The following is a 56,778-nucleotide window of genomic DNA, read 5'->3' on the forward strand; positions in this document are numbered from 1 at the left end:
CGACCTGAACGACGAGCAGACCGCCAACGTCAAGGCGATCATCGCCGCGACGAAGAAGGCCGGTATGGACGAGCGCGCCGCGGTCGTGTCGATCGCGACGGCGTTGCAGGAGTCGAAGCTGGAGAACCTCGGCCACCTCGGCGACCGTAACGACCACGACTCGCAGGGCCTGTTCCAGCAGCGCCCCTCCAGCGGCTGGGGCACGGTCGAGCAGATCACCGACCCCGAATACTCCACCACCGCGTTCCTCAAGGCCCTCAAGCAGGTCGACGGCTGGCAGGACATGCCGCTGACCGTCGCCGCCCAGACCGTCCAGGTGTCCGCCTACCCCGACCACTACGCCCAGTGGGAACAGCAGGCCGCCGACCTCGTCGCCCAGCACTGGAACAAGTAAGAGATACGAAGGCCGGCACCCCGAAGCAAGGGGTGCCGGCCTTCACTCGCTTGCGGGGTGCGGGGCGACCTGACCCTGGCGCTGCCGGGCGGCGCAGAGTTCGGCCAGCTTCGCGTACGCGGGCGCGCCGATCAGCGCGGTCAGCTCCGGCCCGTACGAGACGTACATCGGTTCGGCGCCGACGTGCGCGTCGGTGGAGGACGTGCACCACCAGTCGAGGTCGTGCCCGCCGGCGCCCCAGCCGCGCCTGTCGAACTCGGCGAGCGTGGAGATCAGCACCTTCGTGTTGTCCGGCCGCTTGTGCCACTCCTGGTCGCGGCGTACGGGCAGCTGCCAGCAGACGTCCGGCTTGTACTCCAGCGGGTGCACCCCGTCGCGCAGCGCCTGGCCGTGCAGCGCGCAGCCGCCCCCGCCGGGGAAGTCGGCGTCGTTGAGGAACACGCACGGGGCGTCCACGTCGCGGGTGGCGGTACGCCGGGCCGGGGTCTTGCCGTCGACTGTGTCGTTCTCGGTCCAGTTCTTGAACCCGCGCCGGAAGTGCTGCCACGTCTCCGGCGTCAGCCGCTTCACCGCGGCCCGGACCCGCTTCTCGTCGTCGGAGTCGGTGAAGAACGCGCCGTGCGAGCAGCACCCGTCGGCGGCCCGCCCGGCGATGATGCCGTGGCAGCCCTTGCCGAAGATGCACGTCCAGCGGGACAGCAGCCAGGTCAGGTCGGCGCGGACGACGTGCTTCGCGTCGGCCGGGTCGACGAACTCGATCCACTCCCGTGGGAAGTCCAGCCCGACCTCGCGGCTGCGCGGGTCCTCGGGGTCGTCCACCAGCACGTGAAGCTCGATCTGCCCTGTCACTCGGACCAGCGTACGCGCGGTGACCCCGCCCGGCCGCCGAGCCGACGAAACGTGTTGGCCCTAGGGTTTCTCCCATGCGACTGGGTGTGCTCGACGTCGGTTCCAACACGGTGCATCTGCTGGTGGTCGACGCCCACCACGGCGCGCATCCCTGGCCGGCACACTCGGAGAAGGTGGTGCTGCGGCTGGCCGAGCAGATCGGCCCGGACGGCGCGCTCACCGACGGCGGCGCGGACGGCCTGGTCAAGGCGGTCGGCATGGCCAGGGCGGCGGCGGACGGGCTGGGCGCCGAGGATCTGCTGGCGTTCGCCACGAGCGCGGTCCGCGACGCCACGAACGCCGCCGACGTGCTGGCCCGCGTCCGCGACGAGACGGGCGTACGCCTGGAGGTGCTCTCCGGCGCGGACGAGGCGCGGATGACGTTCCTGGCGGTGCGGCGGTGGTTCGGCTGGTCCGCCGGCCGGCTGCTGGCGATGGACATCGGCGGCGGCTCGCTGGAGCTGGCCGCCGGCATCGACGAGCACCCGGACGTGGCGATCTCGCTGCCGCTCGGCGCGGGGCGGCTCAGCCGGGAGCGGCTCGCCGTGGATCCGGCCGGCACGGCGCCGCCGTCGGCCGAGGCCGTGGAGGAACTGCGGGCGTACGTGGACGCGCAGCTCGACCCGGTGGTGGAGCAGCTGACGGCGGTGGGCTGGGAGCGTCCGGTCGCCACCTCGAAGACGTTCCGCATGCTGGCCCGGCTGGCCGGCGCCGCGCCCTCCGGGGCGGGGTTGTGGGCGCGCCGCAGCCTGACCCGTACCGGGCTGCGGCAGGTGCTCGGGTTCATCAGGCACATCCCGCCGGCCCAGTTGCCCGAGCTGGAGGGGGTGAGCGCGCAGCGGGCGCACCAGCTCCTCGCGGGTGCGGTGGTGGCCGAGGCGGTGATGCGCCGCCTCGACGTGGACTGCGTGGACATCTGCCCGTGGGCGCTGCGGGAGGGCGTCATCCTGCGTCGGCTGGATCAGCTCGCGCCGATGTGACCGTACGAGCGCTCTGGGTTGCTTTGCGGTTGCTCGTCCCGATGCTCGTTGGCGGTTGGGGCTACCCTCGAAGGCGTGACCTACCGCGTTCCGGTGCTCCTGTCCACGTCCTCGGTCTTTCCCGAACGGACCGCGGCGGCGTTCCAGCTCGCCGCCGAGCTCGGCTACGACGGCATCGAGGTGATGGTCTGGACCGACCCGGTCAGCCAGGACGCGGGCGCGCTGCGCGGCCTCGCCGAGCACTACGGCGTCCCGGTGCTGTCGGTGCACGCCCCCTGCCTGCTCGTCACCCAGCGGGTGTGGAGCCCGGACCCGTGGGAGCGGCTGCGCAAGGCCGCCGAGCTGGCCGAGACGCTGGAGGCGCCGACGGTCGTGGTGCACCCGCCGTTCACCTGGCAGCGTGACTACGCGCGCACCTTCGGCGACGGGCTCGACACCATCGCCGGGCAGTTCGGCGGCCTGCACTTCGGGGTGGAGAACATGTACCCGGTGCGGATGGCCGGACGGCAGTTCGTCCCGTACGCGCCGGGCTGGGACCCCACCGAGATCGGGTACGCCTCGTACACGCTGGACCTGTCGCACTGCGCGGCCTCGCACACCGACGCGATGGCGATGGCCGACCGGATGGGTTCCGGGCTGGCGCACGTGCACCTGGGTGACGGCACCGGCGAGGGGCGCGACGAGCACCTGGTGCCCGGTCGCGGCGGTCAGCCCTGCGCGGAGATGCTCCGCTCGCTGGCCGGCCGGGGGTTCACCGGCTCGGTGGCGGTGGAGGTGACCACCCGGGGCGCGAAGAGCCGCGCGGTCCGCGAGGCGGACCTGCGGGAGTCCCTGGAGTTCGCCCGGGCCAACCTGACCGCGCCCTCCCCGGTCGACGTCTGACCGGCCGCGCCGCCCCGGCCGCTCGCACGCGGCTGGGGCGTACGCCGGAGGTCAGCTCACCGGGGACAGCGGCTGCGCCGGGACGGCCTGCTCGCCGACCGCTGCCCGCTTGCGCGCCCGGTGCGCGGCCACGTGGGAGCGGGTGGCGCAGCGCTCGGAGCAGAACCGCCGGCAGCAGTTGGACGAGGTGTCCAGGTAGACGTTGCCGCAGCGGTCGTCGGCGCAGACCCCGAAGCGGGCGCTGCCGTACTCGCACAGCCACACCGACAGGCCCCAGACCGCGCCGGCCAGGTATTCGGAGGAGACCGACGCACCCCGGCTGGTCACGTGCATGTGCCAGTCGGAGGAGTCGTGCCCGGAGATGCGCGGCTGCACCGGGAACGCCTCCAGCAGCGCGTTCAGCTCGGCCACCGCCTCGTTGTCCCGGCCCGAGGTGCCGTACTCGAAGACGTCCCGGAGGCGCTTCTGCGCCCGCCGGAAGATCGCCAGGTCCCGTTCCGCGACCTCGTCGCGCATCCAGGCGTTCTCGTCCGGGAAGAGGGCCCGCAGGCCGTCGAGGTCGTCCAGCCGGGCGTTGACGAGCTCGACCCCGGTCCGGGCGTACGCGTCGAAGTTCACGACACCAACGGTAGACGACTCAGAGCACACGCGGTGCGTCGATGTAGTGGGGCAGGAACCGCGCGTAACCGTCAGTGATGAGGCTCTCGCTCTCGCGTACGCCGAGGCCGGCCGACTCGCCGTCCACGATCCAGCTCCCGAGCACCGTCCGGTTGCCCTCGAACTCGGGCAACGCGCGGAACTCCTGGAAGCAGAAGCCCTCGTCGCCGTAGATCCCCGGGTTGGTGATCTCCGTGTCGCCGGTCACGATGCGTACCGAGCCGCCCTCCCGGCCGAGCAGCGGCTTGGCCACGTACCCGGTCATGCCGCGCGGCGAGTCCAGGTACGCGGGGAGCAGGTAGTCGTGCCCCGGGTACATCTCCCAGAGCACGGCGAGCAGCGCCTTGTTCGACAGCAGCAGCTTCCAGGCCGGCTCGATCCAGGTGGTGGGCGTGCCCGGGTCCAGCGCCGGGCGCCCGTACGGCTCGGCCAGCATCCACTCCCAGGGGTAGAGCTTGAAGCAGGTGGTGATCGGCCGGTCGTCGGCGTCGACGAAGCGCCGCCCGTCCCAGCCGACCTGCTGGATCGGCATGAGTGTCACGTCCAGCCCGGCCTGGCGGGCCGTCTCGGCCAGGTAGCCGGCGGTGATCTGGTCCTCGCCCGACTCCTCCTCCTCGGACCACAGGACGTGCGCCCGCGGCTCGTGCAGCCCGGCGCCGATCTTGGCCCAGGCGCCCACCAGGCGTTCGTGCAGGCTGTTCCACTGGTCCGCGTCCGGCCGGGTGTGCTCCAGCCAGTACCACTGCACGATGCTCGCCTCGACCAGCGCGGTCGGGGTGTCGGCGTTGTACTCCAGCATCTTCGGCGGGCCGCTGCCGTCGTACCAGAGGTCGAACCGCCCGTAGAGCGTCGGCGGGTTCTCGCGCAGCGAGCGGGCGACCGCCTCGGCGGCCCACTCGGGGATGCCGAACTCGGCGTACCGGCGGCGGGCCACCACGTGCTCGGCGGCGGCGACCGACATCCGGTGCAGCTCCTCCGTGGCCTCCTCCAGCCGGAGTACCTCCTCCAGCGTGAACGAGTACGCCGCCGTCTCGTCCCAGTACGACATGATCTCGCCGTCGGGCAGCTCGGTGTCGACGTACACCAGGCCCTGGGCCCGGATGGTCTCGTCCCAGCCGGGGCGCGGCGTGCTCGCCTCGCGGCGCACGTCAGCCGCCGCAGGAGGCGAGGTGGGTGCCGAAGCCGCCGCGCTCGGGCAGCGCGGCGGCCGGGGCGGGCTCGCCGCGCGCGGCGGTGGCCGGCGCGGGGACGCGCAGCGCGACCGCGACGGTGTCGCCGCCTCCGCCGGCCGGTCCGAGCGCGCAGTCGTCATCGTCGTCGTCGTAACCGTTGTTGCAGCCGGAGAGCGCGAGGGCCAGCGCGGTCAGCGCGCCGAGCTGCACGGAGGCCGAGCGGAGCCGGCGCCGGGGGTGTCGTCGATCCACGTGAACGTTGTAGCCGATCCCCGCCAGCCGGGGGTGCCCGGCCCGGGCCGGAGGGCGGGAGGGAGCGGGCCTCGGACGCACCCGGCGAGGGCCCGGTGGTGAGCGTTACGCTCGGCTCATGCTCCGTTCCGTCATCCTCGCCGCCTCCCGGTCTTCCCAGGTGGAGCGGCTCGTCGCGACGGCCCCGTTCACCCGGGACGTCGTCCGCCGGTTCGTCGCCGGCGCCGCCACCGACGACGCGCTGCGCGCCACCCGCGAGCTGGTCGCCGACGGCCAAGCGGTCACCCTCGACTACCTGGGCGAGGACACCACCACCCCGGAGCAGGCGAACGCCACCCGGGACGAATACCTCAGGCTGCTGAGCCGCCTCGCCGCCGCCGGGCTCACCCCGGCCGCCGAGGTCAGCGTGAAGCTGTCCGCGCTGGGCCAGATGTTCGACGAGCAGCTCGCGTACGACAACGCGCGGGCGATCTGCGCGGCGGCCGACGCGGCGGGCACCACCGTCACGCTGGACATGGAGGACCACACCACCACCGACTCGACGCTGGACATCCTGGCGAAGCTGCGCAAGGACCACCCGTCGACCGGCGCGGTGCTCCAGGCGTACCTGCGGCGGACCGAGTCGGACTGCCGGGAGCTGGCCTCCGCCGGGTCGCGGGTGCGGCTGTGCAAGGGCGCGTACAAGGAGCCGGAGTCGGTGGCGTATCAGTCCGCCCGCGAGGTGGACAAGTCGTACGTGCGCTGCATGAACGTGCTGATGTCCGGCGACGGCTACCCGATGCTCGCCACGCACGACCCGCGGCTGATCGCGATCGGCGAGGACCGGGCGCGCTGGTTCGACCGCGACCCGGGCCGGTTCGAGTTCCAGATGCTCTACGGCATCCGACCGGAGGAGCAGCGGCGCCTGGTCGGCGAGGGCTACACGGTGCGGACGTACGTCCCCTACGGCGACCAGTGGTACGGCTACCTGATGCGCCGGCTCGCGGAGCGCCCGGCCAACCTGGCGTTCTTCGGCCGAGCGGTGCTGTCGAAGAAGTGATCAGTCGTTCGACCAGGCCCGGGTGCACAGCACGAGGCGGTAGCCGTCCGGGTCGGTGAACGCGACACCCCACCTGTCCCAGTACGGGCCGGCGGAGACCCTGGTCCCGCCGGCCCGCTCCAGTCTCGGGACCAGTTCGTCGTCGGCCGGGCCGTCGAGGTAGAGCACGAACAGGTCCTCCCCGGTGGGACGCGGCTCGACCGCGAGTGCCGAGCCGCCGACCAGCTCCAGGTGCCAGCCGGCTCCGGGCAGGCCGAGCATCACCAGGTCGTGCTCGTCCGCGTGACCGCCCTCGCTCCGGTAGAGCACGTCCAGGCCCAGCCCCTGCGTCCAGAACCGTTCGGCGGCGGCGAGGTCGCGGCTCGGGCGGGCGAGGCGTACGTGGGTGTCGGCGGTGATCGGCATGCCCGGGATCGTGCGACCTCATCCCGGGTTGAGGTCAAGCTTGACGGGGCTTGGCTAATGGCATTAGCTTTACAGCTATGACGGTTAGCCAGGTGGCGCGGGACGGCGGCACGATCGCGTACGAGGTGCACGGATCGGGGCCGCTCGTGGTCCTCTCGCACGGCATGGGAGAGAACCGGGCCGCCTTCCGGCACCTGACGCCCCGGCTGGTCGCGGCCGGTTACCGGGTCGCCTCGGTCGACGTGCGCGGGCACGGCGACTCCAGCCCGCACTGGCCCACGTACGCCCCCGAGCAGGTCGGCGGCGACCTGCTCGCCGTGGTGCGGGCGCTCGGCGGCGGGCCGGCCACCCTGGTCGGCAGCTCGTCCAGCGCCGCCGCGGTGGTCTTCGCCGCCGCCGAGGCACCGGAACTGGTGAGCGGCATCGTGCAGGTCAGCCCGTTCGTCGGCATCCCGAAGCCGAACCCGATGATGCGGGTCGCGCAGGCAGCCGTACTCCGTAGTCCCCGCCTGTTCGGGCTGTTCCACCGCACGCTGTTCCCCTGCGGGCGCCCCGCGGACGACGCCGCGTACCGCAAGGAACTGGTCGCCAAGCTGCGCGGGCGGATGGCCGCGGTGCGCGGCGTGGTCGCGCCGGCCGACCCGCACTGGACCGCGCGGGCGCGCGACGTGAACCGCCCGGTGCTGGTGCTGATGGGTACGAAGGATCCGGACTTCCCCGACCCGGGCGCCGAGGCGCGGGCCGCACGGCGGCTGTTCGCCGTCGCCGAGGCCCGGATGATCGCCGACTCCGGCCACTACCCGCACGCCGACCGGCCCGATGCCACCGCCGCCGATCTGGTCGAGTTCCTGGCGGTGACCGCAGGTGCCTAGGGCCGGTCTGACCCCGGCGACTGTCGTGCGGGAGGCCGCCGCGCTCGCGGACGAGGTCGGCTACGAGCGGCTGACGCTCGCCGCCCTCGCCGCCCGCCTCGGCGTGGCGCTGCCGAGCCTCTACAAGCACGTCCGGGGCGTGGACGCGCTGCACCAGAAGCTCGCCGTGCTCGCCACCGCCGAGATCGCCGACGTGCTCACGGCCGCCGCCGCGGGCCGGGCCGGTGGCGACGCGTTGCGCGCCGTCGCCGCCGCCTACCGGGAGTACGCGCGGCAGCACCCCGGCCGCTACCCGGCCGCCCAGCGAGCACCCGACCCGGCCGACCCCGAGCACCTGGCCGCCGGGCAGCGCGCGGTCGGCGCGGTCCGCGCCATCCTGCTCGGGTACGGCCTCGACGGCGACGCCGCGACCGACGCCATCCGGATGTTCCGGGCCGCCGTGCACGGCTTCGTCGCGCTGGAGGCGGCGGGCGGATTCGGGCTGCCCCGCGACACCGACCGCTCCTTCGGCGAACTGGTCGCCGGCCTGGACCGTGCCTACCTGTCCTGGGAGAACCGATGAAGGCGCTGCTGCTCGGCGTGATCTTCCTGCTGGAACTGGCCCTGCTGGGCTCGGCCGGATATTGGGGCCTCACGCTCGGTGCCGGCCGGCCGCTGCGCCTGCTGGCCGGGCTCGGCGCGCCGCTGGTGATCGCCGTGGTGTGGGGGCTGTTCTGCTCGCCGCGTGCCGCCGTGACGCTGCCCGACCCGGCCAAGCTCGCCGTCCAGGCCGCCTGCTTCCTCACCGGCGGCGTGCTGCTCGCCCTGGCCGGGCACGCGGCCCCCGGAGTGGCACTGGTGGCTCTATGGGCAGCAGACAAGACCGCGCTGACGCTGACCGGCACCCCGGTCTGAGAGATCTTGGTACGAACCGGCCCCTATCGGGGCGCTTTCGTACCAAGATTTCGAGGCGAGGCGGAACACGGCGGGACTCTTTCCCGGAACGCCCGATTGGTCGTACCCTTCGCCGGTGACCGACGGCGACGAGCAGCCTCCCGGCCGGACGACGGACGGCGACGAGCCTCGTCCCACCGTCGACGCCGCCGACGCGAGCGCCGACAAGGCGAGCGCCGCCGACACGAGCACCGTCCACGTCAGCGCCAGCGCCGACCGCGCCGCCGACGCGGGCACCGCTGACGTCAGCGCCGCCGACCGCGCCGACGCCGCCCGCGCCGCCGACGCGAGCGCCGACAACGCCAACGCCGCCGACGCCCGCGCTGACGACACCCACGCCGAAAACGCCGCCACCTCCGCCGGCGTGGACACCGCCGTCGACACCATCGCACCGGCACCGGCACCGGCACCGGCACCGGCACCGGCACCGGACGCGGCGTCGTTGCCGCACTTCGCCGCTGGTCCGGCGCCGTACCCGGTACCCCTGGCGCACGTGGGCGAGCAGACGCGGGCGGTGCGGACACGGCGGCGGTGGCCGCTCTGGACCGCGCTCGGACTCGCGCTCGGCCTGGTGGCGGGCGCGGTGCCCGGCGTACTCCTGCGGCAGTCGGCGCCGGACGCGGCCGGGCGGTCGGCCGCGAAGGACGACCCGGGCACGGCGGCGCAGCGGCGGCTCGGCGAGCGGATGCTCGCGCTGCTCGACCGGCAGGGCGCCGCGCTCGTCGGCGCCGACCGGGCCGGCTTCCTCGCGATCGCCGAGCCGGCGGCCCGGCCCGCGCTGGGCCGCCGGTACGCGTCGCTGCGGGCGCTGCGGGTCACCACCTGGCGGTCGGCGGCCGACGGGGTGCCGGAGGCTGTCGCGGGGCGGCCGGGGGAGTGGCGGTTCGTGGTGACGGTCGGCTATTGCTTCGTGGTGTCCGACTGCGCGCCGAGCAGCGTGGAGGTGGGTACCCGCTGGCGGCTGGCGGGGGAGGAACCCCGGCTGACCGCTGTGGACCCGTCGTCGACGGACCCGGCGGGCGTGCGCCCGTGGCAGGTGAACGACCTGGCGGTGGCGGTCGGCAAGCGGGTGGTGGTGGCCACCACACCGGCCCAGCGGAGCAAGCTGCCCGGCCTGCTCGCCCAGGCCGAGACCGCCGCCCGCGCGGCGGACCGGTACGCGATCGGCGGCCGTCCGCCGGACCGGTACCTCGTCTACTACGCCGGGAAGGGCGAGTGGCAGCGCTGGTACGGCGGCGGGCGGCCGAAGTGGACCGCCGGTTACGCGGTGGGTGTCGGGGGTGGACGTCACGACGTGGTGCTCAACGCCCAGATCGTCACCCCGGCCGGCATCGACGACCTGCTCCGGCACGAGCTGACCCACGCCGCCTCGCTGCCCGACCGGGGCTACGCCGACCGCGCGGACTGGTGGCTGGTGGAAGGGCTGGCCGAGTACGCCGGTGCCGACGGGCAGCCCGTGCACCGCTACGACGGCCTGTCCGAGGTGCGGGACCTGCTGCGCGGCGGGTGGTCCGGGCGGCTGGACGCGGTGGCACCCGCCGACGACGCGAGCGACGACCGGGTCGGCGGCGCGTACGGCGTCGGCTACCTGGCCGTACGCCATCTGGTCGACAGGTACGGCGAGCAGCGGATGCTGGACTTCTACCGGGCCGTGGTACACCGGGGCCGGACCCCGGAGCAGGCCGCCGACGAGGTGTTCGGCGACCCGTGGTCGATGCTGCACGACGACTGCGTCGCCTACGTCCGGGCCGTCGTCGGCTGACCCGTCGACGCCTGTCGACGGGTCGTAGCATGGGCCGGGTGGCCCGCACTCCCTCGCCGCGGCTGCCCGCGGCCCGCCGCCCCCGTCTCGTCACCGCAGTGCTCGCCGTCGTCGCGCTGACCGGCACGACCGCCGCGTCCTGCGGCGACGACGCCCCGGCGGTCACCGTCGCCGAGGTGGGCCGCGCGCCGGTCAGCGAGGTGATCGACGCCCCGGCCACCGTGACCGCGCGGGCCGCGGCCACGCTCACCGCACCCGCCGACGGCACGCTGGCCCGCCTGCGGGTCCAGCCGGGACAGCGGGTGAGCCGGGGGCAGGTACTCGCGGTGGTCGACTCGCCGTCGGCCCGGGACCGCCTGGCGAAGGCGCGGGACGCGCTACGTGCGGCGAAGCGGGCCGGGCGGGGCGCCGGCACGGGCGACCTGGGCGGCAGCCGGCGCGGCACCGACCGGGCCGCCGACGAGGCGTTCGCCGCCGCCCGCGCCGCCGCCGGCAAGGTCGGCGACCCGCAGGTACGCGCCGCGCTGCTGCTCCAGGTCCAGTCGGCGCAGCGGCAGTACGAGTCCGCCGCCCGCGCCGCCGACCGGGCGGTCGCCCAGGTGCAGCGCGGCGTCGCCGGCCTGAACAGCGCCGTCGGCGCGCTGTCGGCCGCGCAACGACTCCAGGCCCAGCAGGCGTACGACCTGGCGAAGGCGACAGTGGACGCGCTGACGTTGCGCGCGCCGATCGCCGGTGTGGTGCAGCCGGGCGGCACCCGGGCGCCGGCGCCGGCCGACCTGACCGGGCTGCTCGGTGCGGCCGGTGGCGCGGCGGTGCCCGGTCTCGACCCGTCGACGCTGGGCACGGGCGGGCAGGGCGGCCCGCCGCCGGGCGTGGACGACGCGATCCCGGCCGGTGGCCGGGTCACCGCCGGCACGCCGGTGCTCACAGTGGTGGACATCGGGCGGCTCGGCCTGCTCGCCGAGGTGGACGAGACCGACGTGCTGCTGGTCCGGGCCGGGGTGCCCGCGTCGGTCGAGCTGGACGCGGTGACCGGCGCGACGTACGACGCGACGGTGCGCTCGGTCGACGTGCTGCCCACCAGCTCGGCCCGGGGCGGCGTCACCTATCGGGTCCGGCTCGACCTCGGTGCCGGACGGATGGGTGAGGCCGAGGCCGCCCCGGCGCCCCGGCCGGGGATGAACGCGGTGGTACGGCTGCGGGTGCGGGAGGCCGCCGACGCGGTGGCGGTGCCGGCGTCGGCCGTGTTCTCCGCCGACGGGCGGGACGCGGTCTGGGTGCTGCGCGACGGCCGGGCCGGCCGGGTGCCGGTGACGGTGGGCGTGCAGGGGCAGGACCTGGTGCAGATCGTCGACGGCGTGAGGGCCGGTGACCGGGTCGTGGTGCGCGGCGCCGACCAGGTGCGCGACGGCCAGGAACTGCCGTGACCGTACCGGCGGTCGAGGCGGTCGACGTCTGGCGCACGTACGAGCTGGACGGGGTGTCGGTGTCCGCGCTGCGCGGGGTGTCGCTCACCATCGACCAGGGCGAGTACGTGGCCGTGGTCGGCCCGTCCGGCTCGGGCAAGTCGACGCTGATGCACCTGCTCGGCGGGCTGGACCGGCCCAGCGGCGGCCGGCTGGTGATCGGTGGGCGGGACGTGACCACGCTCACCGCGCCGGAACTGGCGACACTGCGCAACGAGACCATCGGCTTCGTGTTCCAGGCGTTCCACCTGCTGGCCCGTACGTCGGCTGTGGACAACGTGGCGTTGCCGCTGGTCTACCGGGGCGTCGGGGCGCGGCAGCGGCGGGAGCGGGCGGCGGCGATGCTGGGCCGGGTCGGGCTCGGCCACCGGCTGCACCACCGGCCCAACCAGCTCTCCGGCGGTGAGCAGCAGCGGGTGGCGATCGCCCGCGCGCTGGTCACCGAACCGGCGGTGCTGCTCGCCGACGAGCCGACCGGCAACCTGGACAGCGCCACCGGTGAGGCGGTGCTGGAGCTGCTGGAACGGCTGAACGCCGAGTCCGGGGTGGCGCTGGTGATGGTGACCCACGACCAGGAGGTGGCCGCCCGGGCGCACCGGCGCATCGCGGTGCGGGACGGGTTGATCCGGTCCGACAGCCTTCATGATCGACCGCCGTCGGACGGCTCCGGCGTACCTGCGACACTGGACCCCGCTCCCAGCGCGGAGCCCCGGTCCGCGTCCGGAAGCGGCCCGGGGCACCCGCCCGGTGGCCCCGGTGGCGCCACCGGAGCCACCGGGCGCCTTCCGCGGGCCGAGGAACGCCGGCGGGGCGAGGAGCGCCTCCGGGCCGAGGAGCGCCTTCCGTGGGCGGACGGCCGCCTCCCGCGAGGCGGGGGAGACGCCGGATGAGGCTGGCCGAGGCGTGGCGGGTGGCGTCGGACGCGCTGCGGGCCAACCGGATGCGCAGCCTGCTGACCATGCTCGGGGTGATCATCGGGGTGGCCTCGGTGGTGATCCTGGTGGCCATCGGCACCGGCACGAAACAGCAGGTCGAGCAGCAGGTCGAAGGGCTCGGCTCGAACCTGCTGCTGGTGGTGCCGGGCCGGATCGAGGTGGGCAACGCGCCGGTGGTCTCGCCGCTGGACCTCAGCGACGCCGACGCGGTCTCCCGGGTGGTCGGCGATCCCGGCCGGGTCGCCGTGACGGTGGCCTCGGGCGCGACCGCACGGGCCGGCAACCGGTCCGACTTCACCACCGTGCAGGGCGTCCTGGAGACCACCCCGTCGGTGTTCACCCGGTCGCTGTCGCGAGGCCGCTACCTCACCGGGGCGGACGTGGACACCAGCCGCCGGGTGGCGGTGCTCGGCGACTCGGTGGCCCGGGCGCTCTTCCCCGACCGTGACCCGCTCGGCCAGCAGGTCACGCTGGCCGGCGTGCGGTTCCGGGTGATCGGCGTCTTCGCCCCGCTCGGGCAGAGCCTCGGCGTGGACCGGGACGACGAGGTGCACGTACCGGTGACGGCGGCGCAACGGCTGTGGGGCACCCAGCGCATCGACGGCATCGCGGTGAAGGCGCCGGACCGGGAGCGGATCGACGAACTCGGCGACCGGATCGTGGCGGAGCTGTCCCGCCGGCACCCGGACACCGAGTTCAGCGCCGTCACCCAGCGGCAGATCCTCGGCGTGCTCGGCGACATCCTGGGCGTACTGACCGGCGTGCTGGCCGCCATCGCGGGCATCTCGCTGCTGGTCGGCGGCGTCGGCGTCTCCAACATCATGCTGGTCTCGGTACGCGAGCGGACCCGCGAGATCGGGCTGCGCAAGGCGGTGGGCGCCCGCCCCCGCGACATCGGCGTGCAGTTCCTGCTGGAGGCGGTGCTGCTCACCTCGGTCGGCGGCCTGACCGGGATGGCGCTGGGTGTGGGCACCGCGCTGCTCGTGGACGCGTTCTCGCCGATCCCGGCGGCGATCACCTGGTGGTCGCTGGCGCTGGCGTTCGGTGTCTCCGCGGCGGTCGGCATCGTCTTCGGCGTGGTGCCGGCGCAGCGGGCCGGACGGCTCGACCCGGTGGTGGCGCTGCGCGCCGAGTAGCCGGATCGGACGAGACACCCGTCCGGGCGAAAAAGCCCTGGTGGACATCGGGTGAACGGCTGTCCCGCCATGATCAAAGGGTGGAAGGGATCGCGCAGGTCACAGCCGTCCCGCTACCGTACTGGTTACACGCGCGTCGCTCGCCGAGGCGGGAACACCTGCCCGGTGACACGCGCCGGGCACGGGAATGGGTCGGTGAGCCATGGCCGGGTCGCAGTCCGACGCACGGCTGTCGGATGTCAGGTTCCTGACCGTCGCCGAGGTGGCGACGGTCATGCGGGTCTCCAAGATGACCGTCTACCGCCTCGTGCACAGCGGGGAGCTGACCGCGGTACGGGTCGGCCGGTCGTTCCGGGTGCCCGAGCACGCCGTGCACGAATACCTCCGGGGCGCCTTCCAGGAGTCCGCCTGAGCACTCGCCGCACCGGTCCGCCGAGTGCGACGAAAAGGGGCATCGACGGGGGCGCGTTGGTCCTGCTGACGCACTCCGGTTAGGCTGGGCCACGACCGTGACCGCTCTCTGGTGTGCCCTGCCCACCACGCTGGTCCGGTCCGTTGTCCGCAAGCGGTCACGGCGCCACCCGCGGTGGTGCCGTCCGGTCCGCCCCGCACGTTGCATCGAAAGGCTGTCGTATGGGCTCGGTGGTCAAGAAGCGCCGCAAGCGCATGGCTAAGAAGAAGCACCGCAAGCTGCTGCGCAAGACCCGCGTCCAGCGTCGCCGTCTCGGCAAGTGACCGGGGCCGGGCACTCGCCCGGCACCCGGCACCACTTGCCAACTGTCGACCCTCGGAGGCTCAGGTGATCAGGCCGTGGACGTCCCGGCTCGATCCCTCCTGCCGCGCTAGGCGCACGACATGACCCCCGGTGACACCTCCGGTGCCCCGGGGGTCGTCGTCGTCACCGGGGTCGGTCGCTGGCTCGGCGCCCACGTGGCCGCCCGGCTCGCCGCCGACGAGCGCATCGAGCGCGTCATCGGGGTCGACCCGGCGCCACCCAATCCCGAGCTGACCGACCTGCTCTCCGACGTCGAACGGATCCGCCTGGACCTCGACTCGCTCGGCGGCCTCCTGCTCGACCTCGACGTCGACACCGTGGTGCACCTGGCGCTCGTCACCGCCCCCGACCCGCAGCAGGGCGGCCGGGCGGGGATGAAGGAACAGAACGTCATCGGCACCATGCAGTTGCTCGCCGCCGCGCAGCGCGCGCCCCGGCTGCGCAAGCTCGTGGTCCGCTCGTCCACCGCCGCGTACGGGGTGTCGTTCCGCGATCCGGCCGTCTTCACCGAGGAGACGGAACCGCGCGAGGTGCCACGCGGCGGGTTCGGCCGCGACATCCTCGACATCGAGGGGTACGTCCGCGGGTTCCGCCGCCGCCGGCCCGACGTCACCGCGACGGTGCTGCGCTTCGCGCCGTTCATCGGGTACGCCGCCGACACCACGCTCACCCGCTACTTCTCCCAGCCGGTGGTGCCCACCGTCTTCGGCCGCGACCCGCGCCTGCAGTTCGTGCACTTCGACGACGCGCTGGAGGTGCTGCACCGGTCCGTCGCCGAGGACCACCCGGGCACGTACAACGTCGCCGGGCCGGGGGTGCTGTCGCTGTCGCAGGCGATCCGCCGGGCCGGCCGGGTGGCGGTGCCGGTGCTGGAACCGGGCCTCGCCGGGGTCGCCGCGATCGCCCGCAGTCTGGGCTTCGGCGGGTACGGCCTGGACCAGGTGGACCTCTTCGTGCACGGTCGGGTGGTGGACACCAGCCGACTGGAGCGGGAGTACGGCTTCACGCCCCGCTCGACCGCTGCCGCGTTCGACGACTTCATCCGCGCCCACCACGGCGGCGTCGTGGTCACCCGGGACCAGCTCGCCGCCGCCGAGCAGTTGGTGCTGGAGAGCATCCGGCAGATCCGCTCGACCGTCCGGGAGCGTTCGTGAGCAGCCCCGACGAACGGCGTGACGCGCGCTTCGACGTACCGCTGGGTGTGCCGGATCCGGGAGCGGAGCCGGCGCGGCGCAACGGGCACCGCCGGGTGACCGCGCCGTCCGCCCGCCCGGCCGCACCGGCCGGACCGGCGACGGACGACGAGCCGGACACCTCCGCCGACGAGCCGGGCGTTCCGGGTTCGGCAACGCCCCACCAGCCGGCGAAGAAGACGGTGGCCAAGAAGACGGTCGCGAAGAAGACCGTGGCCAAGAAGGCCGTCGCCAAGAAGGCGGTCGCGCGGCAGGCGCCCGCGGACGCGGCGCCGGCCGGGAACGCGCCGGCCGGGAACGCGCCGGCCAGTGACACGCCGCCGGGCCCGGCCGTGGCCGACCGGCCGGGGGACCACTGGGACCGCAGGGTGGCCCAGGGGCTGGCGTTCCTGCGGCGGCGGCTCGCCGGTGACTACGAGGTCGACGAGTTCGGCTTCGACCCCGACCTGACCGACGCCGTGGTCCACCCGCTGGTGCGGCTGCTCTACCGGGACTGGTTCCGCACCGAGGTCACCGGCGTCGAGCACGTGCCCGCCGAGGGCGCCGGCCTGGTCGTGGGCAACCACTCCGGCACCGTGGCGCTCGACGCGCTGATCCTCTCCACCGCGCTGCACGACCGGCACCCGGCGCACCGCTACCTGCGGCTGCTCGGCGCCGACCTGGTGTTCCGGATGCCCGTCGTCTCCGAGATCGCCCGCAAGACCGGCGGCACCGTCGCGTGCAACCCGGACGCGGAGCGGCTGCTCGGCAACGGGGAACTGGTGGGCGTGTTCCCGGAGGGCTTCAAGGGCGTCGGCAAGCTCTACGCCGACCGCTACAAGCTCCAGCGCTTCGGTCGCGGCGGGTTCGTCTCCGCCGCGCTGCGGACCGGGACGCCCATCGTGCCGGTGGCGATCGTCGGCGGCGAGGAGATCTATCCGATGCTCGCCGACATCAAGCCGCTGGCCCGGCTGCTCAAACTGCCGTACTTCCCGGTCACGCCGACGTTCCCCTGGCTGGGGCCGCTGGGCATGGTGCCGCTGCCGAGCAAGTGGCTGATCGAGTTCTGCCCGCCGATCCCGACCGCGCACCTGCGCGACGCGGCGGACGACCCGCTCGTGGTGTTCAACCTCGCCGACCAGGTGCGGGAGACGATCCAGCAGACGCTGCACAGGCTGCTCGAACGCCGGCCGGACCCGTTCGGCCCCTGAGCCGGTTCAGGCGTCGCGGTGGCGGCGCCGGTGCAGCGCCAGGCCGGCCGTGACCGCACCGGCGAGCAGCCCGGCGGCCGCGGTGGAGGGCACGGCGATGCGTACGGCCCGCCGCCCGGTGCGGAAGTCGCGCACGTCCCAGCCCCGCTCGCGGGCCTGCCGCAGCAGCGCCGGGTCGGGGTTGACAGCCACCGCGCGGCCGACCACGGAGAGCATCGGCAGGTCGTTCGCCGAGTCGCTGTAGGCGGCGCACCGGGCCAGGTCCAGCCCTTCCACGGCGGCGAGCTGGGTGACCGCCTCGGCCTTCGCCGGCCCGTGCATCAGATCGCCGACCAGCCGGCCGGTGTACGCGCCGTCGACCACCTCGGCCACCGTGCCGATCGCGCCGGTCAGGCCGAGCCGGGCCGCGATCACCCGGCCGATCTCCACCGGGGCGGCGCTGACCAGCCAGACCCGCTCGCCCGCGTCGAGGTGGCGCTGGGCCAGGCGGCGGGTGCCGGCCCAGATGCGCGGCGCCATCAGCTCGTCGAAGATCTCGTCGGCGAGGCGTTCCATGTCGTCGACCCGCCAGCCCTGGACGAAGGCGAGCGCGGCCTCCTTGGCCTGCGACATGTCGCCCGCGTGCTCGGTGGCGAGCAGCCGGAACCGGGCCTGCTGCCAGGCGAACCGGGCCAGGTCACCGGTGGTGAAGTACTTCCGGGCGGCCAGCCCGCGGGCGAACCAGTAGATCGACGCGCCCTGCATCATCGTGTTGTCCACGTCGAAGAACGCGGCGGCGGTGGGGTCGGGCGTGACAGTGGTCGCCGGCGCCGACGGGGTCTCCGACCAGCCCGCGGTGTGCCCGTGCGCGTCCGTGCTGACGGTCACCTTCCGGCTTCCGGCCACGGTGACCTCCCTGCCTCGACGACCGCGTACGCCCTCCGCGTCGAGCGTATCCGGCACGCTGTGACGGCCGGGTGTCCGCCGGGAGAAGTGTGGCGTGGTAGGCGTCCGCCGCTCAGCGGTCGGCCGGGCAGGTGGACGGAGCGGGTCCGAGCGTGTCGCTGGCCTGCGGCGCGGGCAGCCCGCAGGCGATCGCCTCGCGGAGCGCGTCGGCGCGCTTGCCGGCCGCGTCGAGCAGGGCCAGCGAGCGGCGGGTGCGGTCCCGGTCGGCGTGGTCGGGCCGGTCGAGAAGACCGCTGACCACCCGGCGCTGGCCGGCCAGGAACGTGTCCACCGCGTCCAGCGCCGCCGGGTCGGAGCGCTGCGCGGCGACAGTGGTCAGCAGGCGTACGCCCTGGCGGGTGTCCGCGTCCATGTCGTCCAGGACGGCGCTGAAGCCGAGCCGGTCGTCGCGGACCGAGGCGGCCTCGTCGAGCCGGGTGCGGGCGAAGTCGAGGAAGAGCTGCCCACGGCTGATGTCCGAGCTGGCGAGCGCGAGCTGGGCGCGCTCGGTGGAGCGCTTCATGCCGTACAGGGCGTCACCGGGCAGCGCGTTCTCGCTGGCGGCGGAGATGCCGGAGAGGGCGACCGCACCGGCGGCCACGCCGACCAGGATCGCACCCCGGGCCCGCGCCCGGCGGCCGGTGATGGCGGGCAGCAGCACGCCGCGTACCCCGCTCGTGGTGGTCTTCCCGGCCGGCGTCCCGACGCCCTCGCGCTCGGCGGTGGCCACGAGCATCGCCCGCAGGCCGGTTCGGAATTCGGCGTCCACCTCGGCGTCGGGCCGCTCGGTGGTGAGCCGGCGGCTCACCTCGACGAGTGCGGTGAGTTCACCGTCCGCCTTGGACCGGACGTGGTGCCGGCGTCCGCCGTTGGCCTCGTCGAGGAGTTGCGCGAAGCGCTCGGCCCGCCGACGGGAGAAGAGGTCGCTGTCCACCGCGGCACCCCCTCTCGCTGGTCACGGCCCGGGCGGCCGTCGTCGTCACCAGCGACCGGTGGCAGCGTGTGGCGCAGAGCCGACCGGAACGGCCGACCTGACCCGCCGGACCGGGTGGCCCGGGGGACGCCGGGACAACCACTGGTCGCACCCGGAGAAACGGACCGCGCCGGTCGCCGGTTACGGCTGGGACGGCGGCGAAATCACCGGGAGTGATCGGCTCGCGCGGGGCGTCGGGCACGCGACAGCGCCCGGCGCGTGCGCCGGTGGAGAGGACGGGTGTGTCTGCCGCTCAGGAGTGGAAGCCGTCGGGCAGCAGCCGGGCCAGCGCCCGGACCGCCCGGTACTGCAGGGCCTTGATGGCGCCCTCGTTCTTGCCCATGGCGCGGGCCGTCTCGGCCACCGAGAAGCCCTGGAGGAACCGCAGCACGATGCACTCCTGCTGCTCCGGGTTGAGCTGCTTGACGGCGGTGAGCAGGGCGACGTTCGTGATGTGCTCCACCACTGCCGCCTCCGGGCTGCCCTCCGGCCCGCGGTCCTCCCGGTCGGCGTCCAGGACGTCACCGGTGGTGACCTCCAGCCGGTAGCGCCCGGACTTGAAGTGGTCGGCGACCAGGTTGCGGGCGATGGTGACCAGCCAGGCGCCGAGGTCGCGCCCCTGCCAGGTGAAGCTGCCGATCCGCTTGAGTGCCCGCAGGAACGTGTCGGAGGTGAGATCCTCGGCGAGCTGGCGGTTGCCGACCCGGAAGTAGACGAACCGGAAGACGGTGTCGACGTACCGGTCGTAGATCAGCCCGAACGCCTCGGACTCGCCCGCCTGCGCGCGTTCGACCAGCGTCCACACCTCGGTGGCCGGGTCGGACGGGTCGGGGCGGCTGGGGAAGCCGGTGGCGGGCGCGGCGGCCGGCACGGCGGGCAGGACGGCGGTGTCGCCGCTGGTCACCGCCGGCAGGACCGCCGTCTCGGCGGCGGACGGCTCGGCCCCGGTCGCCGCGTCACCGCGCCGTGCCTGGGCCGGCATCGTCGGGCGGGTGGGGCTGCCCAGGCGGCCGGTCGCGGGCTTCGCGTTGCCGCCCGGGGCCGCGGGGCGGGGCGGCGCCTCGTTCGTGTGGTGCGCGCGGCTGCGTACCCGCCGGCCGTCACCGCGTACCGCGAGCTGGCCGTCGGCACCCCGTGGGCCGGGGTCCGCGCGCTCGTTGAGCGGGTTGCGCTGCGTCGGGCCGGTGACGCCGGCCGGTCGTTCGGCGTAACCGAAGGTGGTCACCGCGCCTCCCCAGGCTGAGTGGACAGTGACCGCGCCGGAGGACCGGGTGTCACCCGGTCGGGCACGGCCGGGTCGGGACGTGCCGGCGGGCGGCAGATCCCCTTGAGGTGCTGGTCCAATGCGCTCACGGGCACGGGGGCCTCCTCGGGCTGAGGGGTGTCGACTCACGGCAAATGGGGTGAGCCGACCCGAGTGATGATAGGGCCAACGTCACCCACGCGTGGCAAGTCCGTTACACAGAGCGGAAGTATTTCCCGCCAGGTCGCACACATGGCGGACCCGTTGTCCGTCGTGTGTGGTTGACTTTCGCGCCGGAAGCTGGTCCGGAGTGGAAAGTCCTGGTCGGAGCCGATTTTCTTTTCGCTCGGCGTGTCGCGGGAGGGGTGCGCCCGGGTCACGTCCGGCTGCCCGCCCGGGCACCGGTGGAGATCCTCATCCCGTGGCCAGGAATCCCACCGTACGGCAATTGCAGTCCCGTGCGGCGGACCCCGCGCGGTGTTCGGGCATGGCCCGGCGGACGCGGCTGTGCCAGACTCAGCCACCGTGCAGGACGCCGCCGAAAGCTCCGCGCCGAACCTCGCCGACCGGCTCCGCCACGCCGCCGCGCAGCGGGGCGACCGGGCCGCGCTGCACTGGCGCGACCGGACGCTGAGCTGGTCCGACCTGGACGACGCCGTCACCGCCACCGCCCGCGCGCTGCTGGCCGGCGCGCCGCCGGCCGACGGCACCGGCCACCCGCCCCGGGTGGCGATCGCGTTCGGCAACACCCCCGACTTCGTGGTCACGTACCTCGCCGCACTCCGGGCCGGCCTGGTGGCCGTACCGGTCAACCCCACGCTGACCGCCCGCGAGCTGCGGCACGTGCTCGCCGACTCCGGCGCCGCCGTGCTGGTCGGCGCGCCCGAGGTGACCGGGCGGGTGCACACCGCCGAGCTGCCCGCGCTGCGTGCCGTGCACACCGCGCCCCCGGTCGCCGGCGACGACGCGCCGGACCGGTTCCCGGCCCGCTCCGGCGACGACCTGGCCGTCCTGCTCTACACCTCCGGCACCGAGGGCCGGCCCAAGGGCGCGATGCTGTCGCACCGGGCGCTCGCCGCCAACCACGACCAGGTCGACCGCATCGAACCACCGGTGGTCGGCCCCGACGACGTCGTGCTGCTCGCCCTTCCGCTGTTCCACGCGTACGGGCTGAACTCGGCGCTCGGCGCCGTCGTGCGGCACGGCGCGACAGGCGTGCTCGTCGACGAGCCCGGCCCGGCCGGTGCGCTCGACGACATCGCCCGGCACCGGGTCACAGTGCTCGTCGGCGTACCGTCGATGTTCCTGACCTGGACCGAGGCGGCGCGTGACCCGGCCACGGCGCTCGCCTCGGTGCGCGTCGCGGTGTGCGGCGCCGCGCCGCTGCCGCTCGCGGCCGGCGCGCGCTTCACCGAGCTGACCGGGCACCCGGTGCACGTCGGCTACGGGCTCACCGAGACCGCGCCGGTGCTCACCTCGACGCTCGTCGGCGGCGAGCCGAAACCGGGCTCGATCGGCCGCCCGCTGCCCGGCGTCGGGCTGCGCCTGACCGGCTCCGACGGCACCGAGCTGTGGCGCGACGGGGTGCCCGCCGACGCCCCCGACGAGGACGAGATGGACCTCTCCGACGAGCCGGGCGGCACCGACCCCGGGCAGATCGTGGTACGCGGAGAGAACCTGTTCTCCGGTTACTGGCCGGACGGGCGGGGCGGGCCGGAGCCGGACGGCTGGTGGGCCACCGGTGACGTGGCGTACGCCGACGGCGACGGCGACCTGTTCCTGGTCGACCGGCTCGGCGAGCTGATCCTGGTCAACGGCTTCAACGTCTACCCGCACGAGGTGGAGCTGGTGCTCCAGGCGCACCCCGGGGTGGCCGAGTCGGCCGTCCTGGGCGTGCCGCATCCGCGGACCGGCGAGACTGTGCGGGCGTACGTGGTCCGGGCGGCCGGCCCGCCGGTGACGGCGGACGAGCTGCTCGCCCACTGCGCGCGTAACCTGGCCCGGTTCAAGTGCCCGACCGCCGTCGAGTTCGTCGACAGCCTGCCGTACTCGGCGATCGGGAAGGTACGCAAGACCGAGCTGCGCCCGGCGCCCGCGGTGCCGTCGCCGGCGTCGCCGACCGAGATCCGCACGGAGGTATCCGATGTCCAGTGACCCGAGGCTCATCCTGATCACCCGGCCCGGCTGCCACCTGTGCGACGACGCGAAGGCCGCGCTCGACCGGGTGGTGGCGGTCACCGGCGACCGCTGGGTGGAGCGGGACGTGACCGGCGACCTGGAGATGGAGCGCGACTACGGCGACCGGCTGCCGGTGGTGCTGCTCGACGGCAAGGAGCACGGCTACTGGCGGGTCGAGGAGGACCGGCTGCTGCGCGACCTGACCACGCCGCAGCTCTAGCACTATGGTGCTCGGGTGACGGGTATGCGACGCCACCTCGTGTGGGACTGGAACGGAACGCTCCTCGACGACCTCGACCTGGTGGTCCAGGCCACGAACGTCGCCTTCGCCAGCGCCGGCGGACCGGCGGTCACCGCGGCCGAGCACCGGGTGCGGTTCCGGCGGCCGATCGCCGACTACTACGCCGAGATGCTCGGCCGGGCCGTCGACGCCGAGGCGTTCGGCGTGCTCGACCGGGTCTTCCACGACGCGTACCGGGCCGGGTTGACCACCTGTGCACTGGCTGCCGACGCCACCACCGCGATCGAGTCCTGGGAGGGCAGCCAGTCGCTGCTGTCCATGTGGTTCCACGACGAGCTGGTGCCGACCGTGCACACGTACGGGCTGACGCCGCACTTCCGCCGGGTGGACGGGCTGCGCGCCACAGTCGGCGGCGGGCGCAAGGCCGAGTGGCTGGAGAAGCACCTGGCCGAGCTGGGGCTGGGCGGGCACGAGGTGGTGCTGATCGGCGACTCGATCGACGACGCCGACGCGGCCGCCGCGGTCGGCGCCCGCTGCGTCCTCTACACCGGGGGCCTGTCCGACCCGGACCGGCTGCGCGGCAGCGGCCACCCGGCCGCCGACACGCTCACCGAGGCGGTGACTCTGGCCCGCACGCTCGCCTGACCCGCCCGGTCAGGCGCGCAGGTGGGCCAGGACGGCCAGGACGCGGCGGTGGTGGGTGGTCGCGTCCGGGGGCAGGTCGAGCTTGGTGAAGATGTTGCGGACGTGCTTCTCGACCGCGCCGTCGCTGACCACGAGCGCCCGGGCGATGGCGGTGTTCGAGCGGCCCTCGGCCATCAGCGCGAGCACCTCGCGCTCGCGCGGGGTCAGCGACGCCAACGGGTCGTCGCGGCGCCGCCGGACCAGCAACTGGCTGATCACCTCCGGGTCGAGCACGGTGCCGCCCGCGGCCACCCGGGCCAGGCCGTCCAGGAACTCGTCGATCGCGGCGACCCGGTCCTTGAGCAGGTAGCCGATCCCGCCGCCGGCCCCGCCCGCGGTGTCCAGCAGGTCGTCGGCGTACGACACCTCGACGTACTGGGACAGCACCAGGATCGGCGTGCCCGGCACCCGGCGGCGGGCCTCCACCGCGGCGCGCAGTCCCTCGTCGGTGTGGGACGGCGGCATCCGCACGTCCACCACCGAGACGTCGGGCCGGTGCGCCACCATCGCCTCGACCAGCGCGTCACCGTCACCGACGGCCGCCACCACCTCGTGCCCGTACTCGGTCAGCAGCCGGACCAGCCCCTCCCGGAGCAGTACGGCGTCGTCCGCGATCACCACCCGCATGGGTCCGGTGTCTATCACGCCCGGACCCCGTGGCCGCCCGGCGGCCCGGATCCCGGGCGCGCCACGTCACCGCGCGGCGGCCCGGAGTCGGGGCGGCCCGGCTCACCTCGGCAGTTCGGCGTGGATCCGGGTCGGCCCGCCGGCCGGGCTGTCCACCTCCAGCGTGCCGCCCGCCGCCCGGACCCGGTCGGCGATGCCGCTGAGTCCGTGGCCCTTGGCCAGGTGCGCGCCGCCGGTCCCGTCGTCGGTGACGGTGATCTCCAGCCGGCCCACCTTCCGGGTGACCTCCACCCGGCAGGCGGCGGCCCGGCTGTGCTTCGAGACGTTCGTCAGGGCCTCGGCCACCACGAAGTACGCGGTGCTCTCCAGCCCCGGGTCGAGCCGCCCGGCGGCGGTGCCCAGGTCGTCGTCGACGGTCAGCTCGGTGGGCACCAGGGCGCGGGCCGCGAGTGCGGCGAGCGCGCTGGGCAGGCCCCGGTCGACCAGGATCGGCGGTGCGATGCCCCGGGACAGGGCACGCAGCTCGTCCAGCGTCTCCCGGGTCTGCGCGACCGCCTCGTCGAGCGTCTGCCGGGCCGCCTCCGGGTCGGCGGTGAGCTGGTGGCGGGCCCGGCCGAGGTCCATGGCGAGCCGGACCAGTCGCTGCTGCGGGCCGTCGTGGATGTCGCGCTCCAGCCGGCGCAGCGCGACTGCCTCGGCCGAGGCGGCGGCCCGCTTCTGCTCCTCCAGTGTCACGATCCGCTGCCGCATCTCGGCCACGCCGGTGAGCAGCGAGTACGCCAGCCCGGCCTGGAGCCGGGCGCAGCCGCGCGCCACCAGCGGGAGGGTGAACAGGGCGAACAGCCCGATCGCGGTGTTCAGCGTGATCCGCGCGCCGGCGCCGTCGCCCATCCCGAGGAGCTGGCTCAGGTCCTGGTCGTCCGCGCCACGCGGGATGGCCCAGTCGTAGGTGACGTAGAGCGTGCCGCCCAGGGCCAGCACCCACCAGACCACCAGCAGCACGAACGTGGGCACCGCCACGAGCAGCCGGACGAAGGCGTGCAGCAGGTCGAGCCACGACTGCGCGTCCCGGATCGGGGTGAACACCCGGCGCCAGAAGCCGGCGCCCGGCTCCGGCCTGCGGTAGACGGGGCGTACCCGGGGCCGGTCCAGCACCCCGGCGAGCCGGAGCCGCTCGATGTCGGCCAGCCCGCGGGCCGCGTAGAGGAAGCCGGCGAGGATCGGCAGGCCGAGCGTGGTCACCAGCAGCCCGGCGCTGAGTGAGATCCCCACCACTGCCAGCACGAAGCCGACGAGCGCCAGCGGGAAGCCCACCAGCACGTAGGTGGTGTCGCGGCCGAGGCGGCGCAGGAGCCCTCGGACGGGAGACAGCGGAGCGGGCGCGGTGGCGAGCGGTACGGCGGTCATGGTTCGAGGCTATGGGCGCGCGGCCCGCCCACCCATCCCGCACGCTGGCCTTTCGGGGGTGGGGTTGTCCCTACTGAAAACGTGAGACTCGCCTCGCCACGCCGGTCACGGAGCGCTACGGGCCCCGCGCGATTGGTCAGGGAAGTCTGGATTGAGCAATAATCGCCACGCGCCGCCGAGAGACGCGGTTGATCGATCTTGCGGGAATGGAGGGGCAGGTGAAGGCGCGTCGCGAGCTTTCAAGATCGCGATTTGTGCACCCCTTCACAAACACCTACTCTGTAGTTCCGACGCGCCCTGCTAGCACAGCCGGCAATCTCGGTCGCCAGCGGGAGTCCCGAAACGACCGGCCTTCGTCGCTGGTCGAGGATCGCACCGCACGGAGTCTCATGAGCCAGCACCGTCAACCAGGCGCGCCCGGTCGCACCGGTGCCGTACCGGCGCTTCCGGACCTGCCCGAGGCGACCGTGTCCCGGCTCCCGGAATACCTGCGTGCGCTGCACGCGCTCGCCGACGCCGGGCACGAGACGGTGTCCAGCGAGGGCCTCGCCAACGCCGCCGGCGTCAACTCCGCGAAGCTCCGCAAGGACCTGTCCCACCTCGGCTCGTACGGCACCCGGGGCGTCGGCTACGACGTCGCGCTGCTCGTCGACCAGATCTCCTCGGTGCTCGGGCTCACCCAGTGCCGCGCCGTCGCGCTCGTCGGCGTGGGTAATCTCGGTCACGCCCTGGCCGGCTACGACGGCTTCGCCAACCGCGGATTCCGCATCGCCGCACTGGTCGACGCCGACCGGTCCCGCGTCGGCGAAGAGATCAACGGCCTGGTCGTACGGCACGTCGACGAGCTGCCCCGGATCGTCGCCGAGGAGTCGATCTCGATCGGCGTCATCGCCACGCCCGCCCCGGCCGCCCAGGCGGTCGCCGACCAGTTGGTCGCCGTCGGCGTGACGAGCATCCTCAACTTCGCGCCGTGCGTACTCTCGGTTCCGGACGGGGTCGACGTGCGCAAGGTCGACCTCGCCATCGAGCTGCAGATCCTGTCCTTCCACGAGCACCGCAAGGCATCGCTGACCGCGCTCCCCGCCACCGGCGGGTCCGCCCTCACCGCCCTGCCCGGCGGACTCGCGGCCACCGACACCCAGGAGGCGATCGGCACGTGAAACTGCTCGTCGTCGGCGCGTCCTACCGCACCGCCCCGGTCGCCACCCTGGAACAGCTGGCCGTCCCGCCCGCCGACCTCACCCGCACGCTGGACCGCCTGATCGCCCAGCCGTACGTCGCCGAGGCCGTCCTGGTGTCCACCTGCAACCGGGTGGAGGTCTACGCCGCCGTGTCCGGGTTCCACGGCGGACTCGGTGACATCTGCGCGGTCCTGGCCGACCAGGCCGGTTGCCAGCCGGCGGCGCTCGCCCCGCACCTCTACGTGCACTACGACGCCGCCGCCGTGGACCACGTCTTCCGGGTGGCCGCCGGGCTCGACTCGATGGTCGTGGGCGAGGCGCAGATCCTCGGCCAGCTCCGCGACGCGTACCACTCCGCCGGTGGCGCCGACTCGGCCGGGCGGCTGCTGCACGAGCTGATGCAGCAGGCGCTGCGGGTCGGTAAGCGCGCACACGCCGAGACCAACATCGACCGGGCCGGGCAGAGCGTCGTCACCGCCGCCCTCGACCTCGCCGCCGAGCTGCTCGACGGCGACCTGGCCGGCCGGCCCGCGATGGTGGTCGGCGCCGGCGCGATGGGTTCGCTGGGCGTGGCCACGCTGTCCCGGCTGGGCGCCGGCCCGCTCACCGTGACCAACCGGGGCGCCGCCCGTGCCGTCCGGCTCGCCGAGTCGTACGGCGCGTCCGCCGTGCCGATGGCCGAGCTGATCACCGCGCTCACCGACGTCGACGTCGTGGTCGCCGCCACCGCCGCCACCGAGCCGGTGCTCACCCGCGACGTGGTGACCCGGGCGCTGGCCCGCCGGGACGCCGACCGCGGTCCGCTGGTCCTGCTCGACCTGGCCGTTCCGCGCGACGTCGAGCCCGGCGTCGCCGACCTGCCCGGCGTCGAGGTGATCGACATCGACCGGATGGCCGCCGTCCTCGCCGACGGACCGGCCGCGGCCGACGCCGCCGAGGTGGCCCGGATCGTGACCGGCGAGGTCGAGGCGTTCCTGAGCTGGCTGCGCGGCGCCGACGTCGCGCCGACGGTGGCTGCCCTGCGTGGCCGGGCCGAGGACGTCGTCAGCGCCGAGCTGCGCCGGCTCGGCCAGCGCCGGCCCGACCTCAGCGACGACCAGCGCGCCGAGGTCGCCCGTACCGTGCACCGGGTCGTGCAGCGGCTGCTGCACCAGCCGACCGTACGGGTCCGCCAGCTCGCCGCCGAGCCCGGCGGCGACCAGTACGCGGCGCTGCTGCGCGAACTGTTCGACCTCGACGTTCCGCAGACGTCCCCGGTCGACACCGTTCCCGACGTGGTCGCCACCGACTCCGACGGCCGGTCGTCGTTCGACGCCGCCGACGTCCCGCCCACCGGAGGTGCGCGATGACCGCCCCACTGCGCCTCGGCACCCGGGGCAGCGCCCTGGCGATGGCCCAGTCCGGCCATGTGGCCGAAGCCCTCACCGCGGCCACCGGCCGCCCGGTCGAGCTGGTCGAGGTGGTGACCGCCGGCGACAGGTCCACCGCCCCGGTGCAGCGGCTCGGCGTCGGTGTGTTCGTCTCCGCGCTGCGCGACGCGCTGACCGCCGGCGAGATCGACTTCGCCGTCCACTCGTACAAGGACCTGCCCACCGCGGCGGCGCCCGGACTGCACGTCGCGGCCGTACCGCCGCGGCAGGACCCGCGCGACGCGCTCGTGGCCACGAACGGCCGTACGCTCGCCGAGCTGCCGCCCGGCGCCCGCGTCGGCACCGGCGCGTTGCGCCGGATCGCCCAGTTGCACGCGCTGGGCATGCAGTTGGAGGTCACCCCGATCCGGGGCAACGTCGACACCCGGCTCGGCCGCGTGCTCGGCCGGGACGCCGACCTCGACGCCGTCGTGCTGGCCCGGGCCGGGCTCAACCGGATCGGCCGTGCCGACGTCATCACCGAGACGCTCGACCCGATGCTCATGCTGCCCGCGCCCGCCCAGGGTGCGCTGGCCGTCGAGTGCCGGGCCGACGACCAGGACGTGATCGAGCTGCTCGCGCTGCTCGACCACGAACCGTCCCGTGCCGCGATCATCGCGGAACGGGCGCTGCTGGCCACCCTGGAGGCAGGCTGCAGCGCACCCGTGGCCGCGTACGCCGTCCTCGCCGAAGGCGAGCCCACCGACGAGGGCGACGTCAATCAGGAGATCTACCTGCGCGGTGCGGTGATCAGCCCGGACGGTACCCGTGACCTCCGGCTGTCCCGCACCGGAACGCCCGCCGACGCGGCGGAGATCGGCAAGGCACTCGCCGCCGAACTCCTCGAACTCGGCGCCGACTCGATCCTCGGCCAGGACGCACAGGCCGGCCCGGGGACCCAGCAACTTGGGAGCACAGAATGACCCGCACCCGTAAGCCCGTAGGCCAGATCGCATTCGTCGGGGCCGGTCCCGGCGACCCGGGCCTGCTGACCCGCCGGGCGCTGGACGCCCTGGTCGACGCCGACCAGGTGGTCTACGACCGGGGCGTACCCGAGTCGCTCCTGGCGCACGTCCGCGCCCAGGCCCGGCCCGACGCCGAGTTCAGCCCCGCCGAGGGCGTACCGGGGGACGTGGCGAAGGTGCTGATCTCCGCGGCCCGGTCCGGGCAGAACGCCGTGCACCTGGTCGCCGGTGACCCGTTCGGCCACGACTCGGTGGTCAAGGAGGTGCAGGCGGTCGCCCGTACCGCCGCGCACTTCGAGGTGGTGCCGGGCGTCGGCCAGGCCGAGGGCGTGGCCACCTACGCGGGTGTCCCGCTGCCGGGCGTACGCACCGCCGCCGACGTCGAGGACGTCACCGCGCTGGACTTCGAGGCGCTCGCCACGGCCGTGGGCCGGGGTTCGCTGGCGCTCGCCGTGGACGCCGGTGACCTGGCCGCCGTCCGGGACGGCCTGCTGGCCGCCGGGGTCGACGGCACCACACCGGTCGGGGTCACCGGCGACGGCACCGGCGAGACGCAGTACACCACCACGTCGAGCGTGGACTCCTTCGTCGCGGCGGCGCTCGGATTCACCGGCCGGGTGGTGCTCACCGTCGGCGCGGCCGTCACCGACCGCGACAAGCTGAGCTGGTGGGAGAACCGCCCGCTGTACGGCTGGAAGGTGCTGGTGCCCCGCACCAAGGAGCAGGCCGGCGTGATGAGCGCACGGCTGCGCGCGTACGGGGCGATCCCGTGCGAGGTGCCGACCATCGCGGTCGAGCCGCCGCGTACCCCGGCGCAGATGGAGCGGGCGGTCAAGGGCCTGGTCGACGGCCGGTACGCCTGGGTGATCTTCACCTCGGTGAACGCGGTCCGGGCGGTGTGGGAGAAGTTCGCCGAGCACGGCCTCGACGCCCGCCACTTCGGCGGCGTCAAGATCGCCTGCATCGGTGACGCCACCGCCGAGGCGGTCCGCGCCTTCGGCATCCAGCCCGAGCTGATCCCGTCCGGGGAGCAGTCCTCCGAGGGCCTGCTGGCCGAGTTCTCGCCGCACGACGAGATCCTCGACCCGGTCGGCCGGGTGCTGCTGCCGCGCGCCGACATCGCCACCGAGACGCTGGCCGCCGGCCTGACCGAGCGGGGCTGGGAGGTCGACGACGTGACCGCGTACCGGACCGTGCGCGCGGCGCCGCCGCCCGCCGAGATCCGCGACGCGATCAAGTCGGGCGGGTTCGACGCGGTGCTGTTCACCTCGTCGTCCACGGTGCGGAACCTCGTCGGTATCGCCGGGAAGCCGCACGCGCGGACCGTTGTTGCAGTGATCGGGCCCAAGACGGCGGAGACCGCCACCGAGTTCGGCCTGCGCGTCGACGTGCAGCCGCCGCACGCCTCGGTGCCGGACCTGGTGGAGGCGCTCGCCGCCTACGCCGTCGAGCTGCGGGAGAAGCTCGCCGCCATGCCGGCGAAGCAGCGCCGGGGCTCCAAGGTGCAGGGCCCGACCGCCCTGCGGTTCCGCTGACAGGAGGCCCGTCATGCCGTACCCCGAGATCCGGCCCCGCCGGCTGCGTGGCAACGCGGCCGTGCGGCGGCTGGTCTCCGAGACCCGCGTCGACCCGGCCGAGCTGGTCGTGCCGATGTTCGTCAAGGAGGGGCTGACCGAGCCGCGGGCCATCGCGTCGCTCCCGGGGGTGCTTCAGCACTCCCGGGACTCGCTGCGCAAGGCCGCCGCGGAGGCGGTCCAGGCCGGGGTCGGCGGGATCATGCTCTTCGGGGTGCCGGCGACGCGGGACGAGACCGGCTCCGGTGGCGTCGACCCGGCCGGCGTGCTCAACACGGCGATCCGGGACGTGGTCGCCGAGGTCGGCGACTCGACTGTGGTGATGAGCGACCTGTGCCTGGACGAGTTCACCTCGCACGGGCACTGCGGCCTGCTCACCCCGGACGGCGGGGTCGACAACGACGCCACGCTCGCCGCGTACGCCGAGATGGCGGTGGCCCAGGCCGCCGCCGGGGTCCACGTGGTCGGGCCGTCGGGGATGATGGACGGCCAGGTCGGCGTGGTCCGCAAGGCGCTCGACGCCGCCGGGCACCAGGACGTCTCGGTGCTCGCGTACGCGGTGAAGTACGCCTCCGCCTTCTACGGCCCGTTCCGCGACGCGGTGGAGTCGGCGCTGGAGGGGGACCGGCGCACCTACCAGCAGGACCCGGCGAACCTGCGCGAGTCGCTGCGCGAGGTCGAGCTGGACGTGGCCGAGGGCGCCGACATGGTGATGGTCAAGCCGGCGCTGCCCTACCTCGACGTGGTGTCGGCGGTCCGGGCCGCGGTGAACGTCCCGGTCGCCGCCTACCAGGTCTCCGGCGAGTACGCGATGGTCGAGGCCGCCGCCGCGAACGGCTGGATCGACCGGGAGCGCGTGATGCTGGAGACGCTCACCTCGATCCGCCGGGCCGGCGCCCAGATCATCCTCACCTACTGGGCCGTCGAGGCCGCCCAGTTGCTTCGCCAGCGCTACTGACCGACGCTCGGCCGACGCCGCCCCTGCTGCCGTCAGGTGCGGCGGCGGGGCTCGGCTCGCCGAGTTCTCCGGTCACGCCCTCCTGGTTGTGGTCGCCGCGGTTGTCCACAGCCCAGGGCGGTCACACAGCGTGTCTCCCCGGAGGGCCGGACACCTCACCCCTCACCGACTTTGCTCTGCAGCCATTGGCGCAACTGTCACGAATCGTGAGCGCTGCCTTGGTGGCTGCAGAGCAAAGTCTGCCGAGGTAGTTCTCCACGCCTCGGCGATCACGAGGATTGTGTCCGCTTAAGTCGCGTTTGTGATGGCGCTGGGTCGCTCGCCCTCGTAGCGTTGCTTCACGCTGAGTGAACGTCACCCTCCGTGTGTGCTGACGGTCGTTGACGGGCGGAGCTGGACGCCGTATCCCGGGTTTTCCACAGGGCGGGGAGTGGGGTTGCGCGGCCGGTGCGGGAGACGGGACCGTGGGCGGCGTGACAGACATCGCGGACACCGAGCCGGCGCTGCTCACCGAGCCGTTCGACGTGCCGTTCCCGGCGCCGGGGATCGTCCGGGCGGTGCGTCGCCGGGCCGACGCCAGCCAGCGTGAGCTGGCCCGGTTCGCCCGGGTACATCCGAGCACGATCGGGCGGATCGAGGCGGGCAGCCTGACGCCGAGCCTGACCATGCTGTCGCGCATCGTCGGCACGGCCGGCTTCCGGCTCGTGGTGGTCGACGAGGCCGGCCGGGTGCTCAAGCCGATGCGGGACCGGGCCGACCTGCGCGACGGCGCGGAGCGGCGGTACCCGTCCCACCTCGACGTCGTCACCGACCCGGAGCCGGGGGAGTGGTGGGCCGACCGCTACGGGCTGGCCCGCCCGCCGGAGACCTTCTACCGCAACCGAGAGGTCCGGGACTGGCTGCGCCGCCGCAGCCAGTGGGAGGTGCGGGTGGCCAAGTACCGGAACGTGCCACCCCCGCCTGATCCGCAGCGGTGCGGATACCGCGGCGGCCCGCCGATCCGCCCATGAGCGAATCGACGGGCCGCCGCGCGGAACGTTGCTCAGTCGTCGTTCAGGATCGTCCCGGTGCCGGACGGGTCGGCGAGCCGGAGGCCCGGAACTCCGGCCACGTACAGCGTCAGCTTCTCGTCCGCCTCGCGCTTGCGGTCACCGCGCACGGTGACCGGGAACGTCAGCGAGGTCCGGCCTGCGGCCAGCACCCGGCAGCCCACGTACGGGTCGTAGTCCGACCCGGCCTGAGCGGTGGTGCCGTACGTGGTCGCGCAGATCAGGGCCGGCTCGGAGAGCGGCCGGGACACGGTGACCGTGAACGTCATCGTGCTGGTGCCCTTGTCGCCCTCGGTGACCGAGGTGTCCGCGACCCGCAGCGAGGCGCGCGACCGGAACCGGGCCACCTGCGGGTCGTGGTCGCTGGCGCCCCGGTCGCCCAGCTCCGGCGCGTCGGTGGGGTAGTCGGCGTTGATGTGCGCCGTCCGCACCTGCACCAGGTCGTCGTGCATCGGGTCGTTGACGAAGAGGTTGTCCAGCGTCTGCGCCTGCCCGCTGAAGGTGTACGAGTACGCCGACGCGGGCGCGTCCTTCACCAGGTCGTCCCAGAGGTTGTGCAGCCCGGCCTCGTACAGCGGGGCGAGCTGATCCGACGGGGTCGGGTTCTGGGCGGTGGCGATCGGGTCGTCCGGGCGGGGGAAGACGTTCAGGTCCCCGCCGTACACCACGCGGGCGTTCGGGTCGCTCGCCTCGGCCGCCTGGACGATCGCCGCCCCGTACGCGGCCTGCTCACGGCGCTGCCCGACCCGGCTGTCCGGCCCGGACGAGAAGTGGTTGGCGACCGCCCAGAGCGTGAACCGCTCGGTCGATCCGGGCCCGGCCTTCACGGTGAACCGGGCCACCTGCGCCGCGCGGGTGTAGACGTTGCTGCCGTCCACGCCGGTCGACCGGTCCACGTCGGCCGGCAGCACCGCGTTGAGCGCCTTGGGGTTCTGCACGTCGGAGTTGGACGGCAGCGCCGCCGAGCGGTACTGGACGGTCGGGGCGGAGCCCAGCAGCGGGTCCGCGGCGGTCGCCTCGGCGAGCGTCAGCCGGTCGGTGCGGTAGAGGAACGCCGAGGCGATGCCCCGGGCGTCCGCGCCGGTCCGGTCGTACGCGGCGGCGTACGCCGGGCCGCCGTTCGCCGCGATGGTCAGTGCCAGCTCCTGCACGGTGTCCGGCGCGCCGTCGGCGTTGTCGGTGTCGCCGCAGGCCAGAGCGCCGTCGACCACCGAGCAGATGTCCTGGTCCTCGGCCTCCTGCACCAGGATCAGATCCGGGCTGTGCAGCGACTGGACGATCTGGCGGGCCTGCACGGCCAGCCGGGCGGCGTACGCCTCCGGGCTCGCCGGCACGTAGTCGAACGGCGGGCTGACGCCGGGGCAGCCGGTGTTGCCGGCGAAGTCGCAGCCGTCGAACGGGTCGTCCCGGTAGTCGTACAGGTTCTCCACGTTGTAGGTGGCGATCGCGACCTCGCTGCCGCGGTCGGCCGGCTGCGGCGGGTGGTTCGCGGCCGGGTCCGCGCCACCGGTCAGGGTGAGCTGCTCGGGCTGCACGCTGTACTTGCTGAACGCGTACGAGACGGAGCCGTAGGCGTCCTCGGTGAGCGTGTCGAACGTGCGCGCCTCGGGCAGCAGCGCCCGGGAGTCGGCCGCGGTCGCCTTCACACCGCCGGCACCCAGCAGGATGCGCTGGTTGTTGCCGTTGTCGAACAACGTGCCGGGGATGTCGTCGAGCGGGTGCGCGTCCCGGAACACCCGCCGGGCGTACGGGTCGGACCGCTTCATCACCGGGTCCTCGCGGTCCAGCACGTAGATCTCGGAGTCGGCGGTGGAGGAGTAGATGTGCCGGGGAGCGGAGACGCCGCTGCCGGCGCGTACCCGCATCCGCTCGCCCTCGTGCCGCTCCCAGAACAGGTCGGCGGCGGCCGCCTCGGCCGGCGGGATCGCGTCGTCGACCCGGACCGCGGTGTCCACGTCGAGGCCGGAGTCCAGCTTGCGGACCAGCGAGGCGCCGGAGAGCTGGGTCTGGTTGAAGTACTCGGAGACCCGGCCGCGAAGCACGACCTCGTCACCGACGGTCGGGGCGTACCCGCCGATCAGCGTGGTGAACGAGCCCATGAAGACGAACAAACCGTCGGAGGTCAGCGGGTCGCCGTCCTCGGTGCCCAGCCGGCTCTGCAGGTAGAAGCCCCACTGGTCGGCCCCGGCCGAGCTGCGGGTCAGCGACTTGCCGGTGATGACGCCGCGCACGTCGTACAGCGTGGAGCTGGTGCCGTTGCCGCTGGCGGGCGCGAGCGGCGACCGGTCGGTGCGGCCGTCCTCGTCGTCGGTGGTGCGGCCCTGCACCTCGCCGATCGACAGCACGCTCGTGGCCTGCACGGTGAGCGTGCAGGTGGCGGTGCCGCCCTCGGCGTCGGTGGAGGTCACGGTGACCGCGTAGCTGCCGGCCGGCAGGCCGGTGGCGGTGACCGTCGCGGTGGCCGTGCCGCCGTCGCCGGTCGCCGGGGTGAACGCGGTACGGCTGATCGAGCCGCTCGCCGGCACCGGCACGACCGAGGTGACCGCCAGGTCGGTGACCGTGTCGTCGGCGTCGGTCGCGGTCACCTCGCGGGTCGCGGTGGCGCCCGCCGACAGCGTCAGCGCGCCGCCGCAGGCCAGCGTCGGCGGCTGGTCGACCGGGCCGCCTCCGCCGACGGTGTGGCTGCCCAGCCCGTCGAACGTGTCGGTGGCGAAGCCGGCCCATTGCGCGGCCGGGTCGAACGGGTCCGCCGGGTCGGTGTCGCCCGCGGTCACCGAGGGCAGTCGGCGCAACGTGTTGTCGGCGGTGCTGGTGAGCCCGCTGCCCCACTCGGTGCCCGGGTCGACGCCGACCTGGCCGAGGGAGTCGACCACCGCGTCACCCTTGCGCAGCACGATCGCGTCGTCGCCGTTGAACAGCGAACCGGAGTACGTCTGGTCGGCCTGGGCGAGGATCGCCGGCGCGGCCGCCGCGGCGGCGAAGACGAACACGTCACCGGCGGCGACGGTCCCGGTGAGTGCCACGTTCGTCGAGGTGGTGGCGCCGTTGAAGAAGAGCTGGAGCTGGTAGCCGCCGGCGGCCAGGTCGATCGGGGCGCCGGTGCCGTTGTACAGCTCGACGGCCTTGTTGTTGGACGACCCCTCGACGTACTCCGAGATGAACAGGTCGGTGGGCGCGGCGCTGGCCGCGGTGGGTGCGACAGCGATCGCCGTGAGGGTGACGGCGGCGGTGGTCGCGAGCGCGGCGAGGGTACGGCGCGGGCGCATGGGGCCTCCACGATGGGTGGACAGGAACTAACGAACGTTAAGGCTCTCGTGGGTACACCGTCCAGCCCCTTCGATGACCGGCCGGTGAACGCTCAGCGGTGACTGTCCAGCCGGTGCACCAGCTCGGCGACGTCCACACCGTATTCGCACCAGTCGCGGTCGGGGCGGTAGCCCAGCTCGGCGTTGACCTTCAGCATCGACTCGTTGTCCTGCGCGTTCCAGGTCTGCACCTCGGCCACCTCGGGCTCGGCCGAGCGCAGCTCCAGCAGCATCCGCGCCTTGATGGCCCGGTCGATGCCGTAGCCGCGGTGGTCGTGGACGACGATCGTGTCGTACTGGTCGGCCCGGGTCGGGTGCTGCGCCGGCACCACCACCTCGGTCAACCCGGCCACCTCGCCCGTCTGCTCGTGCAGCGCCAGCACGATGTACGGCTTCATGCCGCGCCGGTGCAGCGTGGCGAGGCTGTCGCGCAGCCGGTCCGGGTCGTAGGAGCTGGGCCGCAGCTCCACGTCGTCGGAGTCACGCACCTCGGCCTTGGCCCGCGCGTACGCCTCGATGAGCTCGTCCGGCGGGCCACCCGGCCAGAACTCCACGCGGTAGCCCGCGCCGACCTCGGCGGCCATCTCGGTGAGCGCCGGCCAGTCCACCGAGCGCAGGTCGAGCACGCTGCGGGTCTCCACGTAGTCGCGGGTGAAGCCCAGCGACTCGTAGAACGCCACGGCCGGGGTGTCGCCGACCACCTCCACGCCGATCGACTGGAAGCCCTCGTCCCAGACCCGGCGGGCGGCCACCCGCACCAGCTCGCGGCCGATGCCGCCGCGCCGGATCGCCGGATGCACCAGCACCTCGAGCACGCCGATCCCGCCGAGCAGCAGCACGTGCACATGCCCGAGGATCGCACCGGGCGTGCCGTCCGGGGCGTCGTCGTCCTGCGCGACCCACGAGATCCGCCGCTCGCCGGGCATGACCTCGGACAGATACTCCCGCATGGAGCTCTCCCGCCATGGCGGATCCTGCGGCAGATCGGCCGCCAGGACCGCGTTCAGCGTGTCCAGCAGGGACGCGATCTCGGCGGACGACGCGGTCCTGGGATCCCACTCGCGCACCATCACCCGTCTAGCTTGCCGTCAACAGCAGCCGGGGGGAAGGGTTCAGTCCGCGAATGTACGCGAGCCGTCACCTCACGTTGCGGCTGAGCCGGCCGTACTCGTCGGCCTTGTCGAAGACGGCCTGGGCGTACCGACGCACATCGTTGTAGGAGAGGATGGCGCCCCACCAGTCGCCCGGGATGGTCATGTTCCGGCCGCCCTTGCACAGGTAGAGCCCGGCGGCCAGCGCCGCGTCGTCGATGTCGTGCGGGTTCTTCACGCCGTCGCCGTCGGCGTCGGCGCCGATCTCCTGCCAGGTGGTCGGGATGAACTGCATCGGGCCGAGCGCCCGGTCGTGGACCCGGTCGCCGTCGAGCGCTCCCTGGTCGGTGTCGAGGATGCGGGACCGGCCGCCCTGCCCGTCGAGCGGCTCTCCCTTGATCTCCGGCAGGGCCCGCCCGTCGGCCTGCAGCGTGGCGCCGTTGGCCGCGCCGTGGCGCGACTCGACGTAACCGATCGCGGCCAGCGTGGTCCAGCTCAACTGGCAGGCGCGGTTGGTCTGGGCGAGCACCAGCTCGGCGTAGGCGTACGCCTGGAGTGCCACCGCGGGGATGCCGGTCACCGGGCTGACCCGCTGCGCCCAGCCGGCGAGCGCGTCGGCCGGGCGCCCGGTGGGCAGCACCGGGGCGGTGGTCGCGCCGGGCAGCGGTGTGCCGGTCGGCGCGGCGGTGCCGGGCAGGCCGGTCAGCTCCGGCAGCGGGGGCGTGGCAGGCGCCGCGGCGGTCTGCGGCACGCTCTGCGACGGCGTGGCCTCGGCGACCGGTTCCGGCCGGCCGACCGCCGCCGGCACGATCACCGCACCGGCCGTGGCGGCGGCGGCGACCAGGGCGAGCAGGAACAACGCGGGCAGCGTGGTGCGCCCGCCGGGCCGCCGGGACCAGGTACGGGTGGCCCGGACCGCGCCGACGGCGAACTCCCTGGGGCGCGTGCGGACGGCGTGCGCGAACGGCATCCGCCGACGGCGCCCGCCGCCCCCGGCCGCCGCCCCGGCCGTCGCATCCGGCCCGGAGCCGGTCTGCTCGCGCCCGCTCGCCCCGGACCCGCCGTCCGGCTTCGCGCCGGGCTCGGGCTGCGGGTCCGCGCCGGGCTCGGCGGGTGGCTCCGGGGGGAGGGCGTCGCCCTCGCGCCGGGGACGCGGGATGGGCGGGGTGCCGTCGTCGGGCGGCGCGGCGGGTCGCAGGGGCCGGGCCGTCGCTCGCCGTTCGCCGTCCACCACCCGTCGAGTATCACCCATCCGGGTGACCACGTCAGGCCCGGCCGTACGCTTGGGACATGCCCCGGTACGAGTTCCGTTGCCGCGCCTGCGGCGACACCTTCGAGGTCAACCGCCCGATGGCCGAGGCCGGACGGCCGGCCACCTGCCCGCAGGGCCACGCCGACACGGTGAAACTGCTGTCCACGGTGGCCGTCACCGGCCGGGGCGGCTCCGCCCCGAGCGGTGGGATTCCCAGCGGCGGCGGTTGCTGCGGCGGCTCCTGCGGCTGCTGACTTTCCGCCGCCCGTCCCGCGGGTCGATCCGGGTCTTGCCGCCGCTGTGATCTTTTGGCACCTTGGGGCGGAATCTGCCCAGCCGTTCTCACGATGCGTGACGGCACGACCATAGGGCAGCATGAACCCGACGTCACCGGGCGGAGGTTCGACGTATGTCGCAAGGACACCACCTCCCCAGCGGGTGGGTGACCTTCGTGTTCACCGACATCGAGGGCTCGACGCGGCTGGCCCGGATGCTCGGCCCGGTCTACCGCCCGGTCCTGCACGAGCACCGGCGGCTGCTGCGCGACACCCTGGCCGGCACCGACGGCGCGGAGCTGCTGACCGAGGGCGACTCGTTCTTCCTCGCGTTCCCGGACGCCGCCGCCGCGGTCCGCGCCTGCCTGACCGCGCAGCGCGCGCTCGCCGGCCACGACTGGCCCAACCCGGACGCCACCCCCCGGGTACGGATGGGGCTGCACACCGGCTACGCCGAGCCCCGCGACGGCGAGTACGCCAGCCCCGAGGTGCACCGGGCCGCCCGGGTGGCCGCCGCCGCGCACGGCGGGCAGGTGCTCTGCTCGGCCGCCACCGCCCAGCACGCCGACCCGCTGCCGGACGGGGTGTCCCTGCTGGACCTCGGGCTGCACCGGCTGCGCGGCTTCGACGACCGGGAGCGGCTGTTCCAGCTCGTCGCGCCCGGGCTGGAGCGGCGGTTCCCGCGTCCGCGTACCGCCGACGCGACAGCGCACAACCTGCCCACCCAGGTCACCTCGTTCGTCGGCCGGCAGGCCGAGCGCGCCGAGCTGGGGCGGCTGGTCGAGGCGTACCGCCTGGTGACGGTGCTCGGCGCGGGCGGCGCCGGCAAGACCCGGCTGGCGGTGGAGCTGGCCTCCGGGATCGTGGAGGACTACCCGGACGGTGTCTGGTTCGTCGACATCGCCGCGGTGACCGACCCGGGGCTGGTGGCGTTCGAGATCGCCGCCGTGCTCGGCCTCCGTCCCGAGCCGGGCCGGCCGATGGTCGACACCCTCGTCGAGTACGCGGCACCGCGCCGGATGCTCGTGCTGCTGGACACCTGCGACGCCCAGACCGCCGCGTCGGCCGAGGTGATCGGCCGGTTGCTGGCCGGTGGCCGGGGTGTGCGGGTGCTGGCGACCAGCCGGGAGTCGTTCGGCGTACCCGGCGAGGTGGTGTGGCGGATACCGCCGCTGTCGGTCGACGACGGGCCCGACGGCGTGGGGAGCGACGCGGTGGCGCTGCTGCTGGACCGTACCGCGGTGGCCCGGGGCGGACGGGCGCCGGAGCCGGCCGAGCAGGCCGACCTGCACCGGGTGGTACGCCGCCTGGACGGGCTGCCGCTGGCCATCGAGCTGGCTGCCGCCCGGCTGCGGGTGCTCTCGGCCGGGCAACTGGCCGAGCGGCTGGACGACATGCTGGGCACGCTCGACGCCGGCCGGGAGACGGCGGAGCCGCCGCCGGTGGAGGCGGGCTGGAGCGGCAACCAGCAGGACACGGTGGACCTGGTGGCCGCCGCGACCGGCGCCGCCCCGCCCACCCCGGCGACCCGGGCGGTGCAGCGTTCGGCGAGCGAGCGGCACCTGACCATCCAGGCCACCGTGACGTGGTCGTACCGGACGCTCGGTGCGCGCTCGGCCCGGCTGCTGCGCTGGATGGCGGTGTTCGCCGGCCCGGTGGACCTGCCGACGGTGCAGTGGCTGCTCGACGAGGACCCGCTCGACCCGCTCTCGGTGCTCGTGGACAAGTCGATGGTGTTGGCCGAGCCGCACGCCTCCGGCAGCACCTACCGGATGCTCGACCCGATCCGGGCGTACGCGGCCCGGCGGCTGGTCGAGGCGGGCGAGGAGCAGAGCGCCCGGGACCGGCACGTCGCCTGGTGCCGGCACGCGCTGGACCGGGCGCACCTCGGGCCGGACGGCCGCCCGGTGACGCTGTCCCTGTACGCGCTCGACCCGCTCGCGAACGAACTGCGGGCCGCGTTGCGCTGGTGCGCCACCGGCGGCAGCGCCCGATCGGGCCTGTCGCTGGCCGGTGACCTGGACCAGTGGTGGCGGGAGCGCGGGCTGGCGCGGGAGGGGCGGCTCTGGCTGTTCCGGCTCTACGGCCGGCTCGCCGAGACCGGCGAGGTGATGCCGGACGCCGAGCTGGCCGCCGCGTACCACATGCACTCGCTGCACGCGGGCGCGGACGGCGAGTTCGGCGAGGAGCTGCGGTACTCGCAGCGGGCCGAGGCGGCGGCCCGGCAGTCCGGCGATCGAGGGCTGCTCGCGCGGGTGCTGGCCGGACGCGCCGCACCACTGGTCGACATGGGGCAGTTCGCCGAGGCGGAGCGGATCTGCCGCGAGGTGATCGACTGGGCGTACGCGCAGGACGTGGTGGGGGACGCGCTGCTGGCCGTCTACAACCTCGCCGAGCTGCTCTGGCGCCGGGGCGCGCTGGACGAGGCGGCCGACCTGCTCGCCGCGGCCCGCCCGGTCGAGGCGGCCCGGCCGGCCGAGCGGGGCGGCCGGTCGGTGGACATGCTGCTCGGCATGGTGGCCCTGGCCCGGGGCGATCTGGTCGCCGCGCACGAGCACCTGCTGGTGGCGTTGCGGTCCCGGATGAGCCACGGCTACCTGGGCCGGGCCTGCGACACGATCAACGCGATAGCGGTGCGCTGCGCGCTCGCCGGGGACGCGCTCTCCGCGGCCCGGCTGTTCGGGGCGGCGCAGGCCACCCGGGCGAACCTGCGCGCCACGCCGGGGATATACGGCCCGTACTGGTCGGCCCGGCAGACGGAGCTGCGCCGGGTGCTCGGCGACGAGGCGTTCGACGCCGCCTACAGCGCCGGGTCGGGGCTGCGGCTGGACGAGGTGGCGGCGCTGGCGCTGCACGTCGAGCACCCGGACCTGGCCGCCGACTCGCCCCGGTTCGGCGCGCAGCCGCCGGGTTCGTGGCCGGCGTTCGAGCCACGCAGTACGGCGGGCTGAGCCGGCCGACCGCGCGGGACGGCACGCCGGGCGCAGCGGGTCGCCCGGCCGGGCGCGTCGGGGAGCCCGCCGGGCGGCGGACTCCCCGCGTGGTGGGTCAGGCGCGCGCGGCGGCGCGGCGCTGGGCGTCGGCCTTCATCCGGGCGGCGCGGTCGAGGTCGGCCTGCGACACGGCGGCGACCGAGCCGAAGACGCTCACCGCCTGGTAGTACGTCCAGGCGAGGCTGTAGCAGGCGGGCCGGACCACCGCGTTGTACGTGGCGCAGACCCGCTTCAGGTCGGCGTAGAAGGCGCTGTCCAGGCGGGACTTGCTCGACGAGAAGACGCCCATCGCCTTGTGGTTGCGGTAGCCGAAGTCGTGCCGGTAGCAGGAGAGCTTGAAGTTGAATCCGATCGGGTTGTCCGGGCTGGACGAGCAGTAGTCGGTGGACCAGTCGAAGCCGTACTCGGTCCAGGGCGCCCGATTCTGCCGGGCGCTGTTCCAGGCGTTGTAGCTGGACGCGCTGGTCTGCGTCCAGCTGGTCAGGACGGACAGCTTCTGCTGGGTGCTCACGGCCGCGGCGGCCGGTGTGGCCAGACCGAGCATGGTGAGCAGGGCGAGTGCTCCGGCGGCGAGGATGGTGGCGAGGCGACGGGACACGGGAACCTCCGCGGGTGGTGGCCGGGATCTCCGGATGTCGACAAGTGTCGATCAAAGGGGTGAGCTGGGGCGATGCCCCGGGGAACGGCTCGCTGACATCCGCCTGAACAGACGAATGCCCCCGGGCCGCGCGAGGCGGCCCGGGGGCATCCGGTCGGGGGTCAGCGCACGAAGCGCGGCGGGCTCGCCGGGCTCTCGTTCGCCAGCCGGTCCAGCGCGGTCACGTAGTAGGTGTACCGGGCGCCGTCGGCCGCCGTGGTGTCCACCCAGGACTGCACTGCGCCGTCGGTGGCCCGCACGGTGCCGACCAGGTGCGAGGCGTCGGCGAAGTCGCAGCGCCCGGCCAGGCCGTGCCCGTCGAACCGGTAGATCGCGTACGACGCGGCGGTGCCGAGCGGGCCCTTGCCGTCGGCCGGCTGACGCCAGCTCAGGCGTACCCCGTCCGCCTCCCGCTGGGCCTTGGTGACCACCGGGAACAGCAGCGGCTTGCGCGGCAGGTGCGTCATGGTGGGCACCAGCGCCGGGCGGGAGTAGTGCTCGGCGGCGTAGATGTCGGTGGCTCCGAGCCGGTTCGCCCGGACCTGCACCGCGGAGAAGTGCACGTTGCCGAGCACCTCCGGGTACGACCGGTTGAGCGTCAGGTGGTTCGACAGCTCCTGCGGGTTCATCCAGAACGACCCGTACGCCGGGTCGCCGCTCTTGTAGTCGGCCTGGCCGATGTAGAGCTGGACCCGCGTGCCACGCACCTGCTCGGCCCACCACGGCACCAGCCGGGCGTAGTCGGCGGCCGGGTACTGGCCGATGTACCAGTAGAGCTGCGGCACGATGTAGTCGATCCACTCCTCCTTGACCCACTTGCGGGAGTCGGCGGAGATGATGTCGTACGACTGCGAGCCGGTGGTGTCCGAGCCGTTCGGGTCGGCCGACGCGTTGCGCCAGATGCCGAACGGGCTGACGCCGAACTTCACGTGCGGCTTGACCGCCTTGATCTTGGCGTTCATCTCCTGGATCAGCAGGTTGATGTTGTCCCGCCGCCAGTCGGCCTTGTCCGTGAAGCCCCGGTTGTACGCCGCGAACGTGGCGTCGTCGGGCACCTGGTGGGTGCCGCTCGGGTAGGGGTAGAAGTAGTCGTCGAAGTGCACGCCGTCGATGTCGTACCGCTTGACCGCGTCCATCATCGCGGTCTGGACGAACTCGCGGACCTCGGGGACGCCGGGGTTGTAGTAGAGCCGGCTGCCGGCGACGCCGGCGGGCGGGTAGGCGAAGACCCAGTCGGGGTGCTGGCGGGCCGGGCTGTCCGGGGCCAGTTGCGACAGGTCGGCGCCGGCGCCGCCGGGCGCGGGCATGGAGACGCGGTACGGGTTGAACCAGGCGTGGAACTCCAGGTTGCGCTTGTGCGACTCGGCGACCAGGAAGGCCAGCGGATCCCAGCCGGGGTTCTTGCCGCGTACGCCGGTCAGGTACTCCGACCAGGGCTCGTACGGCGAGGGCCAGAACGCGTCGGCGGTCGGGCGGACCTGGACCACGACGGCGTTGTGGTTGAGCTTCTGGGCCAGGTCGAGCCAGGCCAGGTATTCGGCCTTCTGCTTGGCCACCTGGTCCGGCGCGGTCCAGGAGTCCTTGCTGGGCCAGTCGATGTTCGTCACCGAGGCGATCCACATGGCCCGGAACTGGCGCTTGGGGGTGGCCGGGTCGGTGACGCAGTCGGTGGAGGGGAAAGTGGCGGTGCCGGTGTCGCCGGGTGCGGCCTGCGCCGGCGTGCCGGCGACCAGCGTGCCGAGCAGCGCCGCGGCCAGCGCGGCGGCTCCGAGCCGAGTTGCCTTCATGCGGTGCGGTCCCTTCGTCGGGTCCGGGGGGACGGTCGGCGGCCGGGTGTGACGGCAAGATTCGCCGCGCTGCCCATGCCTCCGGTAGAAAACTTTCATCTATCCGTGCCCGGCGCAAGACCTTGACGGCCGATCGATGTCCCGTGTCGTCCGATCGGCCGGATCGTGACGATTCCGAGACACGCGGTGCGGGATTGGAGCAGAAAACGGCTGGGTAGCTAGCCCGGTCACAGACCGCCACCGTGGCGGCCACACGGCGGGGGAGGTGATCAGATGTCGGTCCTGCGTACCAAGCCGATCCGGGACGTGCTCGCCCAGGGCGACTCCGACGGCGAGGACGGCAGACCGGGCCTGCGGCGCCGGCTCGGCGCGGTCGACCTGATGGGCTTCGGCATCGGCATCGTGATCGGCACCGGCATCTTCACGCTCACCGGGGTCGAGGCGCGCAACAGCGCCGGTCCGGGCGTGGTGATCTCGTTCGGCATCGCCGGCCTGGTCGCGCTGCTCGCCGCGCTCTGCTACGCCGAACTCGCCAGCAGCGTGCCGACCGCCGGCAGCGCCTACACCTACGCGTACGCGACGATGGGCGAGATCGTCGCCTGGATCATCGGCTGGGACCTGCTGCTGGAGTTCGCGCTCGGCGCGGCGGTGGTGGCCCGCGGCTGGTCCGGCTACCTCGCCGACCTGTTCGGCCTGCCCAGCGCCTGGTTCGCCGAGGAGGGCAGCGTCGTCAACCTCGGCGCGATCGGCATCGTGCTGGTGCTCGGCGTGGTCGCCGTCGTCGGCATCCGCGAGTCGGCCCGGGTCACCAACCTGCTGGTGCTGGTCAAGGTGGCGATCTGTGCCTTCGTCATCATCGCCGGGTTGTTCTTCGTCAAGGCGGCCAACCTCAGCCCGTTCATCCCGTCCGCCGAGCCGGCCGGTGCCGGGGAAGACGGCGTCAAGCAACCGGTCACCCAGGCCATCTTCGGGCTGGAGCCCTCCGTCTTCGGCTTCGTCGGGGTGCTCACCGCCGCCGCCGTCGTGTTCTTCGCGTACACCGGGTTCGAGGCCGTGGCGAACCTGGGTGAGGAGACCCGCAAGCCCAAGCGGGACCTGCCGCTGGGTCTGCTCGGCACGCTGCTCATCTCCACCGCGCTCTACATCGGCGTCTCGCTGGTGGTGGTCGGCATGGTCAAGTACACCGAGATCGACGAGGGCGCGCCGATCGCGTCCGCGTTCCGGGCGGTCGGCGCCGGCTGGGCAGCGGTGCTCGTCTCCATCGCCGCCGTCGCCGGGCTCACCAGCGTGATCCTGGTCGACCTGGTGGCCATGGGCCGGATCGGCTTCGCCATCGCCCGCGACGGGCTCATCCCGCCCGCCATCGCCAAGGTGCACCCGCGCTGGGGCACCCCGTACCGGATCGCCGGGATCATGACGATCGCCGTGGCGCTGCTCGCCGGTCTCCTGCCGCTGTCCGCGCTGGCCGACCTGGTCAGCATCGGCGCGCTCTGCGCGTTCACGCTGGTCGCCATCGCGGTGCCGATCCTGCGCAAGCGCCGCCCCGACCTGGAGCGGCCGTTCAAGGTGCCGTTCTCGCCGGTGCTGCCGATCCTCACCGCCGTGGCGTGCCTCTACCTGAGCCTGAACCTGTCGGTCGAGACCTGGCTGCGGTTCCTCGCCTGGATGCTGATCGGCGCGGTCATCTACTTCGGGTACGGCCACCGCAAGAACCGGCTCGCCCGGCGCGAGCACTCGGACACCCCCGAGCCCGCCCCCACCCCCTGAGGCGGGCGCCGCGGAGCCCTCTCGACGTGCGACGTCGAGAGGGCTCCGCCCTGTCTCACGGGCGCGGCTGGGCGGTGCCGGTGGGGCCCTTCACCACCGGTCTGCCGTCCACCCAGACGATCTCGTCCAGCCACACCTGCCGGCCCGGATCGGTGGTGCCCTCCTGGCCGGGCGGCCACGCGTGGTACAGCAGCCAGGTACGCCCGTCCTTCTCGACGATCGACGCGTGGCCCGGCCCGGAGGCCACGTCGTTGCTCTTGAGGATCGGGTTCTCCGGCGCCTTCACGCACGGCCCGGCCGGGCTGTCGCAGACCGCGTACCCCTCGGCGTAGGCGCCCTTGTCGTACGCGTTCGCGGCGAAGAACAGGAACAGCTTCCCGTCGTGCCGGTGCAGGAACGGCCCCTCGATCAGCGTGCCCTCCCACGGCTCGGTCTGCCGCAGCAGCTTCGCCGCCGGGCCGGTCAGCCGCAGCCCGTCCGGGGAGAGGCGCTGCGACCAGAGCCAGGTGTCCACGCCGATCGCGTTGCCGTCGTTCTTCCACAGCAGCCACAGACTGCCGTCGGTGTCCCGGAACGGGCTCGCGTCGATCGAGCCGCCCAGGTCCGCCTGGCAGACCAGCGGGCCGTCGGAGTCGTCCACGTACGGGCCGAGCGGCGTACGCGCCACCGCCCGGCTCAGGCACTGCCGGCCGGAGGCCCGGTCGGCCACCGTGTAGTAGAGGACGAACCGGTCCGGGGCGAGCGGGATCACCTCGGGCGCCCACGTCTTCCCGGCGTCCGCCCAGTCCGGCAGCGCCGGCAGCGCGTCACCGGCCGGCGTCCAGTCGACCAGGTCGGGCGAGGTGAGCACCGGCACGTTCCGCCCGCCGGCGTTGGTGTGGAACAGGTACCAGGTCTCCCCGACCCGGATCGCCTGCGGGTCGGGGGCGTCGCTGCGGACGACCGGGTTGGTGAACACGCGCGCGTCCTCCGGCGTACTCGACGGTGGTGTGCTGCCGCAACCGGCGGCGGACAGCGCGGCGGCCAGGACCGCCGCCGCGCCGCGGCGCCTCGTTCGCCCGGCGCTCATCCCTTCAGGCCGCTGCGGGAGACGCCCTGGATGATGTGCCGCTGGGCCAGCACGAACAGGATCAGCACCGGCACGCTGGCCAGCACCGCGCCCGCCATGATCACTGGATAGTCGGTCACGTACGCGCCCTGGAGCAGGCCCAGACCCGCCGGCAGGGTGAGCCGTTCCGGGCTGAACAGCACGTACACCGGCCAGAGGAAGTCGTTCCAGTTGGTCAGGAACGACAGCACCGCGAGCGTCGCCAGGGCCGGCTTCGACAGCGGCAGCAGCACCCGGCGGAAGATCTGCCAGTGGTTCGCGCCGTCCAGCACCGCCGCCTCCTCCAGCTCGGCCGGGACGGAGAGGAAGAACTGGCGCAGGAAGAACACGCCGAACGCGCTGGCCGCGCCCGGCACGATCACCACTGTCAGCGTGTCGATCCAGTTCAGCCGCTCGGCGATGATGAAGTTCGGGATGATCAGCGAGGTGGGCGGCAGGAACAGCGTGCCCACGATCAGCGCGAACAGCACCTTGCGGCCGCGGAACCGCACCCGGGCCAGCGCGTACGCGGCCATCGACGCGGTCACCAGCACCAGCAGCGTGTGCAGGGTGGCCGCCGCCATGCTGTTGACGAACCACCGCAGCACCGGGTTCGCCGCGTTGTCGACGATCTGCCCGTACCCGTAGGTGGAGAACGGGTTCGGCAGCCAGCCCGGCGGCACCCGCTGCGCGTCGTCGTACGTCTTCACCGAGGTCAGCAGCATCCAGACCAGGGGAGTCACGAAGATCGCGGTGATCAGCAGCAGGACGCCGTACCGCGCCACCGCGCGCATGTTCCTCATGTCGTAGCCCTCAGTCTTCCCGGTAGCGGAACAGCCGGAAGTTGACGACGCTCACCACGGCCAGCATCAGCGCGAAGAACACGCTCATCGCGGCGGCCCGCCCGGCGTCGTAGTCCCGCAGCCCCTCGTCGACGATCCGCCAGACCACGGTCCGGGTCTGCTCGCCCGGCGCGCCCTGAGTGATCAGGAACGCCTGCCCGAACACGTTCGCCGAGGCGAGGATCGTGGTGGTGAAGACGAACAGCATCACCGGGCGCAACCCGGGGATCGTGACGTGGCGGAACCGGTCCCAGGCGCCCGCACCGTCCACCTTGGCCGCCTCGTACAGCTCGGCCGGGATGTCCTGGAGACCGGCCAGGTAGATCACCGCGTTGAAGCCGCACGTCCACCACACGGTCACGCCGACAAGCGACACCCAGGCCCACGGCACGTCGGTCACCCACGGGGTGTCCGAGGGCAGCCCGGCCACGCCGAGCAGCCGGTTGACCAGGCCCAGGTTGGCGTCCAGCAGGAACCGCCAGAGCAGACCGATCACCGCCACGCCCAGCACGTACGGCGCGAAGAAGGCGGCCCGGAAGAACGTCCGGCCGGGGAACGAGCGGTTGAGCAGCAGCGCCAGCCCCAGCGGAATCACCACGAGCAGCGGTACGGAGAACAGCGTGAAGATCCCCGTCGCCCGGACGCTCGACCACCAGTCCCCGTAGATCGCCGAGTCGCTGGAGAACAGGTCCCGGTAGTTGCCGAGCCCGGTGAACGGCCGGTTGGGCAGTTGCAGGTCCCACTGGTGCAGGCTGATCCAGACTCCGAACAGGATCGGCGCCAGGCCGAAGACGCCGAACAGGATCAGGTACGGCGCGAGGAAGAGGTACGGCGTCGCGCGGTTGCCGCGTTGCGTCGCGCCCCGGCGGCGGGTGGGCGCCGCCGGGGGCGGCGCGTTCTCACGCGCCGCCCCGGCCTCGATCACGTCCGCCACGGCGGATCAGTTCCCGTACTTCTTGCGGTTGTCCTCGAGCTGCTTGTTCGCCTTGGCCACGCCGTCGTCGAGCGCCTGCTTCGGCGACTTCTTGCCCAGCGCCGCCTCGTTGAACGCGCTGTAGAAGGTCAGCATGACCTCGCCGAGGCCCGGCGCGGCGGGCGGGAACGCGGCGTACTCCAGCTCCGGGGCGAGCGCGTTGACCTCGGTCAGGCCCTTGAAGTCGCTGCTCTCGCGGACCGCCTTTCGGGCCGGCACCTGGCCGCCCTTGGCCCAGTCGAGCGAGTGCTGGCTCAGCCAGTTGATGAACACCTTCGCCCCGGCGGTCTTGTTCGCGTTCGCGGAGCGCTGCTTGACGATGGTGAAGTTGTGCGAGTTCGCCCAGGCGGCCTTCTGGCTGCCGATCTGCGGCAGCGGCGCCACGCCCCACTGCACGTTCGGGCTCTTCTTCAGATCGTTGATCTGCCAGATGCCGTTCCAGGTGAACGCGTTCTTGCCGTTCTTGAACGCCAGGTAGTCGGCGTCCTGGCCGACGTTCGCCGGGGAGTGGCCCTGCTTGATCATGTCGACCAGCCAGGTGCACGCCTCGACCGCCGGGTCGGAGTTGAACGTCGCCTTCGCCACCTCGGCGTCGAAGAGCGTGCCGCCCCACTGGTGCAGCAGGCTGTAGAAGGTCATGCCGCCGGTGAACTGGAACGGGCTGACCCAGAAGCCCTGCACGCCGGACTTCTTCAGCTCGGTGAGCGCCGCGGTGTACTCGTCCCGGGTCGTCGGCGGCTTCTCCGGGTCCAGGCCGGCCTTCTGCATGACGGCCTTGTTGTAGTAGAAGCCCAACGGGTGCATGTCGAGCGGGATGCCGTACCGCTTGTCGTTGTAGAGGCCGCCCTTCCAGACCGTCGGGGCGAAGTCGCCCTCGCTCAGCTCCAGGGCCTTGGCCACGTCGTCCAGTTCGCTGATCGTGCCGCGGGCGGCGAACGTGGCGAGCTGGTCCATGTGCATGACCGCGATGTCCGGGCCGTTGCCGCTGGAGACCGCGCCGGGGAGCTTGCTGTAGTAGTCCTGCCACTCGTAGGTGATCACGCTGACCGCGATGTTCTGGTGCTCGCCGTTGAACTGCTGGACGAGCGCCTTGAAGATCTCGCCGTCACCGCCGGTGAAGCCGTTCCACAGCTTCAGGTCCACCTTCGGGCCGGTGTAGTCCTTGCCGCCGTTGCCGGACGCGCCGGAGCTGTCGGAGCTGCTGCCGCCGCCGCAGCCGGTCAGCGTCAGCGTGGCCGCCGTGCCGAGCCCGAGGCCGAGCCCGAGCAGGCGCCGCCGGCTCATCTCGTTCTGGATCATGGGTACTCCTTGGGGGACGGGATGGAGTATGTGCCGGTCACAGCGCCGGCACGAAGCGCAGCAGGTTCCAGGAGGTGGCCGGCAGCAGCACGGAGGCCCGGCCGCCGTCGACAGTGGGAGTGGTGAGGTCCCGGGGCGTGACCCGCTCCGGGTCCGCTTCGGTGTTCGTGGCGTCCGGGTCGGTTCCGGCCGCCACCGTGGTGTGCGCCTCGGCCCGCAGGCCGGGCAGGCCGCGCAGGTCCAGGTCGAGCGGGACGTCCTGCGAGCTGCGGTTCACCGCGAAGACGGCCAGCGCGCCGGACTCCTCGTCGTGCACGGCGACGGTGTCCAGCGCGGGCACGTCGCCGTACCGCCGGGTCTCGTAGGCCGGGCCGGTGGGCTCGGTCCGCAGCACGGTGCCGCGGGCGTACCGGGCGGTCAGCGCGAACGGGTGGAAGATGCTCTGCCGCCAGGCCGGGCCGCCGTTGCGGGTACGGATCGGGGCGATCACGTTGGCGAGCTGCGCCTGGCAGGCCACGCCGATGCGGTCGGCGTGCCGGAGCAGGGTGATCAGCAGGTCGCCCACCACCACCGCGTCGACGGCCGTGTAGTCGTCCTCGATCAGCGCCGGCGCCTCGACCCAGCCGCGCCGGTCCAGGTCGGACTGGAGGCGGGACTGGTACCAGACGTTCCACTCGTCGAAGGAGATCTTCAGCTTGCGCTTCTGCCGCAGCTTGGCGCCCACGTAGTCGGCGGTGGCGACGACCTCGGTGATGAAGGCGTCCATGTCGACGGCGGAGGCGAGCAGGCTGGCCCGGTCGCCGTCGGAGGGGTCGTAGTAGGTGTGGGCGGAGATGTAGTCGACGTGTTCGTAGGTGTGCTCCAGCACCGTCGCCTCCCACGAGGCGAACGTGGGCATGCCCCGGCCGGAGCTGCCGCAGGCGACCAGGCTGATCGAGGGGTCGATCATCTTCATCGCGCGGGCGGTCTCGGCGGCGAGGCGGCCGTACTCGTCGGCGGTCTTGTGCCCGACCTGCCACGGCCCGTCCATCTCGTTGCCGAGGCACCACAGCCGCACCCCGTACGGCTGCTCGGCGCCGTGCTTGCGGCGCAGGTCGGACAGCTGGGTGCCGCCCGGGTGGTTGGTGTACTCCAGCAGGTCGAGCGCCTCGGTGACGCCGCGGGTGCCGAGGTTGACAGCCATCATCGGCTCGACCCCGGCCTCCGCCGCCCAGGTCATGAACTCGTCCAGCCCGAACTCGTTCGTTTCGATCGTCTTCCAGGCCAGGTCGAGCCGGCGCGGGCGGTCGCCGACCGGGCCGACGCCGTCCTCCCAGCGGTAGCTGGAGACGAAGTTGCCGCCCGGATACCGGACCACCGAGACGCCCAGCTCGCGGGTCAGGTCCAGCACGTCGCGCCGCAGCCCTCGCCGGTCGGCTGTCGGATGCCCCGGTTCGTACACCCCGCCGTAGACGCAGCGCCCCATGTGCTCGACGAAGGAACCGAAGATCCGGCGGTCCGCCGGCGCGACCCGGAACGCCGGATCGATCGTGAGCTGCGCGTTCGGCACGATGCCAACCTCTCCCTCGCTGCTGGTGCGGGTGACCGCGGTCACCCCGCTGTCAGTGGTTTCTACAACGTTGTAAGCGCTCGTGTAAAGAGGTCGTTACGTCGTCGTGACGCGGTACAGTGCGGCCAGCGTTCACCGGAAGGAAGTGCAGTGCGGCACAGGCTCAAGGACGTCGCGGAGCGGGCCGGAGTGTCGGTGAAGACCGTCTCCAACGTCGTGAACGGCTACCAGCACGTGCGCGCCGACACCCGGGCCCGGGTCGAGGAGGCCATCGCCGCGCTGAACTACCGGCCCAACCTGTCGGCCCGCAACCTGCGCAAGGGCCGTACCGGTGTGATCGCGCTGGCCGTACCCGAGCTGGACATTCCCTACTTCGCCGAGCTGGCCCGGCACGTCGTCACCGCCGCCGCCGACCAGGGCTGGACCGTGCTCATCGACCAGACCGGAGGCGGCTCCGAGCAGGAACGCAAGGCCGCCAGCGGCATCGGCGACCACATGATCGACGGCCTGATCCTGAGCCCGCTCGCGCTCACCGCCGACGACCTCGCCGCGCTGGCCGGCCTGCCCATGGTGCTGCTCGGCGAACGCGTCGACCACGGCCCCGCCGACCACGTCATGATCGACAACGTGGCCGCCGCCCGCGAGATCACCGCCCACCTGATCGGGCTCGGCCGCCGCCGGATCGCCGCGATCGGCTCCCAGCGCACCCCCGAGGGCGCCAGCGCCCGCCTCCGCCTGGCCGGCTACACCGCCGCGCTGGCCGAGGCCGGCATCGCGTACGACGACCGCCTGGTGGCGCCCGCGCCGGCCTGGCACCGCGCGGACGGCGCCGCCGCCGTGCGCAACCTGCTCACCTCCGGGGTACGCCCCGACGCCGTCTTCTGCTTCAACGACACGCTCGCGCTCGGCGCGCTGCGCGCCCTGCACGAGATGGGCCTGCGCGTGCCCGAGGACGTCGCGGTGGCCGGCTTCGACGACATCGAGGACGGCCGCTTCTCGATCCCGACGCTGACCACGGTCGCCCCCGACAAGGAGCGCATCGCCCGCCTGGCGGTCGAACTGCTCGCCGGCCGCCTGGGCCAAGACCGCGACTCGCCGCCGCGCGAGCTGGTGGCCCCCCACCACCTGGCCCTGCGCGAATCCGCCCCCCTCCAGCCCGCCCCTTCCCTCTAACCCCGCCTTGGCCGCGTCGATCATGAAGTTGACGGCGATGTCGATCTCCTTGAGTGCCGCCAACTTCATGATCGACGGGGTGGGGCCGGGGGTTCGGGGTGGGCTGGGGGTGGGTTGGTCTGGTCGGGTCAGTCGAAGAAGCGGGCCAGGTGGGAGGAGGGCGGGGCGGGGGCGTCTGCGGGCAGGGGAGTCAGGTCGGCGAAGATCGAGGCGCCGTCGCAGCCGACGTGCAGCGGATACCAGCGCGGCGTACCCGGTGGGCGCTGACCGCAGATGCCCTTGAACGTCTGTACGTCCAGCAGGCGTACGTGGGTCGGGTCGGCCACCGCGTTGACGTGCCGCCACCAGGGGCTCATCACGTGCAGCACCCCGTCCGGCCGCAGCACCCGGTGGCACTCGTCGAACAGCGGCAGGAAGTCGATCAGGTGCTCGACGATGTGCACCGCGAAGAACACGTCCACCGAGTCGTCGCGCAGCGGCAGCGAGCCGGCCAGGTTGGCGACCGCGTTCACCCCCGGCGCCGGATAGATGTCCAGTCCCAGGTTGCCCGGCCACTGCTTGGTCGCGCCGCAGCCCAGGTCGACCACCACCGGCGCCCGCCCGGCCACGCTGACCCGGCACCAGACCCCGAGTACGCCGGACAGCCGGCCGATCAACTCCCGTACCAGCCGTAGCTGCGCCGGGTCGGCGGCCTCGCCGGTCAGATGCGCGACCCCCCGGTCGAAGCGCACCTCGACGGCCGTTCCGCGCAGCCGCTCGTCGTGCCGGACCATGTCGGCCCACGCCTCGGCGAGGAAGCCGTCGGTCTGCCGGAGTCGCTCACCCGAGAGCGCGGTCTGCCCCATCGCCACCATGCGCCACCTCCGGCGGCCCATTACCCCCTTTTCGCCCCAATATGCCCCCACCCACCCGTCGTCCTGCCACCCCCGGCCGCCGCCCAATCGCGCCCGCCCCCGGCCGGCCATCCGCCCAGCTGCCCGGCCGCACCCCACCCTCGGGCGCCCTGCCCCGTCGACCCTGCCCGCCCGGTCCGCCCCGCCCCCCGGCCGGTCCCGCTCCCGCGTCGGCCCGTCCGCTTCGCTCCCGCGTCGGCCCGTCCGCTTCGCTCCCGCGTCGGCCCGTCCGCTTCGCTCCCGCGTCGGCCCGTCCGCTTCGCTCCCGCGTCGGCCCGTCCGCTTCGCTCCCGCGTCGGCCCGTCCGCTTCGCTCCCGCGTCGGCCCGTCCGCCCCGCTTGTCGCCCGTGATCAAGGAGTTCGTGCCACCAGAACACGCCCCCGGACACCCAAACTCCTTGATCACCGGGCGCGCCCGAGATCTTGGAAGATTCCGGCCCTCATGGGGGCACTTTTCTTCCAAGATCTCCCGCGACCCGGGCTGCGGCGCTGATCAAGGAGTTTGTGCCGACGTCGGCGGCCTGGATGGACCCAAACTCCTTGATCGCGAGAGGACGCCCGGAACCACCCCGTTGATCAAGGAGTTCGGGTCCTGATCGAGGGTGAAGCTGGCGCGAACTCCTTGATCAACGCTGCGGCGCGGGTTGTGCGGGGAGATTGGTCGGGCTCGCGGGCCGACTTCGCCGATCTTGGCGTTGTGGCCCGGACCAAGCTCGCAAAGAGGGCATGCGAAGGGCTGCAACTGCAAGATCAGCGGGGAGGGCGGGGAGGGCGGGGATGGCGGGGAGGGCGGGAGAGCGGGAGAGGGGGTCAGGGGGAGAGGGTTCGGCGGACTGTGCGGGAGCCTCGCATGCGCTGGCGGGGCTGGGCTGCCGCCGCCTTCGGGCGCTTGAGGTGGTAGCGGTGCAACTCGTTGTTGCCCGGCAGCGACGGGTCCTCGCTCATCGCGACCAGTTCCCAGCCCTGGTCACCGGCCCGGTTCAGGTGGGCCAGCGCGGTGTCGCCGTACGGCGTCACGTCGATCATGGAGCCGTCCGGGCCGTACCAGATGAAGACGACCTCCCACCCGGTGTCGGTGGTGGCGGCCTGGCGGCGGCGGACCAGCAGCGCGTACTCCCACTTGAGCATGCGCTCATTGTGGACCCGCGCGCGCCCGTCGGCACGGATCAGTGTTCGGCGATCCGTCCGTCCGCGACGCGCAGCCGCCGGTTCACGCTCACCGCGTCGAGCATCCGCCGGTCGTGGGTCACCAGCAGCAGCGTTCCCGGGTAGCTCGCCAGCGCCGATTCGAGCTGCTCGATCGCGGCCAGGTCGAGGTGGTTGGTCGGCTCGTCGAGCACCAGCAGGTTCACGCCGCGCCCCTGAAGCAGGGCCAGCGCGGCCCGGGTCCGCTCGCCGGGCGACAGCGTCGCCGCCGGTCGCAGCACGTGGTCGGCGCGCAGCCCGAACTTGGCCAGCAGCGTCCGCACGTCCGCCGGGGCCAGATCCGGTACGGCGGCGCCGAACGCGTCGAGCAGTGGCTGGTCGCCGAGGAACAGTCCCCGTGCCTGGTCGACCTCGCCGACCACCACACCCGGGCCGAGCGCGGCGTGTCCCTCGTCGAGTGGGAGCCGGCGGAGCAGCGCGGCGAGCAGGGTGCTCTTGCCGGAGCCGTTCGCCCCGGTGATCGCCACCCGGTCGGCCCAGTCGATCTGGAGATCCACCGGGCCGAGCGTGAAGCCGCCCCGGCGTACCACCGCTTGCCGGAGCGAGGCCACGACGGCGCCGGCGCGGGGCGCGGCGGCGATCTCCATCCGCAGCTCCCATTCCTTGCGCGGCTCCTCGACCACATCCAGCCGCTCGATCAGCCGGGCGGTCTGCTTGGCCTTCGCGGCCTGCTTCTCGGTCGACTCCGCGCGGTACTTGCGGCCGATCTTGTCGTTGTCGGTGGCCTTGCGGCGGGCGTTCTTGACGCCCTTCTCCATCCACGCCCGCTGGGTGCGGGCGCGCGCCTCCAGGTCGGCCTTCGTGTCGGCGTACTCCTCGTACTCCTCGCGGGCGTGCCGGCGCGCCACCTCCCGCTCCTCCAGGAAGGCCGCGTACCCACCGCCGTAGTGGTTGACCTGCCGCTGGTGCAGGTCCAGCTCGACGATCCGGGTGACGGTGCGGGTGAGGAACTCCCGGTCGTGGCTGACCACCACGGTCCCGGCGCGCAGGCCGGTGACGAAGCGTTCCAGCCGGTCCAGCCCGGCCAGGTCGAGGTCGTTGGTGGGCTCGTCGAGCAGGAAGACGTCGTACCGGCTGAGCAGCAGCGACGCGAGCCCGGCGCGGGCGGCCTGCCCGCCGGACAGGCCGGTCGTCGGATGGTCCAGGCCGACGTCGAGACCCAGCTCCGCGGCGACCTGCGCGGCCCGTTCGTCCAGGTCCGCGCCGCCGAGGTCGAGCCAGCGTTCCAGAGCATTCGCGTACGCGTCGTCGGCGCCCGCCGCCCCGGCGGTGAGCGCCTCGGTGGCGGCGTCCAGCGCGGCCTGCGCGGCGCTGACCCCGGTGCGCCGGGCCAGGAACTCGCGGACCGTCTCGCCGGGCCGGCGCTCCGGCTCCTGCGGCAGGTAGCCGACGGTCGCCGTGGGCGGGCTGAGCGAGACCGAGCCCTGCTCGCGGGGGACAAGACCGGCGAGGGTACGCAGCAGCGTGGACTTGCCCGCGCCGTTGACCCCGACCAGCCCCACCACGTCGCCGGGTGCGACGACGAGGTCGAGGTCTTCGAAGAGGAGGCGGTCACCGTGGCCGGCGGTGAGGTCCTTGGCGATCAACGTGGCGCTCATCAGGTGGTCGAGCCTACCGGCGGGCGCATCCGGATTACCGCGACCCGCGCTCGCGGCGGCACCGGTGTGAGGGAGACTCACAGCCGTGGTGACCACACTGGCGATCGACTGCGGTGGCGGCGGGATCAAGGCCTCCGTGCTGGACGCCGCCGGGACCATGCGCGCCCGGCCGCTGCGCGTGCCCACGCCGTACCCGTTGCCGCCCGGCCTGTTCGTCAAGACGCTGCTGGATCTCGGCGCCCGCCTGCCCACGGCGGACCGGCTCACCGTCGGCATGCCCGGCATGATCCGGCACGGCGTCGTGGTGGCGACGCCGCACTACGTGACCCGTTCCGGGCCGCGCAGCCGCGTCGACCCGGACCTGATGGCCGAGTGGTCCGGGTACGACGCGCGCACCGCGCTGGCCGAGGCGTTCGGCGTGCCGGCGCTGGTGCTGAACGACGCCGAGGTGCACGGCGCGGGCGTGGTCGCCGGGACCGGCTGCGAGCTGGTGCTGACGCTCGGCACCGGGCTGGGCAGCGCGTTGTTCGACGGCGGGATGCTGGCGCCGCACCTGGAGCTGTCGCACGCGCCGGTGCGGTGGAACACCACGTACGACACGTACGTGGGGGAGCTGGAACGGCGGCGCCTGGGCGACGCGTTCTGGTCCCGGCGGATCCGGCAGGTGGTGGACGGCCTGCGGCCGGTGTTCCGCTGGGACCGGCTGT

52 protein-coding genes (1 of these 52 only partly in view) are annotated in these 56,778 nt (G+C 73.5%); 29 read left to right on the top strand and 23 right to left on the bottom strand.

Annotation, left to right across the window (positions count from 1 at the left end; translation table 11 throughout):
• On the top strand, positions 1-394 hold a 394-nt coding region (locus tag V6U82_RS10315), incomplete at its 5' end, for a hypothetical protein (protein ID WP_334460726.1).
• 42 nt (positions 395-436) lie between these two features.
• On the opposite strand, the gene V6U82_RS10320 is transcribed toward V6U82_RS10315, so the two are convergent.
• Positions 437-1,243, bottom strand: a complete 807-nt coding sequence (locus V6U82_RS10320; RefSeq protein ID WP_128138506.1) for a hypothetical protein — start codon at positions 1,241-1,243, stop codon at positions 437-439.
• 74 nt (positions 1,244-1,317) lie between these two features.
• On the opposite strand from V6U82_RS10320, the gene V6U82_RS10325 reads away from it, so the two are divergent.
• Both V6U82_RS10325 and V6U82_RS10330 read left to right on the top strand, forming a co-directional pair.
• A complete protein-coding gene (locus V6U82_RS10325; RefSeq protein ID WP_121684347.1) occupies positions 1,318-2,262 on the top strand; it encodes a Ppx/GppA phosphatase family protein in 945 nt (314 codons plus the stop codon).
• Positions 2,263-2,337: 75 nt separating this feature from the next.
• Entirely contained in the window at positions 2,338-3,144 is an 807-nt protein-coding gene (locus V6U82_RS10330) for a sugar phosphate isomerase/epimerase family protein (RefSeq protein WP_181726711.1), read from the top strand.
• Between the two features lie 51 nt (positions 3,145-3,195).
• On the opposite strand, the gene V6U82_RS10335 is transcribed toward V6U82_RS10330, so the two are convergent.
• The 3 genes from V6U82_RS10335 to V6U82_RS10345 are packed head-to-tail and all read right to left on the bottom strand — an operon-like array spanning position 3,196 to position 5,225.
• Positions 3,196-3,762 (bottom strand): CGNR zinc finger domain-containing protein, encoded by a 567-nt coding sequence (locus tag V6U82_RS10335; RefSeq protein WP_128138504.1) that lies wholly within the window; start codon positions 3,760-3,762, stop codon positions 3,196-3,198.
• A gap of 19 nt (positions 3,763-3,781) precedes the next feature.
• Entirely contained in the window at positions 3,782-4,948 is a 1,167-nt protein-coding gene (locus tag V6U82_RS10340) for a glutathionylspermidine synthase family protein (protein WP_334460728.1), read from the bottom strand.
• A 1-nt stretch (position 4,949) separates the two neighbouring features.
• A complete protein-coding gene (locus tag V6U82_RS10345; protein ID WP_334460729.1) occupies positions 4,950-5,225 on the bottom strand; it encodes a hypothetical protein in 276 nt (91 codons plus the stop codon).
• A 118-nt stretch (positions 5,226-5,343) separates the two neighbouring features.
• On the opposite strand from V6U82_RS10345, the gene V6U82_RS10350 reads away from it, so the two are divergent.
• Positions 5,344-6,264 (top strand): proline dehydrogenase family protein, encoded by a 921-nt coding sequence (locus V6U82_RS10350; RefSeq protein ID WP_128138679.1) that lies wholly within the window; start codon positions 5,344-5,346, stop codon positions 6,262-6,264.
• On the opposite strand, the gene V6U82_RS10355 is transcribed toward V6U82_RS10350, so the two are convergent.
• Complete coding sequence (locus V6U82_RS10355) at positions 6,265-6,669, bottom strand: VOC family protein (RefSeq protein WP_334460730.1); 405 nt, start codon at positions 6,667-6,669, stop codon at positions 6,265-6,267.
• Between the two features lie 77 nt (positions 6,670-6,746).
• Here V6U82_RS10355 and V6U82_RS10360 point away from each other — a divergent pair, with 77 nt between their 5' ends.
• The 11 genes from V6U82_RS10360 (at position 6,747) to V6U82_RS10410 (ending at position 16,931) form a co-directional block, all read left to right on the top strand.
• Positions 6,747-7,541: an alpha/beta fold hydrolase gene (locus V6U82_RS10360; RefSeq protein ID WP_334460731.1), complete on the top strand. Its 795-nt coding sequence runs from the start codon at positions 6,747-6,749 to the stop codon at positions 7,539-7,541.
• Complete coding sequence (locus V6U82_RS10365; RefSeq protein ID WP_334460732.1) at positions 7,534-8,103, top strand: TetR-like C-terminal domain-containing protein; 570 nt, start codon at positions 7,534-7,536, stop codon at positions 8,101-8,103. Before V6U82_RS10360 ends, V6U82_RS10365 begins: the two co-directional genes overlap by 8 nt.
• Positions 8,100-8,435: a YrdB family protein gene (locus tag V6U82_RS10370; protein ID WP_334460735.1), complete on the top strand. Its 336-nt coding sequence runs from the start codon at positions 8,100-8,102 to the stop codon at positions 8,433-8,435. The genes V6U82_RS10365 and V6U82_RS10370 overlap by 4 nt, the downstream gene beginning before the upstream one ends.
• A gap of 115 nt (positions 8,436-8,550) precedes the next feature.
• Entirely contained in the window at positions 8,551-10,236 is a 1,686-nt protein-coding gene (locus V6U82_RS10375) for a hypothetical protein (RefSeq protein WP_334460736.1), read from the top strand.
• Between the two features lie 29 nt (positions 10,237-10,265).
• Entirely contained in the window at positions 10,266-11,663 is a 1,398-nt protein-coding gene (locus V6U82_RS10380) for an efflux RND transporter periplasmic adaptor subunit (RefSeq protein WP_334460738.1), read from the top strand.
• Positions 11,660-12,592 carry an ABC transporter ATP-binding protein gene (locus V6U82_RS10385; protein ID WP_334460740.1) on the top strand — a complete coding sequence of 311 codons (933 nt, stop codon included), beginning with the start codon at positions 11,660-11,662 and terminating at the stop codon, positions 12,590-12,592. The genes V6U82_RS10380 and V6U82_RS10385 overlap by 4 nt, the downstream gene beginning before the upstream one ends.
• A complete protein-coding gene (locus V6U82_RS10390) occupies positions 12,589-13,773 on the top strand; it encodes an ABC transporter permease (RefSeq protein ID WP_013288760.1) in 1,185 nt (394 codons plus the stop codon). The genes V6U82_RS10385 and V6U82_RS10390 overlap by 4 nt, the downstream gene beginning before the upstream one ends.
• A 202-nt stretch (positions 13,774-13,975) precedes the next feature.
• Positions 13,976-14,185 carry a helix-turn-helix domain-containing protein gene (locus V6U82_RS10395; protein WP_013288759.1) on the top strand — a complete coding sequence of 70 codons (210 nt, stop codon included), beginning with the start codon at positions 13,976-13,978 and terminating at the stop codon, positions 14,183-14,185.
• Positions 14,186-14,406: 221 nt separating this feature from the next.
• Entirely contained in the window at positions 14,407-14,508 is a 102-nt protein-coding gene (locus V6U82_RS10400) for a 30S ribosomal protein bS22 (protein ID WP_007465623.1), read from the top strand.
• A gap of 120 nt (positions 14,509-14,628) precedes the next feature.
• A complete protein-coding gene (locus V6U82_RS10405; RefSeq protein ID WP_334460742.1) occupies positions 14,629-15,702 on the top strand; it encodes an NAD-dependent epimerase/dehydratase family protein in 1,074 nt (357 codons plus the stop codon).
• A gap of 371 nt (positions 15,703-16,073) precedes the next feature.
• Positions 16,074-16,931 (top strand): lysophospholipid acyltransferase family protein, encoded by an 858-nt coding sequence (locus V6U82_RS10410; protein WP_334460911.1) that lies wholly within the window; start codon positions 16,074-16,076, stop codon positions 16,929-16,931.
• A gap of 6 nt (positions 16,932-16,937) precedes the next feature.
• On the opposite strand, the gene V6U82_RS10415 is transcribed toward V6U82_RS10410, so the two are convergent.
• The 3 genes from V6U82_RS10415 to V6U82_RS10425 all read right to left on the bottom strand — a co-directional run bounded on the left by V6U82_RS10415 (position 16,938) and on the right by V6U82_RS10425 (position 20,053).
• Complete coding sequence (locus tag V6U82_RS10415; protein ID WP_334460743.1) at positions 16,938-17,816, bottom strand: HAD family hydrolase; 879 nt, start codon at positions 17,814-17,816, stop codon at positions 16,938-16,940.
• Positions 17,817-17,928: 112 nt separating this feature from the next.
• Entirely contained in the window at positions 17,929-18,789 is an 861-nt protein-coding gene (locus V6U82_RS10420) for a DUF5667 domain-containing protein (RefSeq protein ID WP_334460744.1), read from the bottom strand.
• 292 nt (positions 18,790-19,081) lie between these two features.
• The gene (locus V6U82_RS10425) at positions 19,082-20,053 is read right to left on the bottom strand and encodes an ECF subfamily RNA polymerase sigma factor, BldN family (protein ID WP_334460745.1); all 972 of its coding nucleotides are present in this window, start codon (positions 20,051-20,053) and stop codon (positions 19,082-19,084) included.
• A 495-nt stretch (positions 20,054-20,548) separates the two neighbouring features.
• On the opposite strand from V6U82_RS10425, the gene V6U82_RS10430 reads away from it, so the two are divergent.
• Genes V6U82_RS10430 through V6U82_RS10440 form a run of 3 tightly spaced genes read left to right on the top strand, consistent with a single transcriptional unit; the run spans position 20,549 to position 23,135 of the window.
• Entirely contained in the window at positions 20,549-22,225 is a 1,677-nt protein-coding gene (locus tag V6U82_RS10430) for an AMP-binding protein (protein ID WP_334460746.1), read from the top strand.
• Complete coding sequence (locus V6U82_RS10435; protein ID WP_013288752.1) at positions 22,215-22,469, top strand: glutaredoxin family protein; 255 nt, start codon at positions 22,215-22,217, stop codon at positions 22,467-22,469. The genes V6U82_RS10430 and V6U82_RS10435 overlap by 11 nt, the downstream gene beginning before the upstream one ends.
• A 24-nt stretch (positions 22,470-22,493) precedes the next feature.
• Positions 22,494-23,135: an HAD family hydrolase gene (locus V6U82_RS10440; RefSeq protein WP_128136911.1), complete on the top strand. Its 642-nt coding sequence runs from the start codon at positions 22,494-22,496 to the stop codon at positions 23,133-23,135.
• A 9-nt stretch (positions 23,136-23,144) separates the two neighbouring features.
• Here the strand turns inward: V6U82_RS10440 and V6U82_RS10445 are convergent, their stop codons facing one another.
• Complete coding sequence (locus V6U82_RS10445; RefSeq protein WP_334460747.1) at positions 23,145-23,801, bottom strand: response regulator transcription factor; 657 nt, start codon at positions 23,799-23,801, stop codon at positions 23,145-23,147.
• A 102-nt stretch (positions 23,802-23,903) separates the two neighbouring features.
• Positions 23,904-25,208 carry a sensor histidine kinase gene (locus V6U82_RS10450; protein WP_128136910.1) on the bottom strand — a complete coding sequence of 435 codons (1,305 nt, stop codon included), beginning with the start codon at positions 25,206-25,208 and terminating at the stop codon, positions 23,904-23,906.
• Between the two features lie 389 nt (positions 25,209-25,597).
• Between V6U82_RS10450 and V6U82_RS10455 the strand changes: the two genes are divergently transcribed.
• From V6U82_RS10455 to V6U82_RS10480, 6 genes are all read left to right on the top strand, one after another.
• On the top strand, positions 25,598-26,368 hold the full coding sequence (locus V6U82_RS10455; protein WP_128136909.1) for a redox-sensing transcriptional repressor Rex: 771 nt from the start codon (positions 25,598-25,600) through the stop codon (positions 26,366-26,368).
• Positions 26,365-27,738 (top strand): glutamyl-tRNA reductase, encoded by a 1,374-nt coding sequence (locus tag V6U82_RS10460; RefSeq protein WP_334460748.1) that lies wholly within the window; start codon positions 26,365-26,367, stop codon positions 27,736-27,738. Before V6U82_RS10455 ends, V6U82_RS10460 begins: the two co-directional genes overlap by 4 nt.
• Positions 27,735-28,721: a hydroxymethylbilane synthase gene (gene hemC, locus V6U82_RS10465; protein ID WP_334460750.1), complete on the top strand. Its 987-nt coding sequence runs from the start codon at positions 27,735-27,737 to the stop codon at positions 28,719-28,721. The genes V6U82_RS10460 and hemC overlap by 4 nt, the downstream gene beginning before the upstream one ends.
• Positions 28,718-30,298, top strand: a complete 1,581-nt coding sequence (locus tag V6U82_RS10470) for a uroporphyrinogen-III synthase (protein WP_128136907.1) — start codon at positions 28,718-28,720, stop codon at positions 30,296-30,298. Before hemC ends, V6U82_RS10470 begins: the two co-directional genes overlap by 4 nt.
• A gap of 13 nt (positions 30,299-30,311) precedes the next feature.
• The gene (gene hemB, locus V6U82_RS10475) at positions 30,312-31,295 is read left to right on the top strand and encodes a porphobilinogen synthase (RefSeq protein WP_128136906.1); all 984 of its coding nucleotides are present in this window, start codon (positions 30,312-30,314) and stop codon (positions 31,293-31,295) included.
• A 473-nt stretch (positions 31,296-31,768) separates the two neighbouring features.
• On the top strand, positions 31,769-32,305 hold the full coding sequence (locus tag V6U82_RS10480) for a helix-turn-helix transcriptional regulator (protein WP_334460752.1): 537 nt from the start codon (positions 31,769-31,771) through the stop codon (positions 32,303-32,305).
• Positions 32,306-32,337: 32 nt separating this feature from the next.
• Here the strand turns inward: V6U82_RS10480 and V6U82_RS10485 are convergent, their stop codons facing one another.
• The 3 genes from V6U82_RS10485 to V6U82_RS10495 form a co-directional block, all read right to left on the bottom strand.
• Positions 32,338-35,610, bottom strand: a complete 3,273-nt coding sequence (locus tag V6U82_RS10485) for a lamin tail domain-containing protein (RefSeq protein ID WP_334460753.1) — start codon at positions 35,608-35,610, stop codon at positions 32,338-32,340.
• Positions 35,611-35,702: 92 nt separating this feature from the next.
• The gene (locus V6U82_RS10490) at positions 35,703-36,719 is read right to left on the bottom strand and encodes a GNAT family N-acetyltransferase (RefSeq protein ID WP_128136912.1); all 1,017 of its coding nucleotides are present in this window, start codon (positions 36,717-36,719) and stop codon (positions 35,703-35,705) included.
• Positions 36,720-36,786: 67 nt separating this feature from the next.
• On the bottom strand, positions 36,787-37,992 hold the full coding sequence (locus V6U82_RS10495) for a lytic transglycosylase domain-containing protein (RefSeq protein WP_334460754.1): 1,206 nt from the start codon (positions 37,990-37,992) through the stop codon (positions 36,787-36,789).
• 38 nt (positions 37,993-38,030) lie between these two features.
• On the opposite strand from V6U82_RS10495, the gene V6U82_RS10500 reads away from it, so the two are divergent.
• Positions 38,031-38,246, top strand: a complete 216-nt coding sequence (locus tag V6U82_RS10500; protein WP_013288739.1) for an FmdB family zinc ribbon protein — start codon at positions 38,031-38,033, stop codon at positions 38,244-38,246.
• A 155-nt stretch (positions 38,247-38,401) separates the two neighbouring features.
• Positions 38,402-41,218 carry an ATP-binding protein gene (locus tag V6U82_RS10505; protein WP_334460755.1) on the top strand — a complete coding sequence of 939 codons (2,817 nt, stop codon included), beginning with the start codon at positions 38,402-38,404 and terminating at the stop codon, positions 41,216-41,218.
• 97 nt (positions 41,219-41,315) lie between these two features.
• Here V6U82_RS10505 and V6U82_RS10510 read toward each other — a convergent pair whose 3' ends face one another.
• A complete protein-coding gene (locus V6U82_RS10510) occupies positions 41,316-41,858 on the bottom strand; it encodes a phospholipase (RefSeq protein ID WP_334460757.1) in 543 nt (180 codons plus the stop codon).
• A 161-nt stretch (positions 41,859-42,019) separates the two neighbouring features.
• On the bottom strand, positions 42,020-43,684 hold the full coding sequence (locus tag V6U82_RS10515) for a glycoside hydrolase family 10 protein (protein ID WP_334460759.1): 1,665 nt from the start codon (positions 43,682-43,684) through the stop codon (positions 42,020-42,022).
• 273 nt (positions 43,685-43,957) lie between these two features.
• Here V6U82_RS10515 and V6U82_RS10520 point away from each other — a divergent pair, with 273 nt between their 5' ends.
• Positions 43,958-45,451 carry an amino acid permease gene (locus tag V6U82_RS10520; protein ID WP_334460761.1) on the top strand — a complete coding sequence of 498 codons (1,494 nt, stop codon included), beginning with the start codon at positions 43,958-43,960 and terminating at the stop codon, positions 45,449-45,451.
• Positions 45,452-45,506: 55 nt separating this feature from the next.
• Here the strand turns inward: V6U82_RS10520 and V6U82_RS10525 are convergent, their stop codons facing one another.
• From V6U82_RS10525 to arfA, 5 genes are read right to left on the bottom strand one after another with little or no spacing between them, the layout of a single operon-like run.
• Entirely contained in the window at positions 45,507-46,520 is a 1,014-nt protein-coding gene (locus V6U82_RS10525) for a glycoside hydrolase family 43 protein (protein ID WP_128137396.1), read from the bottom strand.
• Entirely contained in the window at positions 46,517-47,341 is an 825-nt protein-coding gene (locus V6U82_RS10530) for a carbohydrate ABC transporter permease (RefSeq protein ID WP_334460763.1), read from the bottom strand. Before V6U82_RS10530 ends, V6U82_RS10525 begins: the two co-directional genes overlap by 4 nt.
• Positions 47,342-47,351: 10 nt before the next feature.
• Entirely contained in the window at positions 47,352-48,314 is a 963-nt protein-coding gene (locus V6U82_RS10535; protein WP_334460765.1) for a carbohydrate ABC transporter permease, read from the bottom strand.
• A gap of 6 nt (positions 48,315-48,320) precedes the next feature.
• Positions 48,321-49,652 (bottom strand): ABC transporter substrate-binding protein, encoded by a 1,332-nt coding sequence (locus tag V6U82_RS10540; protein WP_334460766.1) that lies wholly within the window; start codon positions 49,650-49,652, stop codon positions 48,321-48,323.
• A 37-nt stretch (positions 49,653-49,689) separates the two neighbouring features.
• The gene (gene arfA, locus V6U82_RS10545) at positions 49,690-51,201 is read right to left on the bottom strand and encodes an arabinosylfuranosidase ArfA (protein ID WP_128137392.1); all 1,512 of its coding nucleotides are present in this window, start codon (positions 51,199-51,201) and stop codon (positions 49,690-49,692) included.
• 150 nt (positions 51,202-51,351) lie between these two features.
• On the opposite strand from arfA, the gene V6U82_RS10550 reads away from it, so the two are divergent.
• On the top strand, positions 51,352-52,374 hold the full coding sequence (locus tag V6U82_RS10550) for a LacI family DNA-binding transcriptional regulator (protein ID WP_334460767.1): 1,023 nt from the start codon (positions 51,352-51,354) through the stop codon (positions 52,372-52,374).
• A gap of 128 nt (positions 52,375-52,502) precedes the next feature.
• Here V6U82_RS10550 and V6U82_RS10555 read toward each other — a convergent pair whose 3' ends face one another.
• The 3 genes from V6U82_RS10555 to V6U82_RS10565 all read right to left on the bottom strand — a co-directional run bounded on the left by V6U82_RS10555 (position 52,503) and on the right by V6U82_RS10565 (position 56,071).
• Entirely contained in the window at positions 52,503-53,228 is a 726-nt protein-coding gene (locus V6U82_RS10555) for a BON domain-containing class I SAM-dependent methyltransferase (protein WP_334460768.1), read from the bottom strand.
• Between the two features lie 849 nt (positions 53,229-54,077).
• Entirely contained in the window at positions 54,078-54,395 is a 318-nt protein-coding gene (locus V6U82_RS10560) for a hypothetical protein (RefSeq protein ID WP_128138240.1), read from the bottom strand.
• Between the two features lie 38 nt (positions 54,396-54,433).
• Positions 54,434-56,071 (bottom strand): ABC-F family ATP-binding cassette domain-containing protein, encoded by a 1,638-nt coding sequence (locus V6U82_RS10565; protein WP_334460769.1) that lies wholly within the window; start codon positions 56,069-56,071, stop codon positions 54,434-54,436.
• A gap of 85 nt (positions 56,072-56,156) precedes the next feature.
• On the opposite strand from V6U82_RS10565, the gene V6U82_RS10570 reads away from it, so the two are divergent.
• Positions 56,157-56,778 carry the 5' portion of an ROK family protein gene (locus V6U82_RS10570; protein ID WP_334460771.1) on the top strand. 149 nt of this gene lie beyond the right edge of the window, so 622 of the gene's 771 nt are visible here — the first part of the coding sequence; its start codon is at positions 56,157-56,159; its stop codon lies off the right edge, out of view.

The sequence above is a fragment of the Micromonospora sp. CPCC 205554 genome (assembly GCF_036902745.1).
GTDB lineage: Bacteria > Actinomycetota > Actinomycetes > Mycobacteriales > Micromonosporaceae > Micromonospora > Micromonospora tulbaghiae.

Bases quoted from the DNA above. Each gene is read 5' to 3' on its own strand.
- V6U82_RS10455 (WP_128136909.1), top strand. From the start codon at position 25,598: ATGAGCCAGCACCGTCAACCAGGCGCGCCCGGTCGCACCGGTGCCGTA.
- hemB (WP_128136906.1), top strand. From the start codon at position 30,312: ATGCCGTACCCCGAGATCCGGCCCCGCCGGCTGCGTGGCAACGCGGCC.
- V6U82_RS10555 (WP_334460768.1), bottom strand. From the start codon at position 53,228: ATGGTGGCGATGGGGCAGACCGCGCTCTCGGGTGAGCGACTCCGGCAG.
- V6U82_RS10525 (WP_128137396.1), bottom strand. From the start codon at position 46,520: ATGAGCGCCGGGCGAACGAGGCGCCGCGGCGCGGCGGCGGTCCTGGCC.
- hemC (WP_334460750.1), top strand. From the start codon at position 27,735: ATGACCGCCCCACTGCGCCTCGGCACCCGGGGCAGCGCCCTGGCGATG.
- V6U82_RS10350 (WP_128138679.1), top strand. From the start codon at position 5,344: ATGCTCCGTTCCGTCATCCTCGCCGCCTCCCGGTCTTCCCAGGTGGAG.
- V6U82_RS10360 (WP_334460731.1), top strand. From the start codon at position 6,747: ATGACGGTTAGCCAGGTGGCGCGGGACGGCGGCACGATCGCGTACGAG.
- V6U82_RS10470 (WP_128136907.1), top strand. From the start codon at position 28,718: ATGACCCGCACCCGTAAGCCCGTAGGCCAGATCGCATTCGTCGGGGCC.
- V6U82_RS10520 (WP_334460761.1), top strand. From the start codon at position 43,958: ATGTCGGTCCTGCGTACCAAGCCGATCCGGGACGTGCTCGCCCAGGGC.
- V6U82_RS10450 (WP_128136910.1), bottom strand. From the start codon at position 25,208: ATGACCGCCGTACCGCTCGCCACCGCGCCCGCTCCGCTGTCTCCCGTC.
- V6U82_RS10400 (WP_007465623.1), top strand. From the start codon at position 14,407: ATGGGCTCGGTGGTCAAGAAGCGCCGCAAGCGCATGGCTAAGAAGAAG.
- V6U82_RS10565 (WP_334460769.1), bottom strand. From the start codon at position 56,071: ATGAGCGCCACGTTGATCGCCAAGGACCTCACCGCCGGCCACGGTGAC.
- V6U82_RS10495 (WP_334460754.1), bottom strand. From the start codon at position 37,992: ATGGGTGATACTCGACGGGTGGTGGACGGCGAACGGCGAGCGACGGCC.
- V6U82_RS10540 (WP_334460766.1), bottom strand. From the start codon at position 49,652: ATGATCCAGAACGAGATGAGCCGGCGGCGCCTGCTCGGGCTCGGCCTC.
- V6U82_RS10395 (WP_013288759.1), top strand. From the start codon at position 13,976: ATGGCCGGGTCGCAGTCCGACGCACGGCTGTCGGATGTCAGGTTCCTG.
- V6U82_RS10485 (WP_334460753.1), bottom strand. From the start codon at position 35,610: ATGCGCCCGCGCCGTACCCTCGCCGCGCTCGCGACCACCGCCGCCGTC.
- V6U82_RS10560 (WP_128138240.1), bottom strand. From the start codon at position 54,395: ATGCTCAAGTGGGAGTACGCGCTGCTGGTCCGCCGCCGCCAGGCCGCC.
- V6U82_RS10390 (WP_013288760.1), top strand. From the start codon at position 12,589: ATGAGGCTGGCCGAGGCGTGGCGGGTGGCGTCGGACGCGCTGCGGGCC.
- V6U82_RS10370 (WP_334460735.1), top strand. From the start codon at position 8,100: ATGAAGGCGCTGCTGCTCGGCGTGATCTTCCTGCTGGAACTGGCCCTG.
- V6U82_RS10440 (WP_128136911.1), top strand. From the start codon at position 22,494: ATGCGACGCCACCTCGTGTGGGACTGGAACGGAACGCTCCTCGACGAC.
- V6U82_RS10490 (WP_128136912.1), bottom strand. From the start codon at position 36,719: ATGGTGCGCGAGTGGGATCCCAGGACCGCGTCGTCCGCCGAGATCGCG.
- V6U82_RS10530 (WP_334460763.1), bottom strand. From the start codon at position 47,341: ATGAGGAACATGCGCGCGGTGGCGCGGTACGGCGTCCTGCTGCTGATC.
- V6U82_RS10505 (WP_334460755.1), top strand. From the start codon at position 38,402: ATGTCGCAAGGACACCACCTCCCCAGCGGGTGGGTGACCTTCGTGTTC.
- V6U82_RS10380 (WP_334460738.1), top strand. From the start codon at position 10,266: ATGGGCCGGGTGGCCCGCACTCCCTCGCCGCGGCTGCCCGCGGCCCGC.
- V6U82_RS10325 (WP_121684347.1), top strand. From the start codon at position 1,318: ATGCGACTGGGTGTGCTCGACGTCGGTTCCAACACGGTGCATCTGCTG.
- V6U82_RS10500 (WP_013288739.1), top strand. From the start codon at position 38,031: ATGCCCCGGTACGAGTTCCGTTGCCGCGCCTGCGGCGACACCTTCGAG.
- V6U82_RS10355 (WP_334460730.1), bottom strand. From the start codon at position 6,669: ATGCCGATCACCGCCGACACCCACGTACGCCTCGCCCGCCCGAGCCGC.
- V6U82_RS10515 (WP_334460759.1), bottom strand. From the start codon at position 43,684: ATGAAGGCAACTCGGCTCGGAGCCGCCGCGCTGGCCGCGGCGCTGCTC.
- V6U82_RS10405 (WP_334460742.1), top strand. From the start codon at position 14,629: ATGACCCCCGGTGACACCTCCGGTGCCCCGGGGGTCGTCGTCGTCACC.
- V6U82_RS10435 (WP_013288752.1), top strand. From the start codon at position 22,215: ATGTCCAGTGACCCGAGGCTCATCCTGATCACCCGGCCCGGCTGCCAC.
- V6U82_RS10445 (WP_334460747.1), bottom strand. From the start codon at position 23,801: ATGCGGGTGGTGATCGCGGACGACGCCGTACTGCTCCGGGAGGGGCTG.